General features: G+C 45.7%; 57 protein-coding genes and 1 pseudogene (1 of these 58 running past the window's edge). 43 read left to right on the forward strand and 15 right to left on the reverse strand.

Annotation, left to right across the window (positions count from 1 at the left end; translation table 11 throughout):
• Positions 1 to 154: 154 nt before the first annotated feature.
• The 6 genes from MMY95_RS06110 (at position 155) to MMY95_RS06135 (ending at position 6,028) form a co-directional block, all read left to right on the forward strand.
• Positions 155 to 1,234: a S66 peptidase family protein gene (locus MMY95_RS06110; RefSeq protein WP_015640382.1), complete on the forward strand. Its 1,080-nt coding sequence runs from the start codon at positions 155 to 157 to the stop codon at positions 1,232 to 1,234.
• Between the two features lie 97 nt (positions 1,235 to 1,331).
• Entirely contained in the window at positions 1,332 to 1,820 is a 489-nt protein-coding gene (locus MMY95_RS06115; protein WP_003645070.1) for a GNAT family N-acetyltransferase, read from the forward strand.
• A 147-nt stretch (positions 1,821 to 1,967) separates the two neighbouring features.
• Complete coding sequence (locus MMY95_RS06120) at positions 1,968 to 3,311, forward strand: GH25 family lysozyme (RefSeq protein WP_003645069.1); 1,344 nt, start codon at positions 1,968 to 1,970, stop codon at positions 3,309 to 3,311.
• Between the two features lie 81 nt (positions 3,312 to 3,392).
• Positions 3,393 to 4,451 (forward strand): S66 peptidase family protein, encoded by a 1,059-nt coding sequence (locus MMY95_RS06125; RefSeq protein ID WP_015640385.1) that lies wholly within the window; start codon positions 3,393 to 3,395, stop codon positions 4,449 to 4,451.
• A 141-nt stretch (positions 4,452 to 4,592) separates the two neighbouring features.
• Positions 4,593 to 5,351: a hypothetical protein gene (locus tag MMY95_RS06130; protein ID WP_015380346.1), complete on the forward strand. Its 759-nt coding sequence runs from the start codon at positions 4,593 to 4,595 to the stop codon at positions 5,349 to 5,351.
• Positions 5,351 to 6,028, forward strand: a complete 678-nt coding sequence (locus MMY95_RS06135; RefSeq protein ID WP_003640500.1) for an ATP-binding cassette domain-containing protein — start codon at positions 5,351 to 5,353, stop codon at positions 6,026 to 6,028. The genes MMY95_RS06130 and MMY95_RS06135 overlap by 1 nt, the downstream gene beginning before the upstream one ends.
• Positions 6,029 to 6,182: 154 nt before the next feature.
• Here MMY95_RS06135 and MMY95_RS06140 read toward each other — a convergent pair whose 3' ends face one another.
• Positions 6,183 to 7,262, reverse strand: coding sequence for a hypothetical protein (locus tag MMY95_RS06140; RefSeq protein ID WP_003645066.1), 1,080 nt, complete (start codon positions 7,260 to 7,262; stop codon positions 6,183 to 6,185).
• Positions 7,263 to 7,518: 256 nt separating this feature from the next.
• Between MMY95_RS06140 and MMY95_RS06145 the strand changes: the two genes are divergently transcribed.
• Positions 7,519 to 8,313, forward strand: a complete 795-nt coding sequence (locus tag MMY95_RS06145) for an alpha/beta hydrolase (RefSeq protein WP_003640503.1) — start codon at positions 7,519 to 7,521, stop codon at positions 8,311 to 8,313.
• Between the two features lie 157 nt (positions 8,314 to 8,470).
• A complete protein-coding gene (locus MMY95_RS06150; protein WP_003645064.1) occupies positions 8,471 to 9,577 on the forward strand; it encodes an FAD-dependent oxidoreductase in 1,107 nt (368 codons plus the stop codon).
• Here MMY95_RS06150 and MMY95_RS06155 read toward each other — a convergent pair.
• Positions 9,574 to 9,960, reverse strand: a complete 387-nt coding sequence (locus MMY95_RS06155) for a ribonuclease HI family protein (RefSeq protein WP_104795709.1) — start codon at positions 9,958 to 9,960, stop codon at positions 9,574 to 9,576. The two genes, MMY95_RS06150 and MMY95_RS06155, sit on opposite strands and share 4 nt — an antisense overlap.
• Positions 9,961 to 9,994: 34 nt before the next feature.
• On the opposite strand from MMY95_RS06155, the gene MMY95_RS06160 reads away from it, so the two are divergent.
• From MMY95_RS06160 to MMY95_RS06195, 8 genes are all read left to right on the forward strand, one after another.
• Positions 9,995 to 10,381, forward strand: coding sequence for an EbsA family protein (locus MMY95_RS06160; protein WP_003640506.1), 387 nt, complete (start codon positions 9,995 to 9,997; stop codon positions 10,379 to 10,381).
• 93 nt (positions 10,382 to 10,474) lie between these two features.
• Entirely contained in the window at positions 10,475 to 12,130 is a 1,656-nt protein-coding gene (locus MMY95_RS06165) for a formate--tetrahydrofolate ligase (RefSeq protein WP_016527088.1), read from the forward strand.
• A gap of 332 nt (positions 12,131 to 12,462) precedes the next feature.
• Positions 12,463 to 12,912: a signal peptidase II gene (lspA, locus tag MMY95_RS06170; RefSeq protein WP_003640508.1), complete on the forward strand. Its 450-nt coding sequence runs from the start codon at positions 12,463 to 12,465 to the stop codon at positions 12,910 to 12,912.
• Positions 12,893 to 13,855, forward strand: coding sequence for an RluA family pseudouridine synthase (locus MMY95_RS06175; RefSeq protein ID WP_015640389.1), 963 nt, complete (start codon positions 12,893 to 12,895; stop codon positions 13,853 to 13,855). Before lspA ends, MMY95_RS06175 begins: the two co-directional genes overlap by 20 nt.
• 158 nt (positions 13,856 to 14,013) lie before the next feature.
• Positions 14,014 to 14,538 (forward strand): bifunctional pyr operon transcriptional regulator/uracil phosphoribosyltransferase PyrR, encoded by a 525-nt coding sequence (gene pyrR, locus MMY95_RS06180; protein ID WP_003644388.1) that lies wholly within the window; start codon positions 14,014 to 14,016, stop codon positions 14,536 to 14,538.
• 34 nt (positions 14,539 to 14,572) lie between these two features.
• On the forward strand, positions 14,573 to 15,655 hold the full coding sequence (locus MMY95_RS06185; RefSeq protein WP_011101548.1) for a carbamoyl phosphate synthase small subunit: 1,083 nt from the start codon (positions 14,573 to 14,575) through the stop codon (positions 15,653 to 15,655).
• The gene (locus tag MMY95_RS06190; RefSeq protein ID WP_003645061.1) at positions 15,652 to 18,213 is read left to right on the forward strand and encodes an ATP-grasp domain-containing protein; all 2,562 of its coding nucleotides are present in this window, start codon (positions 15,652 to 15,654) and stop codon (positions 18,211 to 18,213) included. Before MMY95_RS06185 ends, MMY95_RS06190 begins: the two co-directional genes overlap by 4 nt.
• Before the next feature lie 178 nt (positions 18,214 to 18,391).
• Positions 18,392 to 18,991: a histidine phosphatase family protein gene (locus MMY95_RS06195; protein ID WP_003644391.1), complete on the forward strand. Its 600-nt coding sequence runs from the start codon at positions 18,392 to 18,394 to the stop codon at positions 18,989 to 18,991.
• Positions 18,992 to 19,101: 110 nt separating this feature from the next.
• Here MMY95_RS06195 and MMY95_RS16075 read toward each other — a convergent pair.
• From MMY95_RS16075 to MMY95_RS06215, 4 genes and pseudogenes are all read right to left on the reverse strand, one after another.
• Positions 19,102 to 19,495: pseudogene (locus MMY95_RS16075) on the reverse strand (DUF1801 domain-containing protein).
• Between the two features lie 565 nt (positions 19,496 to 20,060).
• Entirely contained in the window at positions 20,061 to 20,729 is a 669-nt protein-coding gene (locus tag MMY95_RS06205) for a chloramphenicol acetyltransferase CAT (RefSeq protein WP_003644393.1), read from the reverse strand.
• On the reverse strand, positions 20,730 to 21,101 hold the full coding sequence (locus MMY95_RS06210) for a GIY-YIG nuclease family protein (protein WP_027821447.1): 372 nt from the start codon (positions 21,099 to 21,101) through the stop codon (positions 20,730 to 20,732). It abuts the gene before it with no gap.
• Positions 21,102 to 21,104: 3 nt separating this feature from the next.
• Positions 21,105 to 21,830: a DUF2087 domain-containing protein gene (locus MMY95_RS06215; protein ID WP_104795711.1), complete on the reverse strand. Its 726-nt coding sequence runs from the start codon at positions 21,828 to 21,830 to the stop codon at positions 21,105 to 21,107.
• A 202-nt stretch (positions 21,831 to 22,032) separates the two neighbouring features.
• Here MMY95_RS06215 and MMY95_RS06220 point away from each other — a divergent pair, with 202 nt between their 5' ends.
• The 3 genes from MMY95_RS06220 to MMY95_RS06230 all read left to right on the forward strand — a co-directional run bounded on the left by MMY95_RS06220 (position 22,033) and on the right by MMY95_RS06230 (position 24,594).
• Positions 22,033 to 22,527 (forward strand): NUDIX hydrolase, encoded by a 495-nt coding sequence (locus MMY95_RS06220; RefSeq protein WP_053267287.1) that lies wholly within the window; start codon positions 22,033 to 22,035, stop codon positions 22,525 to 22,527.
• Between the two features lie 393 nt (positions 22,528 to 22,920).
• Complete coding sequence (locus tag MMY95_RS06225; RefSeq protein ID WP_241277551.1) at positions 22,921 to 23,820, forward strand: ATP-binding cassette domain-containing protein; 900 nt, start codon at positions 22,921 to 22,923, stop codon at positions 23,818 to 23,820.
• 12 nt (positions 23,821 to 23,832) lie between these two features.
• The gene (locus MMY95_RS06230; protein ID WP_104795712.1) at positions 23,833 to 24,594 is read left to right on the forward strand and encodes an ABC transporter permease; all 762 of its coding nucleotides are present in this window, start codon (positions 23,833 to 23,835) and stop codon (positions 24,592 to 24,594) included.
• A 117-nt stretch (positions 24,595 to 24,711) separates the two neighbouring features.
• Here MMY95_RS06230 and MMY95_RS06235 read toward each other — a convergent pair whose 3' ends face one another.
• Positions 24,712 to 26,418: an NFACT RNA binding domain-containing protein gene (locus MMY95_RS06235; RefSeq protein ID WP_053267290.1), complete on the reverse strand. Its 1,707-nt coding sequence runs from the start codon at positions 26,416 to 26,418 to the stop codon at positions 24,712 to 24,714.
• A 485-nt stretch (positions 26,419 to 26,903) separates the two neighbouring features.
• On the opposite strand from MMY95_RS06235, the gene MMY95_RS06240 reads away from it, so the two are divergent.
• The 7 genes from MMY95_RS06240 to MMY95_RS06270 all read left to right on the forward strand — a co-directional run bounded on the left by MMY95_RS06240 (position 26,904) and on the right by MMY95_RS06270 (position 31,676).
• On the forward strand, positions 26,904 to 27,326 hold the full coding sequence (locus tag MMY95_RS06240) for a MarR family transcriptional regulator (RefSeq protein WP_003640522.1): 423 nt from the start codon (positions 26,904 to 26,906) through the stop codon (positions 27,324 to 27,326).
• A gap of 84 nt (positions 27,327 to 27,410) precedes the next feature.
• Positions 27,411 to 28,280 (forward strand): DegV family protein, encoded by an 870-nt coding sequence (locus tag MMY95_RS06245; RefSeq protein ID WP_011101553.1) that lies wholly within the window; start codon positions 27,411 to 27,413, stop codon positions 28,278 to 28,280.
• A gap of 1 nt (position 28,281) precedes the next feature.
• Entirely contained in the window at positions 28,282 to 28,716 is a 435-nt protein-coding gene (locus MMY95_RS06250; RefSeq protein WP_003644400.1) for a GNAT family N-acetyltransferase, read from the forward strand.
• Between the two features lie 114 nt (positions 28,717 to 28,830).
• Positions 28,831 to 29,568 (forward strand): DUF975 family protein, encoded by a 738-nt coding sequence (locus tag MMY95_RS06255; protein ID WP_053267291.1) that lies wholly within the window; start codon positions 28,831 to 28,833, stop codon positions 29,566 to 29,568.
• A gap of 115 nt (positions 29,569 to 29,683) precedes the next feature.
• The gene (locus MMY95_RS06260) at positions 29,684 to 30,424 is read left to right on the forward strand and encodes a hypothetical protein (protein WP_027821449.1); all 741 of its coding nucleotides are present in this window, start codon (positions 29,684 to 29,686) and stop codon (positions 30,422 to 30,424) included.
• A gap of 106 nt (positions 30,425 to 30,530) precedes the next feature.
• Complete coding sequence (locus MMY95_RS06265; RefSeq protein ID WP_225442986.1) at positions 30,531 to 30,806, forward strand: RNA-binding protein; 276 nt, start codon at positions 30,531 to 30,533, stop codon at positions 30,804 to 30,806.
• An 81-nt stretch (positions 30,807 to 30,887) separates the two neighbouring features.
• A complete protein-coding gene (locus MMY95_RS06270) occupies positions 30,888 to 31,676 on the forward strand; it encodes a DUF4931 domain-containing protein (RefSeq protein WP_053267293.1) in 789 nt (262 codons plus the stop codon).
• 194 nt (positions 31,677 to 31,870) lie between these two features.
• On the opposite strand, the gene MMY95_RS06275 is transcribed toward MMY95_RS06270, so the two are convergent.
• Positions 31,871 to 33,058 (reverse strand): MFS transporter, encoded by a 1,188-nt coding sequence (locus tag MMY95_RS06275; protein ID WP_003640529.1) that lies wholly within the window; start codon positions 33,056 to 33,058, stop codon positions 31,871 to 31,873.
• Positions 33,059 to 33,395: 337 nt separating this feature from the next.
• On the opposite strand from MMY95_RS06275, the gene MMY95_RS06280 reads away from it, so the two are divergent.
• The 3 genes from MMY95_RS06280 to MMY95_RS06290 all read left to right on the forward strand — a co-directional run bounded on the left by MMY95_RS06280 (position 33,396) and on the right by MMY95_RS06290 (position 35,030).
• The gene (locus MMY95_RS06280; protein WP_003644404.1) at positions 33,396 to 33,728 is read left to right on the forward strand and encodes a hypothetical protein; all 333 of its coding nucleotides are present in this window, start codon (positions 33,396 to 33,398) and stop codon (positions 33,726 to 33,728) included.
• 27 nt (positions 33,729 to 33,755) lie between these two features.
• Positions 33,756 to 34,064, forward strand: a complete 309-nt coding sequence (locus MMY95_RS06285) for a DUF960 domain-containing protein (protein WP_003640531.1) — start codon at positions 33,756 to 33,758, stop codon at positions 34,062 to 34,064.
• Between the two features lie 228 nt (positions 34,065 to 34,292).
• A complete protein-coding gene (locus tag MMY95_RS06290; protein ID WP_003645047.1) occupies positions 34,293 to 35,030 on the forward strand; it encodes a DUF1003 domain-containing protein in 738 nt (245 codons plus the stop codon).
• Positions 35,031 to 35,155: 125 nt separating this feature from the next.
• Here MMY95_RS06290 and MMY95_RS06295 read toward each other — a convergent pair whose 3' ends face one another.
• On the reverse strand, positions 35,156 to 36,013 hold the full coding sequence (locus MMY95_RS06295) for a DUF368 domain-containing protein (RefSeq protein WP_003640533.1): 858 nt from the start codon (positions 36,011 to 36,013) through the stop codon (positions 35,156 to 35,158).
• A 224-nt stretch (positions 36,014 to 36,237) separates the two neighbouring features.
• On the opposite strand from MMY95_RS06295, the gene MMY95_RS06300 reads away from it, so the two are divergent.
• Positions 36,238 to 37,578 (forward strand): amino acid permease, encoded by a 1,341-nt coding sequence (locus tag MMY95_RS06300; RefSeq protein WP_015825582.1) that lies wholly within the window; start codon positions 36,238 to 36,240, stop codon positions 37,576 to 37,578.
• Between the two features lie 192 nt (positions 37,579 to 37,770).
• Positions 37,771 to 38,655: a hypothetical protein gene (locus MMY95_RS06305; RefSeq protein ID WP_053267294.1), complete on the forward strand. Its 885-nt coding sequence runs from the start codon at positions 37,771 to 37,773 to the stop codon at positions 38,653 to 38,655.
• Between the two features lie 150 nt (positions 38,656 to 38,805).
• Here the strand turns inward: MMY95_RS06305 and MMY95_RS06310 are convergent, their stop codons facing one another.
• The 3 genes from MMY95_RS06310 to MMY95_RS06320 all read right to left on the reverse strand — a co-directional run bounded on the left by MMY95_RS06310 (position 38,806) and on the right by MMY95_RS06320 (position 42,239).
• Positions 38,806 to 39,156: a hypothetical protein gene (locus tag MMY95_RS06310; protein WP_003640537.1), complete on the reverse strand. Its 351-nt coding sequence runs from the start codon at positions 39,154 to 39,156 to the stop codon at positions 38,806 to 38,808.
• A 114-nt stretch (positions 39,157 to 39,270) separates the two neighbouring features.
• Positions 39,271 to 40,863, reverse strand: a complete 1,593-nt coding sequence (locus MMY95_RS06315; RefSeq protein ID WP_011101559.1) for an L-lactate permease — start codon at positions 40,861 to 40,863, stop codon at positions 39,271 to 39,273.
• Between the two features lie 26 nt (positions 40,864 to 40,889).
• On the reverse strand, positions 40,890 to 42,239 hold the full coding sequence (locus MMY95_RS06320) for a hypothetical protein (RefSeq protein WP_016511701.1): 1,350 nt from the start codon (positions 42,237 to 42,239) through the stop codon (positions 40,890 to 40,892).
• A gap of 280 nt (positions 42,240 to 42,519) precedes the next feature.
• On the opposite strand from MMY95_RS06320, the gene MMY95_RS06325 reads away from it, so the two are divergent.
• From MMY95_RS06325 to MMY95_RS06355, 7 genes are all read left to right on the forward strand, one after another.
• Complete coding sequence (locus MMY95_RS06325) at positions 42,520 to 43,221, forward strand: 2-C-methyl-D-erythritol 4-phosphate cytidylyltransferase (protein WP_003645042.1); 702 nt, start codon at positions 42,520 to 42,522, stop codon at positions 43,219 to 43,221.
• A gap of 1 nt (position 43,222) precedes the next feature.
• Complete coding sequence (locus MMY95_RS06330) at positions 43,223 to 44,248, forward strand: ribitol-5-phosphate dehydrogenase (protein WP_053267295.1); 1,026 nt, start codon at positions 43,223 to 43,225, stop codon at positions 44,246 to 44,248.
• The gene (locus MMY95_RS06335; protein WP_011101562.1) at positions 44,236 to 45,357 is read left to right on the forward strand and encodes a CDP-glycerol glycerophosphotransferase family protein; all 1,122 of its coding nucleotides are present in this window, start codon (positions 44,236 to 44,238) and stop codon (positions 45,355 to 45,357) included. The genes MMY95_RS06330 and MMY95_RS06335 overlap by 13 nt, the downstream gene beginning before the upstream one ends.
• A complete protein-coding gene (locus tag MMY95_RS06340; protein WP_202861367.1) occupies positions 45,358 to 47,256 on the forward strand; it encodes a CDP-glycerol glycerophosphotransferase family protein in 1,899 nt (632 codons plus the stop codon).
• A gap of 98 nt (positions 47,257 to 47,354) precedes the next feature.
• Positions 47,355 to 47,882 (forward strand): GNAT family N-acetyltransferase, encoded by a 528-nt coding sequence (locus MMY95_RS06345; protein ID WP_027821457.1) that lies wholly within the window; start codon positions 47,355 to 47,357, stop codon positions 47,880 to 47,882.
• A 156-nt stretch (positions 47,883 to 48,038) separates the two neighbouring features.
• A complete protein-coding gene (locus MMY95_RS06350; RefSeq protein WP_003645037.1) occupies positions 48,039 to 48,476 on the forward strand; it encodes a MarR family transcriptional regulator in 438 nt (145 codons plus the stop codon).
• 65 nt (positions 48,477 to 48,541) lie between these two features.
• The gene (locus MMY95_RS06355; RefSeq protein ID WP_003645036.1) at positions 48,542 to 49,891 is read left to right on the forward strand and encodes an NAD(P)/FAD-dependent oxidoreductase; all 1,350 of its coding nucleotides are present in this window, start codon (positions 48,542 to 48,544) and stop codon (positions 49,889 to 49,891) included.
• 79 nt (positions 49,892 to 49,970) lie between these two features.
• On the opposite strand, the gene MMY95_RS06360 is transcribed toward MMY95_RS06355, so the two are convergent.
• Entirely contained in the window at positions 49,971 to 50,369 is a 399-nt protein-coding gene (locus MMY95_RS06360) for a hypothetical protein (protein WP_003645035.1), read from the reverse strand.
• 202 nt (positions 50,370 to 50,571) lie between these two features.
• On the opposite strand from MMY95_RS06360, the gene MMY95_RS06365 reads away from it, so the two are divergent.
• From MMY95_RS06365 to MMY95_RS06385, 5 genes are all read left to right on the forward strand, one after another.
• The gene (locus MMY95_RS06365; RefSeq protein ID WP_011101566.1) at positions 50,572 to 51,879 is read left to right on the forward strand and encodes a glycosyltransferase family 2 protein; all 1,308 of its coding nucleotides are present in this window, start codon (positions 50,572 to 50,574) and stop codon (positions 51,877 to 51,879) included.
• Positions 51,880 to 51,890: 11 nt separating this feature from the next.
• Positions 51,891 to 53,417, forward strand: coding sequence for a hypothetical protein (locus MMY95_RS06370; protein WP_015640410.1), 1,527 nt, complete (start codon positions 51,891 to 51,893; stop codon positions 53,415 to 53,417).
• Between the two features lie 332 nt (positions 53,418 to 53,749).
• Positions 53,750 to 53,896, forward strand: coding sequence for a hypothetical protein (locus MMY95_RS06375; protein WP_241277552.1), 147 nt, complete (start codon positions 53,750 to 53,752; stop codon positions 53,894 to 53,896).
• Between the two features lie 1,759 nt (positions 53,897 to 55,655).
• Entirely contained in the window at positions 55,656 to 56,510 is an 855-nt protein-coding gene (locus MMY95_RS06380) for a phage integrase N-terminal SAM-like domain-containing protein (RefSeq protein WP_241277553.1), read from the forward strand.
• 212 nt (positions 56,511 to 56,722) lie between these two features.
• On the forward strand, positions 56,723 to 56,923 hold the full coding sequence (locus tag MMY95_RS06385) for a sterile alpha motif-like domain-containing protein (RefSeq protein WP_003640551.1): 201 nt from the start codon (positions 56,723 to 56,725) through the stop codon (positions 56,921 to 56,923).
• 163 nt (positions 56,924 to 57,086) lie between these two features.
• Here MMY95_RS06385 and msrA read toward each other — a convergent pair whose 3' ends face one another.
• Both msrA and msrB read right to left on the reverse strand, forming a co-directional pair.
• Positions 57,087 to 57,602 (reverse strand): peptide-methionine (S)-S-oxide reductase MsrA, encoded by a 516-nt coding sequence (gene msrA, locus MMY95_RS06390; protein ID WP_003640552.1) that lies wholly within the window; start codon positions 57,600 to 57,602, stop codon positions 57,087 to 57,089.
• Between the two features lie 27 nt (positions 57,603 to 57,629).
• Positions 57,630 to 57,671, reverse strand: the end of a protein-coding gene (msrB, locus tag MMY95_RS06395; RefSeq protein WP_003644417.1) for a peptide-methionine (R)-S-oxide reductase MsrB. The gene runs 393 nt beyond the window's last position; only the last 42 of its 435 coding nucleotides appear in the window; its start codon lies off the right edge, out of view — the gene reads right to left on this strand; the stop codon is at positions 57,630 to 57,632.

Consider the following 57,671-nt stretch of genomic DNA (forward strand, 5'->3'; position numbering starts at 1 on the left):
GGGCGACGGGTCACTGAGTCATGCAGAGCAGCGGACTCAGTGACCTATTTAGTCGTTGGTTACATTGAAAATGAATAAAAACCAAATAACAATTTAAAATATTATATAATGATGATAAAATTAATTTTAAATTAAATTAGGAAAGGGTGAGAATATGTTAAAACCAGCACCATTGCACGTTGGTGATCACGTGGCTGTCGTCAGTCTTTCGAGCGGCACGCTCGGAGAACTCACGCAGCAACATCAATTGAATCGGGGGCTAAAACGGATGCGCCAACTAGGGCTCGTCCCAGTCATGATGCCGAATGCTTTGAAAGGGCGACTGATTTTACAGCAACGCCCTGAATTAAGAGCCGCCGATTTGAAGACGGCTTTCTTAGACCCAAGTATCCGTGGAGTTGTGGCGGCAATTGGCGGTGATGATACGTATCGAACCGTGCCATTTTTGATGGCTGATGAGCAGTTTAAGACGGCGGTTCGGCGGTCGCCTAAACTGTTTACAGGCTTTTCAGATACGACGATCAATCATTTGATGTTTTATCAGCTTGGACTGCAAACTTTTTATGGCCCCAATTTCTTAAGCGACTTGGCCGAATTAGGGCCGACGATGTTGCCGTATACCACGAAGACTTGGCAGCGTTACTTTGAAAATCCTCAGCAGACAAGCATTATTAGCAGTCCTGTGTGGTATGACGAACGAACAAATTTCAGTGAATCGGCGCAGGGAACACGGCGCATGACCCACACCGAAATGCACCATTACGAAGTGTTACGTGGTCACGGGACAATCAGTGGGACGCTACTTGGTGGTTGTCTGGACAGCTTTTATGATTTATTGACCACGACCCGTTATCCAGACGAACGGCAAGTTGCGGAACAGTTCAGACTGATTCCATGTGCAGCCGAATGGCGCGGAAAAATTCTGTTTATCGAAACGAGTGACGAACAGCCGCAGCCAGATTTGTTCAAGCGGATGCTGCAACGAATGCGACAAGCTGAGATTTTGACAAACGTAGCCGCCGTGATTGTAGGTAAGCCGCAGAATGAGCATTATTATCAGGAATACCGCCAAATTTTGATCGATGAGACAGCCGATTTGAAATTGCCAATTCTGTACAATATTAATTTTGGTCACGCTTTTCCGCGAACGGCACTTCCATATGGGGCGCAAGTGTGTATCGATTTTGAGCAAGCTACGTTAAAAATTTTAGAACCTTGGTTTGTGGAAGCTTAAGTGGTTATTGTTAAATTGGTATCGGCAGACGATCAAAAAGGTATTCGTTGTTCATTGCAACGAGCAAAGAATAGTGCAATACGAGAGGAGTTGTCATATGCAATTACAAATTCGACGTTTTAAAACTACGGATGCGCCAGCAGCGGCGGCACTGATTGCGCGCACATTACTGACGAGTAATCAGGGTGACTATCCCAAAGCATACTTGGATCGGCTCATTACCCAGATGACACCGGCTTGGCTATGCCAAAAAGCTGCTGCGACGCACTTTTATGTCGGTTATTTTCAGCAGCAACTCGTTGCGACCGGGGCGATTGGGTCATACTGGGGGCGCCCAGGTGAGTACAGTCTGTTCACGATTTTTGTTGATCCGGAGGTTCAAGGCATGGGTGGTGGGCGTCAAATTCTGCATACCCTTGAACAGGATGTCTATTTCAGTCATGCCCACCGTGTAGAAATTCCAGCGTCCGTGACTGCGCACTTATTTTACCAACACTTCGGGTATCGACCTAAGCCTGGAGGAATCTACCCGGATGATGAAGGCCTATATCGATTAGAAAAGTTTCCACATGAATCATTTTACTAGTAAATCACACTTTCCTGCATTAGTTTATAATGTAAACAAATTGTAAAGCGACTGCAATCAGTTTGAGAACTTATCTGCACATTTTATCGGTAGGATAAGGTGTGCAGTAAACGTACATATCAAACTAATGATGGGAAGGCGAGTAATTTGGTCATGCAGAAAAAGTGGCGGTTGATACTGCTGCTCGTGGGTTGTTTTTTAGGTGGTACCGGAGTCGTTCAGGCACACGCGGCGGTGCCGGATATCTCAGAGTGGCAAGGTCAGTTAACGAGTACCGAGGTTCAAAGTTTGAAGAGTCAGGCTGATTTTGTCATCAACCGGGTGCAATATGGGAGCAGTTATGAGGATCTCTACCACACCTCTAATGAGAGTCTCTATGTGAAATATGGTGTTCCGTTCGGGTCCTATGACTATGCGACCTTTACGAGTACCGCGACTGCCAAAGCCGAGGCAGATAAGTTCTATCAACGCGCAAATAAGAACACGAAGTTCTACGTCTTGGATTTTGAAACGACTTCCATGAGTAGCACGGCGGCCAACGCGGCTGTCAAGGCTTGGTATACTGAGATGCGGTCGTTAACGAGCAAGAAGTTGATTTTTTATTCGTACCAGTCATTTGCAACCACATACGCCAACACGGCACGGCAAAGTTTTGATGCCCAGTGGATTGCAAATTACTCCTCGAAGCCGACGATTTCGTTCTCATTGTGGCAATATTCCAGTAGCTATTATTTATCTTCGCTAGGACAATATGTTGATAACAGTTTGTATGACAGTGCTTCCGTGACGACATACCACCCGTTAAGCTGGTGGACTTCCGGGACTTCGACATCATCGTCGACCAGTTCAACTAGCACGACGTATGCCTACAGCAGTTATACGAAAGGGCAACATGTGTACCTCAATAATGGGGCGTCGAGCTATTATGACGGCACAAAAGTGCCCAGTAGCGCTAAGAAAAAATACTACAAGGTCACAGCAACCAAGTCAGTCACTAAGAGTCGTTCCAAACAGCTGGTTTACTTAAGTGGTCTGAATAAATGGGTCTTATCACAGGACGTCACCGGCTATTGGGTCGGCCAACACGGATTATATCAACTTCGTGAAAAGAGCACTTTGTTCAAAGATGTTAATTTGACAACCTCGACGGGTAAAACCTTGAAAAAGGGTGGCATCTACAGTGGTAAATTGGTTAAAAGTGGGAATTTCTATCGAATTAAGGTGAGTGGTGGTTATATCACGGCGAAGGTCTCCAAATCTGATCATTGGTACTATGAATCAGTACCTTCCAGTGGCTGGATCAAGGCTAAAGTGGGACTCTACACCTATAAATCTTCAAACTTTGTTAAGTCTAATCGACACGCTTACCACGCCGCTGGTGATCGAATTAAAGTAACGAAGGTTTACTCACGGTCGGGTGGCTCACGCTATTATTTAACGAATAAAGGGAATTACGTTTCAGCCAACCGCTCAAACGTGGTCACACAATAAGTCAATTAAGTCGCTCAAAACGAGCATAGCCAGTTGATTACTAAACGACTTTCAGCAAGTTATTAGCTGAAAGTCGTTTTTTTGAGGAAATACGTCGATTGGAAGTACGTTAAGATTAAAAAGTGCTACACTTATTTTAATTATATTTTAATCTTGTGGGGTGGGAATACAATGAAAATTGGGACATTTTCTGCATCAACGCCGATTACGGCATTATCGCCAAACCGTTATGCTCGCGCACGACGGTTCTTGGCAACCCAAGGAGTGACCTTAGTTGCCGGTAATTTGACGGGACGACGGGATAGTTACCGTGCTGGTTCCATCAAAGAACGGGCGGCCGAAATCAACGCGTTAATTCATGATGATTCGCTGGACATCTTGATGGCAACGATTGGTGGGACAAACGCAAATTCGGTTCTAGCAATGCTCGATTACGAGTATCTCAATCAGCATCCCAAAACAATTGTTGGTTACTCCGATGCGACGGCCGTGTTATTGGCGGTGCAAACGCACGCGCCTAACTGTCGTGTGATTTACGGACCGGCCTTAGTAGCCTCACTTGGCGCCTTAGAGTCAGAGATCGTGACAACTACTTGGCAAAATTTTCTGACAGTCTACCGCGCAGCACCGGGGCAGGCCGTAACCGAACCGGCACCGGCACAGTGGACGGATGAAGCGATCAATTGGGAGACCTTTGAACATCCGAAACACATGCACGCAAATACTTGGCATTATACGGCGACCCCCGTTTTGGCTGGCCGTTTGATCGGTGGGAACTTGAACACCATGTACGGCTTCTTTAACTCACCTTATTTTCCAAAATTAACTGGTAACGAGCTTTTATTTATTGAAGATGCCGAGAAAACTGCAGCAACGCTGGAAAAAAATTTCGTAATGTTAGCGTTGGCTGGTGTTTTTGATCAAATCTCTGGCATTATTTTGGGAAAACACGCGTTGTACGATGATCAAGGCAGCGGGCGGTTGCCAATCGATATCTTACAGGAGGTGCTGGGGGATCGCCAATTACCAATTATTTACGACTACGATAGCTGCCATACAGTCCCCATGCTCAGTACGCCATTGGGGGCGGATGTCCGGATTGATGCGCAGGCTCGAACGGTGACGTTTAGTCATTTTTAGACTACCTTTTGCAATTAAAGACGTTTAGCAAGCTCAAAAACTTTGTAAATTGGCCATACTTACATGCCTGGTATAAGAATACTTGCTTTTTGATAAATGATAAACATATAATAAAACAATTAGATTAACAAAAGGGGTGTGATGGTGATGCACAAATATAGCGTTCAAGTGGGGGTCTACACGCAGTATTTTTTTAAGGTCATTCGGGATACTCCCGGGGTGTTAATTTACACGATCTGTTTGCCACTTGTCTTTTTAATCATGAATGTCAGTAGCGCTTTCTTTAAACCTTTATCGCTGACAACTTATACGGCTCAAGTCGTGCCCTACATTGGTTGGATGATTTTTTCCAATTGTCTAACGACTGCCAGCAATGTAGCCATTCTTCGCGAGCAGGGTTATCTCAAACAATATCGAACCTTGGTGGTTAGCCCTGCAGTTTTTCTTGTCAGTCAAGCGCTGGTCAGCTTGGGTATAATTTTGATGACTTTATTGTTGGTGGCCCTGTTGAGCGCGATTACTTTCAAGTTGGCCTTTTTATCGTTGCTAGGTCGCTTATGGTTGACTGTGTTGCTTACGTATCTACCAGTCACTTGTTTTGGCTTACCCTTGATTGCCTTGGCACTCCGACGTAAAACTGTCGATATGATTGGAAATGCACTGGCGCTGATCGTCGTCGTAGGTACCTTTATGTTGAGTAACATGCTGGCAGTGTCTGCCAATAACCCATTACTCAACCTGGTTAGTCCCATTTACTTAGTTACCAATGTTTTTGCGATGATCAGCGTGGGCCCCGTCAGCCACTTTATGACGACTTATCTTCTGAGTCTGATTGTATTATTGGTTATCGGCGGATTTAGCTATCGGCACATTAAGATTCTGCCAACGGAGGGCTTATAATGATGCGTGTTGAGCACTTAGCATATTACTTTTCAAGAAATGGGCAACCGTTCTTCAAGGACGTGAGTTTTCAATTAAAAAGTCCCGGTGTCAATTTTTTGATTGGTCAAAATGGAGCTGGAAAAACGACGCTGGCTGATATCATCACTGGTTTGCGGCCGGCACAAGGTGAATTAGACCTACCTAAAGCAGCCATTTATTTGAACCAACAACTCCCGTTACTGTCTTCAATTCGTGTGCGGGACGTTGCCCAACTGGTTTTGGGCATCGAGCACGGACGACTACGATTGACAACTGAACAGCTCCAACAACTTATTGATACCCAAGCTTATCAATTCTTGGCCCCGTTGTGGGATCAGCATTATGGTCAGCTTTCTGGGGGCCAACGCAAATTAGTTCAGTTATTGCTGTTCTTACAAGTTGATCGCGAATTGATTGTTTTGGATGAACCAACAGCAGCGGTCGATCGGGAAAACGTGCAGTTGTTGTTTCAGGTCATGCAAGCCCATCCTGAGCGAACCTACTTGATGATTACACATGACGTTCGCGACCTTCATGCTTTTACAGATTACCAAGTGCTGTGGCTCAATGATCGGCAGGTGACGACACTGTCCAAGCGAACGTTTGAAGCTGCGAGCGCGCAAGCTGACTTTGTTGCGCTCTTCAAAACGCAGTAATATAACAGTAATGGCTCTTGCGCCGCAATGGCGACACTTATTTTGAGTCCTTTGGCGCTCAAGTTGGCCTCGCTGGCAAGTCTCATAAAATGACACTAAAAAACGGTACTCAGATTAGTTTGAGTACCGTTTTGCGTATTATTGGTGAGCGTACCTAGCCAAAGTAATAAATATAACCGATGATCAATGCCCAGATAACGATCCATAAAATACTGAATGCCAACTTGAAGTAATACAAATGAAAACGAAAACGACGGAAGCGGTCGCTACCGGCCAATTTGAACGTCAAGGTCTTGTTATCTAATAATTGCAAGTAATCATAGAAACGGGGAAGCCACACACCGCCCGTTGTTAACACGATTAACAATCCGATGATGGCAAACGCCGCTGCGGGGTAAACGATACTGGTATCGACCGTAAAGGCCGGTGCAAGAATGTTGGCATATAACAACCATAAAGCATACAACCCCAACGCGTAACCAATAATCCGAACAACATTAACGATAATTAGCCGTGACTTTAAGTCCGGTTGTTGTTGCATGAGTGCCTGATTCGCATGATAATGCTGGGTGCCAAAGCGCCCGCTGACCGGAATCAAGTATCGGTTTTGATGTAAGTATGGCAGTTGTGCTAACAGCGTGATCAATGCCACAACTGGTACGGCGATTGCCACCACCATTAGTAGGTACTCAATAGTGACCATGGGAACGGTGCTGACCCGGTAGGCCCAACTAATCCAACCAATCAGGATGAAGACGTCTAATGCCAAAACCAACCAAATCTGAAAGCGACGATAGTGTTCGAACGTGGCGGTATCGGCTAGCTGCCAATGATGGTCTTGAGTTGAGTGACCAATCAAGTAATCATAACTTTGCGTCGGCCACACTAAGGCAGGAATCATTAGCAAGATGATGCCAACGATCATTAAGGCGATGCTTGTGACAACACTCCGAATCGGAAAAATCAACAGGGTTAATTTTGCGCTGACCAAGTAGCAACTGACTAGTAAACTGATAACACCGAGCCACCAGCAAGCTGCCATTCCATAATATAACCATTTCAATCGTGGTGCTTGATCGGTCACGTGTTGCCGCACTTGATGTTGCAATTGGAGCTGTGCGCGCGGCGCCAGGTTTTTAGCTGGCTGGATGACCGGATGCTGAAGATTGTGGTATTCCAACCAACCCATGAGCCCTAACAATAAAACTAAAAGAATCCAAACAATAACTAACATGGCAAAAGTCCTTTAAAACAATATAGTCGTGCATATTAATAAGTGTAAAACGAAAATATGGTCAAAATGTGACGATTATTTAAATCTTGTAACTTTTTTAATGGTCAGTTGATTTAACGAAGCGGTTAAAAACCATTTTCTACTGATCAGTTGTGGACTAGACTATGCATGACTGATTGTAAAGCTGTGTTTTATCTGTAATAAAAAAGCATTTGGAACTACTTACGATGTCTGTCATTGTGGGAGGCAAGTAATCATGAATCAATTAATGACGGAATTGGGACAAGTGTACTATCAGTACCGACCGGCGGGACCACAACAGCCGACGTTGATGTGCTTACCGGCGTTTGGCTGGGACGCCACTGATTATAATTTTAAGCATTTAATGGCACGATTGCCAAGTCAGGTGGGATTACTTGCCATCGACACGATTGGCGTGGGCCGTAGCATTCATAGTCAAATGGTGCGCACTGTCCCGCATATTTTAGCCAATCTTGAGGATGTGGTTCACCATGAACACGTGAGCAACTTATTATTGGTGGGCCACAGTTTAGGCGCTAGTTACGCATTCTTATATGCCCAGCAGCACTTAGATAATGTTTGTGGCTTAGTTTTGCTTGAACCACCCTATGCCGCGATGGCACCACAACTTCTTGCAAACGTCCAATCTTTTATTGAAAACTATCCGCAACTAGTACAACAGCGACAAACTTTGACACTTCAGCAACTCTTAGCAGAAGTTAATCCTTTAAACCTACTGGCAGAACGTGTCGCCAATGCCCGTATTGATTTAGCAGCTTACGCGAACCCGAGTATTCTGACTGAAGCGCAATGCTTACCACAATTAGTAACGACGCTTCGAACCGCTGAAAAGCGGGTACTGACGCTGCCAATCCAAGTTTTAGTCACTGACCAACGCTTGACGGCGTACCAACAATCACCGTGGTGCCAGCTTGGTCACCTAGTTCATGCACCAGGTCAGCATTATTTACACTGGACGAACGAAAATTTTGTCCGGCAACAACTATTGATTGCTCTGTCCCAGTCATAGGGGGCAAAGAGCCAGTCCACGGTATTAAATTAATCGCTGCAAAGCTAGTACCAGCAACATCTACCAATGGTCTGACTTTAATCCAACTGAATCAGCGACCCGCAACAAATTCGAGTATGCTAAAATGAAAGCAGATTGGTTGTGGAGGCGTTGGAAAATGCAAAAACAAGTAACGATTATTGGTAGTGGCATTGTTGGGGCGGTCACGGCGTACTATTTAAGCCAGAACCCTGACCTGAACGTCACGATTTATGATGAAGGTATTGGTCAAGCGACTAAGAATTCAGCAGGGATTATTTCACCTTGGTTATCCAAACGTCGTAATCAGCGTTGGTATCAACTCGCTAAGGCCGGGGCTGCTTTGTATCCGGAAATTGTTGCGGACACGCAAATGGGCTATTCTGTTTATCAACAAGCAGGAACGATTGTGACTCGTGCCGATCCAGATGATCTGCAGGCGCTATACGATTTAGCTCTAAAGCGCCGGCAAGCGGCACCCCAGATGGGAACGATTGAGAAATTAACTGCTGAAGAAGTCCAAGAACGGATCCCACTGCTAACGGCGCCCCAACCCGGTGTGTTTGTGAGTGGTGGTGCGCGGGTCGATGGCGATAAGTTTGCACATAATTTACTGAAATACGCTGAAAAGCGAAACCTGGTCCGTCATAAAGGTAAGGTACGTTTAGGTGACCAGGGCCAACTATTGACGGTTAATGGTCAGCAAAGCTATGACACGTTGATTTTAGCAGTCGGGGCGTGGCTAAAGCCGTTATTGTTGCCAATGAAGATTGTTGCGGATGTTCGGCCACAAAAAGGGCAGTTGATTGAAATGCAGCTACCTGAGACTTGGGCTGACGATGTTCCAGTGCTCATGCCTGAAGGTGAACGAGACTTTATTCCCTTTACGCGCAGCAAATTGGTCGTTGGGGCGACGCACGAAAATGATCAGGGCTACGATTTGCAGGTTTCAAGTCTGGTTGAAGATGATCTCTTTGCTAGCGGGCTCAAACTTGATGCCAACCTGACTAAGGATCAAATTACGCAGGTAAAAGTGGGTACGCGTGCCTACACGCGTGACTTTGCGCCGTTCTTCGGTCCAATTCCGGATAACCCACATATTTTGGTAGCTAGCGGGTTAGGTTCATCTGGTTTAACAACAGGACCCATGATTGGTAAGCTGTTAGCCGATTATGTTCAAACTGGTGCTCATGACTGGGACCAGTATCAACGATCAATTGAAACTTATTTGGCCCCGGCTGATTAGTCACTAAGATGTAAGCCTTGTTGTGCTAATTGATGGGCGCCATGGTTATCACTTTCGGCAACCCACTGGGTGATTACTAATTGGCACTGGTCTTGCAGGTGCAGCAAAGTCGCCAGCTCGACACTGAAAGTTTTGCTGTAACCCTTGGCGACACTTTCGGCGACGATTTGACTATCCGTATAGAAAAAGACGCTGACTTGCGGACCATAAGAATCTAATAAAGTTTTAAAGCCAGCAATGGCGGCAAGAAATTCTGCGGTATGATTATCACTGTCTGGCAAGACCTGTTTGAATTGGTGTTGTTGGCCCTGATCAATAATTAAGATTCCCGCGGCACTGCGCTGATTATCGGGTGTGGTCGCGGCATCCGTATATAATTGCATCAAACTCACTCCAATGTGAAAGGAATTTTGTACTGTGAATAACGATAAGCATACCTTTAAATACCAACCAATGCTAGCGTCAAGTGTTATCGTCTGGTCGTGGACGGCACTAGTATTGATGGCGGGGATTATTTTGTGGCTAGAAATCTTGAAGTTTAAGTGGTGGTTACTCGTCATTGCGGCGCTCTTTATTGCCTTGGTCGCGATTCAAATCAGCTTGCGGCGCGTAACAATCAATCATAACCTCATTATTTTTAGCACGGTCTTGAACCATTCTTGGCTTGTGATTCCCCGTGATCAACTCGAATTGATCGTCCCGATACGCGGTGGGTTGAAAGTTCAAATCGATGGTAATCAATATCGGTTTTTGATGTTGAAAAAGGCGCGCAATCAGTTGATTGGCCTAGCAACCAGTCGATAGATACGAATAAAAACAATAAATATACAAATAATGTTCATAATTTCAGGAAGATTGTTATAATGGAGTAAGTAAAAACAGAAGGGCGGAGAATTGATGAAGGATATTGAAATTGCACAGCAAGTGATACCAGAACCGATTACGGCGATTGCGGCTAAAGCGGGCTTGACGGTTGACCAGATCGACCAATATGGGAGCACGAAGGCTAAACTTAAATTACCGTTACCAGTTAAGAAAACTCAACGCAACCTTATTTTAGTAACGTCGATTAACCCGACGCCTGCTGGTGAAGGAAAGTCAACCGTGACTATTGGGTTAGGTGACGCGTTGACTAAGATTGGTAAGTCAACGATGATTGCATTGCGGGAACCTTCATTAGGACCAGTTATGGGGATGAAGGGTGGCGCCACTGGTGGCGGGTACTCACAAGTGATTCCAATGGAAGATATCAATTTGCACTTCACCGGTGATATGCATGCCCTGACGGCTGCGAACAACACGCTCGCGGCCTTAATTGACAACCATATTCAACAAGGTAACCAGTTGGGTATCGATCAGCGTCGAATTCAATGGAAGCGCGCGTTGGATATTAATGATCGGGCGCTCCGGCATACGGTGATTGGCCTTGGTGGTGCAACGTCGGGTGTACCTCGTGAAGATGGGTTTGACATTACCGTCGCGAGTGAACTGATGGCCATTCTCTGTCTTTCAGAAAATATCGCGGACTTGAAACAACGTGTTAATCGAATTGTAATTGGCTACACACATGACCGTCAACCAGTGACAGTTGCTGATTTGAACGTCGGTGGCGCGATCACGTTACTTTTGAAAGACGCGTTACGTCCAAATTTAGTTCAAACCCTGGCGCATACCCCGGCACTCGTTCATGGTGGTCCGTTCGCCAATATCGCGCATGGTTGTAACAGTGTACTTGCCACGCAAGCCGGATTGAATCTAGCCGACTATACGGTAACCGAGGCGGGCTTCGGTGCTGATTTGGGTGGTCAGAAATTCATGGATATTAACGTGCCAGCGGTCGGACAAGCGCCCAATGCCGTGGTAATCGTGGCGACGATTCGGGCTTTAAAGTTACATGGTGGCGTGGCTTTGCAAGATTTGGCAACCGAAAATGTGGCGGCCTTGAAAGCCGGTGCGGCTAATTTAGGACATCATATCCATGCCATGCAACGTTATGGGGTGCCAGTCGTGGTGGCCATCAACGAATTTACGGCCGATACTGACGCCGAAATCCAAGCCGTCAAAGACTATTGTGCCGACCTTGGAGTCGATGCAGTCTTGGCTGATGTCTGGGGTCGTGGGGGTGACGGGGCAACCGACTTAGCTGCCGCAGTGGTTGATTTATGTGCTCAGCCAAGTCATTTTCAACCGTTATCACCAGCGGATGCGGATCTTAAGACGAAAATCAACGATATTGTCACTAAGACGTATGGTGGAGCCAATGTCGAATATTCAGCGAAAGCTCAGCGCCAATTGAGAACGTTTGCTAAGCAAGGGTGGGATCATTTGCCAGTCTGCATGGCGAAGACGCAATACTCATTGAGCGATGATCCCAAACGTCTCGGAGCACCAACCGGATTTACAATTAATGTTCGTGAATTTGTGCCGAAGTTAGGTGCGGGTTTCATTGTCGCTTTGACCGGGAATGTGTTGACGATGCCGGGACTGCCAAAACATCCGGCCGCACTCGATATGGACATTAGTGATGATGGAAAAATCTCAGGTTTGTTCTAAAGCTTGACCGATAAGTCGATGCTAGTGGGGGTCGGCTTTTTATTTGCGTTGTTTTTGGAAGACTGCGACAGCGAATCAATCACACACGTTTAATTTGTGAGCTACCGATGATGACTAACTCGCTTAGCAGCTGAGCGGTGCAACCAATCATCAGGCTCGTTGCTTCAACTGGGGGATGGTTAACCAGGTGCCGATGCTTTTGGGAGGATACTCGAAAGGTGCTTAGTTATTAAGTCTGCAATAAAAACCGCGCTTTTCCTGCCGGAGTTTCGTACAAGGACGACGTCTTTTGGTATAATTAAACACAGCTTAGCGAAATGTGAGGACAGAATATGTGGATCTATTTAATTTTAATGGTAGCGCTGGTCATTATTGACCAAGTTATCAAAGCAGCGATTGTGAGTCATATTGCGTTGGGTGCCAGTACGAGTATTGTTACCGGGTTATTATCACTCACAAATTTACATAATAACGGGGCTGCTTGGAGTATCTTAGAAGGCAAGATGTGGTTCTTCTACTTGATTTCAGTGATTGCCTTGATCGTGATGGGCTACTTGCTGTGGCGCTTACGTGGCAAATGGCTATATGAGGTTGGTATTTCACTGATGATTGCGGGAACTTTGGGGAATTTCATTGACCGGTTACGTATTGGGTACGTCGTCGATATGTTCCAACTTGATTTTATTAATTTTCCAATTTTTAATTTTGCGGATTCATGTTTAACCGTGGGCGTCATTTTTATCTTGATCGGCGTGCTGCGGGATGATAGTTTTGAAAAATAAGTTACAGGGAGCTGATAACGTGGCAGGAGCGACCACGGAACAACAATTCACGATTACTGACCAAACAGGGCGCTTGGATAAAGTGTTAGCGGCACTACAGTCGGTCTGGACGCGGTCGCAAGTTGATAAGCTGATCAAAACGGATCAGGTGACGGTCAATGGTCAGCTCGAGGCGAGCAAGTATCACGTCAAACCAGGTGACGAAATTGTCGTTGCCGCACAGACGGTTCAACAAACAACGATTGAGCCAGAAAACATTCCATTAGACATTGTTTATGAAGACGATGACGTCTTGGTTGTCAATAAACCTCAGGGGATGGTCGTGCATCCAGCCCCTGGGCACCCTAACCATACCTTGGTGAATGCCTTGCTGTATCATAGTCCGTTGTCGACGATCAACGGTGAATTTCGGCCAGGGATCGTTCATCGCATCGATAAAGATACATCCGGATTATTGATGGTCGCAAAAAATGACCGGGCTCACCAATCGTTGGCGGCCCAGCTGAAGGCGAAAACTAACTTACGAGAATACGTCGCACTCGTTCACGGAGTGATTAAAGAGGATACGGGGACAATTAATGCGCCACTTGGTCGGTCACCGAAGGATCGCAAAAAGCAAGCCATCGTTAAGACCGGGCGACCAGCAGTCACCCATTTTAAAGTACTGAAACGTTATCAGCACTATACTTTGATTAGTTGCCGGCTGGAGACTGGCCGTACGCATCAAATCCGCGTTCATTTACAATCTATTGGACATCCGCTGGTGGGCGATCCCCTGTACGGCCCCAAAAAGACGATTAAGGGGCACGGTCAATTTTTACACGCCAAATTATTGGGATTCAAGCACCCCGTAACGGGTGACTTATTGACCTTTGAAGCACCACTACCACCAATCTTTACGACAACCTTGGCTAAGCTTGACAAAACCGATGGGAATCATTAATCTAACAGTAATGAGCGTCCTTTAATCCGGCCCTGCGAGACTGAAAGGCAAACTGTTAACAATAACTTTTCGTCGACGGCCGTGACACCTTGTCCGGCCGTCTTTCTTTGTCGTACGGGTTGCTCAAAAAAGCGATAACCACAAATTGGGAGGCAATTATGCAAAAAGAAGTTGTTGATTCAATGGCGATGAAACGGGCATTGACCCGGATAACCTATGAAATTATCGAACAGAACAAAGGCATTAAAAATGTCGTCTTAGTGGGCGTTAAAACCCGCGGCGTCTATATTGCGCAGCGGATTGCAGCCCAATTACAACAGCTTGAAGGTACTGCGATTCCAGTTGGCGAGTTAGACATCACGGCATTTCGTGATGATCAGCCGCTGGATCAAGCACGGCTTTCAACGGACTATCAGTTAACGTTTTCGGTGGCGGATAAGCGGGTCATTTTAGTCGATGATGTTCTATTTACCGGCCGAACAATTCGCGCGGCTTTAGACGCATTAATGGGTGGCGGTCGGCCCCAGAGCATTGCCTTGGCGGTGCTAGTCGATCGTGGTCACCGCGAATTGCCGATTCGCGCTGATTTTATTGGTCGCAACATTCCCACCGCGCGTCAAGAACGCATCAAAGTGACGGTCAATGAAATCGACGGTCACGATGGTATTGAAATTATTAACTAGTACGACAAAGTCAAACAGATGAGAAGGGATCGCAATGGCAGACCGCTATTTGATTCTTGAAGATGGCAGCGCCTATTTAGGTGAAGGCTTTGGCTCGCCAGCGGTTTCTACCGGAGAAATCGTCGTCAACACGAGTATGACGGGCTATCAAGAAATTATTACTAATCAAATTTATCATAACCAAATCGTTGCTTTTACGCAGCCAACCATTGGGAGCTATGGGATCAACCACGATAGCTACGAATCAATTTTACCGACCGTTAAGGGGGTCGTTGTTCGGGATGTCGCTAGCATTTCGACCAACCGGCAGCGGCGCTGGTCACTGGATCAATATTTAAAGCAACAAAATATTCCTGGCATCAGCCATATTGATACACGGCACTTAGCGAAGCAACTCCGAGCAAGTGGCCCGATGAAAGCCAGTATCGTAGACGTTGCAGATGCCCATGCCTTTGATCAATTGGGTGCGACCGTGCTGACTAATCAACAGGTGGCAGCGGTCGCAACACCGAAACCATTTCCTAATCCGGGGACGGGGCTCAATGTCGTGGTCATCGACTTTGGCCTCAAACACGGGATTTTGCGCGAACTTAGTAAGCGTGCTTGTAACGTCACGGTCTTACCTTATACGGCAACGACTGAGGAAATTTTAAACTTAGATCCAGACGGCGTCATTCTATCGACTGGGCCCGGCAAACCGCAGGACTTACCAGTCAGTGTGACTGAGATGATCAAGAACATTCAAAATCGGGTGCCACTGTTTGCCATCGGACTGGGCCACGAACTATTTGCGATGGCCAATGGCGCTCAAATTATGAAATTATCACCTGAACATCATGGGGCTAACCACCCAATCCGCGAAGTGATTACGAACCAAATTATTTATGCAGCTCAGGGCCAGGGGTTCGCGGTAGATGCGGATACTGTTGATCGTAATAAGTTAATCACGACATTTGTTGACTTGATCGATGGGACGATTCAAGGACTGCGTCTACGGGACTTTCCAGCGTTTTCAGTGCAATTTTTCCCAGATGGCGCTCCTGGTCCGACTGAAACGCGCGATATTTTTGATGAATTTGTTGAGTCGATGCAACAAGCAAGGGGGCCAATCTGGTGAACAATCAAGCCTTACAAAAAGTGTTGATTATCGGCGCTGGGCATAATGACATTGGCCGAGAGGGACAACACGACGCGGCGGTGACCCAAATCGGTGCGGCAATTCGGCGTCTGGGCATTGCTGTTGTCCTCGTCGATAACAATGCTTACTCCGTGGCGGCTGAAAATCGGTTTGCTGACAAGGTTTATTTGGAACCACTGACTGTCGCCGCACTATCCAAAATTATTGAAACTGAACAGCCTGATGGCCTCATTCCTTCACTTGGTGGCGTCCAAACAGTCACCCTAATTCAAGGGTTGATTCGCAACAATGTGTTAAAAAATAATCACGTGAAGTTGCTACAGTGGGATCAAGACGTGGTCGACATGATCGTCAACCCAGCGCTGATGAGCAACCGGTTGAAAGATATGGGTGAACCCGTGATTGCCTCACAAGTTGTGGCTAGCACGACTGAGGCGATGGCCGTGGTGCGCCACGTCGGTTTTCCAGTGATCGTCAAGTCTGTCGCACCCCGAATCGAAGCGAGTCGCCAACTATGTGAAGATGAAGACGAACTGCAGCGGGCACTAGCAATGGGATTCAAAGTTTCAGGGACCAAACAATGTATTGTCGAACAGAGTATCGTCGGCTATAAAGAACTCGAATTTGTAGCCGTCCGTGATCAGAAGGACACCGCGCTACTAGTCAGTGGGATGGAAAATTTTGATCCAGTTGGGATTCACTCCGCTGATTCAATCGTTTTTGCCCCAACGCAAACGATTACGGATCAAGAATACCAACAGTTTCGCTCAGCGACACTCAAGATCATGCGCAAGTTACACTTGACCGGCTCTTGTCACGTTCAATTTGCACTTGATCCGACCACGCAAAACTATTACGTGATTAAAGTGACACCGTACTTTGATCGGACGATGGCGTTAGCCGCGCGGGCAACCGAGTATCCGTTAGCACAAGTTGTTGGTAATCTAATGGTCGGGATAAGTTTGGCAGAGGTCAAACTGCCCGGAGCCTACCGTAAACAAACAGCTTTAATTGAACCCGTTTTAGATCATATTGTTTGCCGGATACCAGTTTGGCCGTTTAATGTGTTGAAGAAAGTTAGTCATCAACTAGACACCGTGACGGAATCGACAGGCTCAGTGATCGGTATTGGTCGTTCAACGGAAGAAGCCTTGTTGAAGGGGTTGCGGTCTACGGACGAATCTCGCTATCACGTGATTGCTAATCGACCCCAGAACTATTCGGAGGGTGAACTGATCCAACGGTTGATTCATCCGCAAGCTGGGCGCATGCTGATTTTACTTGAAGCCCTGAATCGTGGTTATCAAATCGATGAATTAGCCGAGCTAACCAAGATTGATGCTTTTTACTTTTATAAACTGAGTCATATTTTAGAAATTGAACGAGCCTTGCGTGAACGGCCGTTTGACGTCCACGCGCTGGGCCGAGCCAAATATTTTGGCTTTACCGATGAAGATGCGGCCGCTGCCTGGCAAACGGATGTGGCTAAGGTTCGCAACTTTGCGTTGGAAAATGAAATTCAACCGACTTTTAAGGAGGTCGAACCGACTGCCGGGGAATTTACTGAGCAGACGAGTACTTATTACTCCACGTACGAATTTGATAACGAAAGTCAACCGTCTACTGGTCGGCGAGTCGTTGTCATTGGCACGGGTGCTAACCGGATCGGAACCAACCATGGGAACGACTATTTGGTCTCACAACTGTTGTTCTACTTGAAAAAGGCTGATTATGAGCCTGTTTTGATCAACGCTAATCCTAATAGTGTGGCGATGACTCCGCGATTGGCCAAAAAACGTTACGTTGAACCTAAACAGTATTCGGATATTTTAAACGTCTTAGCGATTGAAAAGCCGTTGATCGTTTTTACCACCTATCATGATTATCGGCTGGGCCAGAAGTTAGTACAGGATGGCTACCAAGTGATCCAAATCAACAATAGCTTGCCGCGCGAGCAGATCAGGACCAACGATTCGCCCGCCGTCGAGGTGATTACGGACGGCACCGATGTGACAATTTTTGGGGTAAGTGAAATTATTGCGGGAAATAATTTGCGTGGCAATGTCCGTGGTGCGGTCCAAGTATTTCCGATTCGTGATAAGGCGGAAAATCAGGCAATTACAGCTTTACACGCTGAAATCAAGCAACGAGTGCTCGCCATGGGTGCGCCCGGGCTCTATACAGTTCGGTTAGCAATTGCTGATACGGCTTTGCAACTTGCTACGATTGAACCGATGAGCATTGCTACGATGGCGTTAATCAGTAAGGCCAGTGGGTCGAGCGTGACCCGCTTATTACTTCACGTAAAATTAGGCGAAGCACTGACTAAGGTGATGTACGACTATCCGGATGTTAACCGGCTAAAGCCAGTCTATGTTCAGGCGAATACATTTCCCTACAATCATTTACAAATTTATGATGAAGTGGAAGCCACCGGTGAACCGGGCCATGCTACCGGCACGGTGATTGCACATGGCGACACGTTAAAGGCGGCGTTGACAGCGTTGAATCAGGGAAATGAAGATACGGATTTTTAGTCTGAGCTTTTGATCAATATCGCTATTTAAAGCACAGCCAGACTAAAATCTGGTTGTGCTTTTTTGCGCGTTCGTAGGCAAAAGTAGGCTCTAACTGGCCAATGTATAGGACGCTTTAAATAGCGCTTTCATTTATGGTATGCTTATCTAAAGACAAATTAAAGGCAGGTTAGTTAAATTGGCAAAGACATTATATATGATGCGGCATGGTGAAACACTTTTTAATCGGCTGAAGAAGATTCAGGGGGCGTGTGACTCGCCGCTAACCCCCAAAGGAATTGCGGATGCCCAACGCGTGGGTGCGTATTTTCAGGCGCAAGGGATTACGTTTGATCATGCGTACAGCTCAACGCAGGAACGAGCTAGTGACACGTTAGAATTAGTGACCAAGCAACCTTATGAGCGTTTAAAGGGTATCAAAGAGTGGAATTTTGGCGTTTTCGAAGGTGAGTCGGAAGTGTTAAATCCAAAACCGGACCCCGTGCGCCGCAGTCATGGTGACTTTTTCTGTCAGTACGGTGGCGAAAGTGATTTGCAGGTACAAGACCGCGTTGTCAAAACGTTGACGGCGGTGATGGCACGTCCGGATCATCATCAGGTGTTGGCGGTCAGTCACGGTGGGGCTAGCTTCATGTTTTTGCGGCAATGGCTTTCAATGGACGAAATTGAGCGGCAAGGCATCGTGTTACATAACTGTGCAGTCATCAAGTACCAGTATGACGCGGGCCGCTTCACATTTGAAAAAATCATTAATTTGGCTGCAACTGATAAAAATTAAAATTATGTCAACTAGATTTAAGTGCGTTGACAATCAGTCTGAGTTTAAGCATTAAAAAGCGCTCACGACTCGGATTCAGGCATGAAAGCGGGGTCGTGAACGCTGACGCATCAAGGGCGCCAAAAGGTCGTCATGGTTTGTTTAGTAGTCATATTATATTGAATGATTTCTGCAAGTAGCTTGTGATTGATTGGCGCATCGAAAGCAACTTGCCATAACATCTTGGTTGTTTTATCACCAGCAGCCGTGATCGCGTTCCGATAGCTATCCAAAGTATATGATTCAAGTGCAATGTTCAGATGATCCTTGGCGGTACTGAACCCAATGATAAATGTGTTGTGGTCAGTAAACATCGGTTGATTCCAGGCGACCCGTGCCTTGAGTTGTGGAAAAGTCGTGTGTACCCAGTTGAGCGCGATGGGGTGTTGCACCCAGCTTTTCCAGATATGGTGTCAAAACAGCTAGGTCAGCGTCAAGGTACTCAGCCATTGGCATTTCCTCCATTCATTGATGGCTTCAGTGTACCGGATACCCGCAGAGCTTGCAACCAAAAATAATCCCGTTCAATCAGGTGGCCCACACGGCTGATCGAACGGGATTATTTTTAATACCGCGCATTTGAGCCCACTACGATTCAGTGCACGGTTCGTTTTTATTAGTTCATTAGGTTCCAATGCCAGTAAGGATGGCGATCGACTCTATAAATGACAGCTGGATCAGCACTCCGAGGCCGCGGTTGTTTCACCGTGATCGTTAAGATTTGTGAATGACGCATAGACATCAGTTCCTTTCTTAATTAATGTCTTTAGTTTACCCATTTGAAGCAGACTCAACTACTGCGTTTTCATAAGGCTAGCATAAGAATTTCTTAGAATTGTACTGGCGAGGGCCGGCACTACTTGGACAGCGGTTACGGTGTGGTTGCTTGAAGAAAGGCGCAATCTGATGAGCGAACAAACACCGGTAAATAACACTGATTAAGCTAGTGACTCATTCGCTTCAAAAAAAGACCTGACGAGCGGTGTTTAAGCTGGATAACAAATGCACATAACGGGCCTTGACTATATGGTTAGGCTAAGTATTGTGTTGGTTGTTCCCAACATGACTGGAGTTCATTAAAAAAACGACTGAGATGATCGCCATCAATGGTGGCATGATTGACCGTAATGCTTAGCGGCATGATTGTTTTGTCAGCGTCCTTCTTAAACTGGCCAGCCTGAAAAATTGGAAAGAAACTATCTAGTGGTTTGAATGGGAGGGGCGTGTAGCTACTAAAGTGGACTCCTGGAAGACAGCCGATATTAACCAGATTAGGTGTTTGTGGTGTTTTCGGCATGGGCCCTGGAAGTGCACTAAATTCAGCTTGGTCTGCTAAATAGTGTTGATAGAACGTTTCAAAATCGGTGTCGTAAGTCGTCCATAAATTAGCCATTGTCCGGTCAGCGTGTAAGATCGTATAAGACGGATGTAACACGTCAAAGGTCACCAGTTGATCGTTCAAATAGCCGATGCGCATTTCGGGATGTGTGGTCAACAAGCGACTCACTAGGTATAGATATACCGCGTTGAATTTAACGTGGTGGGCTTTAGTCCAAGCTAGGGTGGCGGTAATATCCATATTTACCGTGAGACTAAAACCGCTGGGGGCTATCTTGGTGAAATAGTAAAAATAAGTTTGGCGCGGCCAGGCTGCAGGATTAATAGCAACGGCGTGCATGTTTGGTTTAGTGGTGGTCATTTAGTTTTCCTGCCAATCTTTAGGGCGCCGATTATAGCCATGGTCATCGAATGGTTGTAAATCGTGCAGCCATTTGGTTTTGAGTGCTTTGAGCGTGGCACGCATATTAGTAACATCGGTCGTTTCCTTTTGCCACAGAATTTGATATGAAAAGTCAGCGGCAGTTTGTTGATTCCAATCAGCCTGTAACGGGTTGGACCGGTAAAAGTTTTTATTAAGATTTAGTTGATAAAAGGCCCAGCGGTTGTGTAAATTGGGCACTGTGTCAATCCAAATTTTATGATTGCGTTCGTTGGTAATTTGAATGACGCCGTAATAAGTTGGGGCAAGTTTGTATTTTTGTTGTAAGCGATGCTTTTCGACTGGTTGCATGGTTCAGTCCTCCTTAGTAGTTGTGCGCCAGTATTGCCGGCCATCGACGGTACGCTTTAAGAAGCCGTAGTCGATCAGGTAACGGCGCAGCGTGGTGTAATCAAAATAAATCGGTCGTAAATAGTGGTTGAGCTCGTCTTCATTGATTGGCCGGTTCATCGGAATTTCATCAATAATCCGCGTTAGAATTGTGACGATCGTCTTTTGCTTTTGGGGCCACCGCTTCAATTGTAGTGGGTCATGATCAAAGTTGAAGTACTGCTTCAATGTTTGGACCGCTTCGTCTTCAGTAATCGCAAAGCGGTCATCAATAATTCCAGGTTGTTCTGGCAGGACAATCAAATCATTGGGCGTCTGACCACTCTCAAAGACGGATTGATAGATGGCCAGGTACAATTTAGCTTGTTTGGCTTTTTCACGAAATGTAAATTTTTGATGTCGAATCGTGGCCGCCGCTAATTGAAATTGTTTAGCCAAGTCGGCATCCTTGATGCCAGTCGCAAAAGCAGTCAGTAAATTTTGCTGTTTAGTGGTTAAAGTATTGTAGCGACTCGCTAAGTGAATCAGTGGTGACTGGATACCACCATGGACGATCGTTAAGTGTTGTTCGATCGTGGCCGCCGCTGTAGTCGTTTCCCAGCTAGCATCACAGTAATTACAATACCGGGCAGTGGCTGTTTGATGCCAGCCGCGTTTTAAATCATCAATCGTTAAACTAGTTAAGTCCATGAGGCTACCTCCAATGTTACTGATTATAAGACTGTTTACTGTATTTGTAAACACAATCGATGAATTAATGTTTACTAAAATAGTAAACTTACAATCGTCTGATATGTTTACCGTTGCAGTAAACGCTTAGATTTGCCTTGACACCAAGATAGCTAGCGCTTACGCTTAACGACGCTGTTTAAACGTGAAAGGACGTGGGACAATGGAAACTTATCACCGTGCATTTGGTGTTTATGGGATTATTGGCGATGAGCATGCGTTGGTCGTTACTAAAAAGTTTGGTGGTCCCTATACGAATCGCTACGACTTACCAGGTGGCAGTTTGGCCGATGGTGAGCCCTTACTTGCCGCGATTCGCCGTGAGATTCAAGAAGAAACCGGGTTAATCCCGACTGAATTGACGCAATTGGGTATCACGAGTTTTCGGTATCCCTGGCAGTTCAAGCAGTGGCGAATGAACCAATATCTGGCGGTCTTTTACCGAGTGACCCGGACGACTGGGCAGCTGGCTGAACATGTCGCTAACTTTGATGGTCAAGATTCGCATGGAGCATCACGGGTGCCGTTGCATGCGTTGACTGAAGCTAATGCGTCACCGCTGGTTTTAAAAGCAAAGGCAGTGTTGTTATCCGGGCAGTTTGACCCAAGCGATCAGACCTACCCGGACTGGACCGTGCTGGATCATCCGGTTTATTGACCTGAGCTAATCCCGGAATGTCGCCAAAAATTTCATTTCAAAAGCGAAAAATAGGTGAACACTAGGTTGGCAATGTGGCTGATCTAGTGGTCACCTATTTTTGATTCATGCGCACAACTAATGCGTTTAAGCGGGCGTGTGGCTTAGTCCTAATGTGACAAAAATGACGACGTTGATTGATTAGTTAATCGTCGTTTCGCGTGGTGGGGGTTAAAAGTAACAAAATACTGGTGTGCGCCCGAGAAAACCAACATTTAAATGAATAGCGAGCTATAATTCAGTAACGTCTGAATGGTGATCTTTCCTAGGCAGGGTTACTTATCGTTTAAGGAGGGACGCAACGTGTCGACAGCTTATGAGAACGTTTGCCATCTTGAAAGAGAGGGGATTTAAATGGCCGATGCAATTTTAACCGTTAAACATCTGAATAAAAGTTACGGCCACCAGCCGGTTTTGCGTGACGTTAGTTTTGAATGCACCCAGGGACGGATCGTGGGCCTGGTGGGCGCGAATGGCGCTGGAAAAACGACAATTATGAAAGCAATTTTAGGGCTACTTAGCACGGATGGTGAGATTCAAATCGCAGGTGAATCGATGCAATTCGATCATCATCCCATCTTGGCGACGGTGGAGTCACTAATCGAGTATCCGAGTCTTTATCCGTATATGAGCGGTTGGGACAACTTGCGTTTGTTTGCGGACGGGCCCGATGCCCAAGCGCGATTGGCGGCGGTGGTGTCCGCACTAAACATGACCGACTATATCCATCAAAAAGCGCGTCATTATTCATTGGGGATGAAACAAAAGCTTGGTGTCGCCCTGGCCTTTTTGAATCAGCCGCAACTAGTGATTTTGGACGAACCGATGAATGGTTTGGATCCACAAGGTACTAAGGAGTTACGCGATTTTATCTTGAAGCAAAAACAGGCGGGCGTCACGTTTTTGATTTCTAGTCACATTCTCAGTGAATTGCAAAAGCTAGCAGACGATTTAGTCATTATCGATCACGGTAAAATTATTGAGAAAACAACGATGACAGCACTGTTAACGACGACCGATCATTTTGTCATTGTGAAAACTGATCATGACGGTCAGGCGAAAGCGGTTTTGGTGGCGGCCAGCTATCAAGTAGTTGCCGACACGGTTGTGAAAGTCCACTTAGCACCGGACCATCAGGTGGCAGATGTGCTTCATGTTCTGACTAGTCACGGACTGACGGTCAGGGATGTTCGGCATGAGGCGGCTGATTTGGAAAGTACGATTTTAAAATTACTGGCGACAACCAGCGCCTAGGGAGTGGTACTGATGATGACGTTATATCGACAAGAACTCACAAAACTATTTAAGAAGAAGTCTACGATTTGGTGTGGACTGATATTGGCTACCGTAACGCTGATCTTTGCGATTTTGGCGCGGATCAAGCCGACGATTTTTCCCGCCAAAACCATGTTTGCCGCTAATTTTGAAGCGCAGCAGTTCATCGTCTTCTTTATGGTAGCAGCGGCGGCCACGATGATCACGATGGAATTTCAATTTGGGACGATCAAGCACGTGTTAACGCAGCGTTATTCACGACCACTCGTTTTGGTTAGTAAGTGGCTCGTGCTGTTAACCTACAGTCTATTGTTGTATGTCGGTAGCAGTCTGTTTGCCATCTTACTTAAAGTCTGCTTAGTAAATGATAAATTTGCGATCTTTACGCGGGCCAAGTTTTGGCATGATTGGTTGGCGGGCGTTGGCGGTGAATTTCTCAATACGTGGTTACTGCTGAGTCTAGTGCTGCTAATTGCTGCTCTTTTCAAGAGTTCTGGTGCGGCAGTCGCGGTCGGAATCATCGGATACTTTGTTCTGGGAATGGTTAATATTCCCATGATCGCACTCATTCGGAAGTATACGTGGCTCAAATGGAACCCACTCAACATGTTCAACTTTTCAGCCCAGTTGGGATTACCGACGCTGAGTAAAATTACCAAGCTCACGGATATCCAGTTGTTTTGGGGCAATCTTGCATACATTATTTTATTCTTAGTGTTAGGCCTGCTATTCTTTCGGCGGCGGGAAGTTTGAACCGTTACCGTTTGAAGCACTGCCAGTAAATACCAAAAATCGCGCGCCCAGAAATTTCATCTTGGACGCGCGATTTTGTTGGTTAATAATTGATAAATATGCGCTTTTGAAACTAGTTTACGCGTGCGGTGTCAGTTGTTCAACGAGCTCAGCATTGGGAGAAACGTACAACGTTTTCTGACCTTCATAGATCACAAAGCCAGGTTTGGCGCCATTGGGCTTGCGAATTCGGCGAACTTGGACGTAATCGACCGGAACGGTTGCTGAATCGCGGGCTTTTGAGAAGTATGCGGCGAGATTCGCGGCTTCTGTGAGCGTTTGGTCACTAGGATCATCTGAATGAATGATGACGTGTGAGCCTGGGATTTTTTGTGTATGCAGCCAATAGTCACTCTTACGGGCCGTTTTCAATGTTAACTGATCGTTTTGCCGGTTGTTTTTACCGACAAAGATCGGCGTCCCGTCACTCGCAGTAAATTCCTGGGGTTGACTCGGTTTACGTGAACTGCGTTGCTTTTTCTTAGTCTTGTGTTGCTTTAAGTAGCCTTGTTGCGTCAATTCTTCACGAATTTCGGTGATGTCAGCGGGACTAGCAAGCTCGATTTGGGTCTGGATATTGTCCAGATAATCAATTTCAGCTTGGGTCAAGCTGATCTGCTCACCAACGAAGCCAACGGCATTTTTTTGCTTCTGATAACGTGAAAAATACTTCTGCGCGTTCCGGGAAGGCGAGAGCTGATTAGATAGTTGAATCTTTAACGGCGCGTTATCGTGATAATAGTCTGGTAAAGTGATCTCAGTCATCCCACGTTTGACTTCATGTAGATAGGTCGTTAGGATTTCACCTTTTAACCGCAGCTCATCGGCCTGCTTGGTGTTAGCTAAGGTCTTTTCTAACTTTTTGAGCTTATTACGATTCTTCTTCAGGTTATTTTTGACCACCCGAATTAGATTACCAGCTTGTTGTTGAACCCGTTCCCGTTGGGCCGCGTCTGCATAATAAAAATCAAGCAGACTGCTCAACGAGTCGAATTGGCGCGTGGCTTTGCCAAAATGGGTAAATAGCCCCGCAGCAAACATAGTCTTGTTATTTGGCAAGGTGATCAACGTCGCCTGCGGTTGATCAAACTGTGCCAGAAAGGCTTGATAATGGTGGTCAAGATTGCCAGGCTGATGTAAATCGGCAGCTAACTGTTGCGCGCTATCACGGCCGAATCCCTGATAATGCTGCTGCAATTGTTTTGCCAACACGTCTTCGTTGGGGTAATCCGTGACTAAGGTGTGAAAATCAGTATTCGGTGTAAATGGGTCTTGTTTGTCTTGCTTGGGGGGCTCGATGTAGGTCGCGCCTGGTAGAAGTAGTCGGTAGCGATTCTGATCCGCACCGACATGCTTGATGACGTCAATGATCTTACCAGTCTGATTATCAACTAGGATCACGTTACTATGTCGTGCCATGATTTCGATAATCAACGTCAATGTCTCGGCATCACCGAGTTCGTTACGGGTCGTCACGGTCAGGTGCACAACCCGGTCGTTGGCGACCTGCGACACATCGGTCACGATGGCACCTTGTAAATATTTACGCATCATCATTGCGAAGTTCGTCGGCACGGCCGGATTAACGTAAGGGATTTGTGTTGTCTGAATCCGCGGGTACGTCGGGTCAGCCGATAGTAGAACTGGGTGATTCTTCCGGTTGGCACGAATGGTCAGAATCAACTCGTTTTGGTATGGCTGATTAATTTTTGAAATACGACCGCCAACTAGTGTTTGACGTAATTCGGTGACCATGGCATGGGTAAATAAACCATCAAAGGACATGTGATCACTCGCTTTCTAAGATATTCGTTATCACTGTAAAAATACAGTTAACCGGGTACTAGTATACCGTTTTTGAACGGTTAAAAACAAGTTAGCGCCCCGCGCTGACGCATAAAGTTAGTTGCCATCGCTGCTAGTTTTCAAACAAGCAATTAGCGGATGAACGCTTTGAATCTAAAAATGTTATATGCAAAAACTACTTTAACGGTATTTTAAATAAAAAGTAGTCGTAATTACACACTCTATATTGTATAATACAAATGTATTCATTGTGTGTGCTGCTATTCGCATAAGTGATGGTTAAAGCGTGCTAATTACGATGGAATCACACTGGATCAGCCAGTTTACGCTGAAACGTGCTTGCGTCAGCGAAGCTCAGTTGAGTTTTTTTGAGGCTGAAAAATTAGCACGTTTTTAATCATCAGGCGGGGTAAATCAAGTCACAATGGACCAATGTGAATTATTGTTGAGAGGAATGAACTGTCATGAAGTCAAGTTTAACGGCCTTAGCGGAAACCGCTAAGTTGCAAACTGCCATGTTGAAAAAAATTACTAAGGCCCAAGGAATCACCGTTGCGGAATGGCAACTGCTGATCCAGTTGGCAGCGGGGGCCAATACGCAAGAAAAATTGGCGACAGCCATGCAGCTTGATACATCTACATTAAGTCGGCAACTGGCTAGCCTAGTCAAAAAAGAACGTTTGAGTAAGGAAGCGATTGGTCGTGACCGCCGCCAACTTGTTTACACGGTCACGCCGGCAGGAACAGCGGCATTGACCAAGATTAATGCGGATTATCAACAGTTTGAAGCAGAAGTTTTTGACAAATGGCCACAAGATGAACAAAACCTTCTCCGGATTCTGCTCAATCGGTTAAACAAGTCAGTTAGCCGAATTCTCGAGCCATGACTTTCCAAACGGTCGAAGGTAGAGTATAACTTAGTTTTATGCTATGATATTTGTTATTATTTAAATGAGAAGTAGGTGTAAGTCATGAAGATTGCTGTTGTTACTGACAGCACGAGCTATTTGACACCGCAAGAGGTCGCGGACAACGATATTCATGTCGTGCCGATTCCGGTTATTATAGATGGAAAAGTGTATCAAGAAGGTGTCGACATTAAAACGGCCGACTTTTACGCAAATATGAAATCATTTAAGTCGTTCCCAAGTACGTCCCAACCACCCGTGGGGGAAATGGTGGCATTCTATAACCGCTTGGGTGAACAAGGTTATGATGCAGTCATCAGTATTCATCTTGCTAGCACGATTTCCGGTTTTTATAATAGCTTGATGAACATGCGAGATATGGTCGATAATATCAAACTTTATCCGTATGACTCCCAGATCACGGTCCGTCTGATGGGCTATTTGGCAATTGAAGCCGCGCGGATGGCTAAAGCTGGTCACAGTGTTGAAGAAATCCTGGCACGCCTAGATGATCTGCGGGCCTCGATGGGCGAATACTTTATCGTGGATGATTTGCAAAATCTGGTCCGGGGTGGTCGGTTATCGAATGCGTCAGCCTTCATTGGAAGCGTGTTACGGATCAAGCCACTGTTGACTTTTGATGATCAGAGCCATGAAATCGTCGCCTTTGAGAAAGTTCGTTCAACTAAGAAAGCTTTAGCGCGAGTTGAGCACCTCTTTGCTGAAGCACAGTCAAAAGTCGACTATCCGCTGCGAGCAATTATCGTTCAGGGGAATAATTTGGCTGCCGCTGAAGATTGGAAACAAAAGTTACAACAAATTTATCCAGACATGCCGATCGATATCACGTACTTTGGTCCAGTGATTGGGGCCCATTTAGGTGACAAGTCATTAGCGTTAGCCTGGTTGAAGGACATTGATAAGGCCTACTAAAATGAAAATTATTTTTTCAGCATCACCAGCCAATCGGGCAGCGGCCTACGCGTTACGTCAGGCTGTATTTGTTGAAGAGCGTGGAATCAGTGCTGACGTTGAATTTGACGTCAAGGATACTGATCAGCGTGAATACGCTGTTCTATATTTACAGCCTGATTTACCAATTACAACGTTACGCTTAGAACCACAAGCTGACCACGTGATGCGATTTGGTCGAGTCTGCACTCGGAAGGCCTATCGCGGTCATGGTTGGGGTCGTCAATTATTGACAGCGGCTGAGGAGTGGGCCACGCAACGTGGTTTTACTCATGGCGAGATTCATGGTGAACTCACTGCCCAGCGCTTTTACGAACTGTGTGGTTATCGAGTTACAGCCGGCCCGTATGATGAAGATGGGGCCCCCGTTGTGATTATGCATAAGCAATTATTATGATTCAACTCGTAGCGTTGGCATTTTGCCAGCGCTTTTTTAGGGTTTTGCCGTTGACTAACGGGGACAAAAAACGGAAAATGGACTAAATTAAACAAGTAGTGGAGGAGTGGCGCAATGATTCAAAAAACGAGGGCCGAACTTAAAACCGAAATTAAGCAACTCTTTAAGGGGCGTTGGAAAGATGCCATCTTATTATGTATTATTATTAGCTTATTAACGATTTTCGGGGTGATGGCCAATTATTCAGATCGCGTGTCGTCGGGCAGTTCCACGACTGACGACACGGCTTTTAAGCAGTTGGGGACCCTGACTGGTTCTGATATATCGTTGATTTTAGCTGTAATAGCTGGGTTTTTACTGGTTCAAGTTGGTGTCTGGCTGGTCGTTCAAATCTTTCGAATTGGGACGAGTTATGCGATGTTGGACTGGGTCCGACAACCAGAACGCCAGATCCATCCGGTCAGTGACTCAACGGTCGGGTTCACGAAACGTTATGGGTGGGCACTGGTCGGTCTGATTATTTACAAAACTGTGCTTATCTTCCTATGGAGCCTGCTATTGGTGGTTCCGGGTATTATTAGGGCGTACGCTTATTCACAGACTTTTTATGCGTATAAGGACTTGTTAGCTGCAACACCTGCTGGTCAAGCACGGCCACGCTATCGTGATGCGGTCACCCGTAGCCGTCAGTTGATGCACGGGCACAAGTGGCAGTTATTTGTGTTGCATTTAAGCTTTTTGGGCTGGGAACTTCTCAGTATCTTAACGGCTGGAATCGGCCAGTTATGGTTGGTACCATATATTTATGGTGTACTTGCCAACTATTATGATAATTTACAAGCAATTAATTAATGAACGTCGATATTAAAAATCGACACAAATAATATTGTTTCTTTTATTAAGCATTAAGACAAGCCCGCTAAAATATGGTAAACTGGCTGAAGCAAGAAAGGAAGTGCGATAGTTAATGCCTGAACAAAAACAGACGCGCATGTCACGCTTAAAAGCGCGAGAGGCTACGGGTGGCAAGCGGGGACGTAAGGCGAGTTCACAGGGATCCCATGCACCTAAGGAACCGAACGATCCAAAGAAACCGCAAGCACCTAAGTCACCGCAAAAAAAACATCACGTTTCGTTATGGCTATTGGCTTTAATCGTGATTGCGCTCGGTGGAACAGTCGTTTACTTTGTCAAAGCAGCTAGCAACCAAGACTTAGTCGAAACCACGAGTTCCTCAAGTAGCAGCAAGGCGCGCAAAAAATCATCTTCGAAGAAATCATCTAGCTCATCGAAGAAAAAGAAGAAGCATTCAAGCTCAAGTAGTGAGAGTACCAGTGAAACAACGGCTGCAAGCACGGATGCGGACACGGACACTAGTGCTGGCGAGACAACAACTACTGGTGATTATAGCAGTTCAACTGCCACTAATACGACGGCTGGCAATACAACGGCTAGTTCGCATAGCACGACGACCAGTCATCAAACGACCACAAGTAGCGCCACCTCTCACAGTACTTCAACAGCCAGCAGCTCATCAAAGAGTGAAACGGCGTCAACTAGTACTGAAAAGAGTAGCAGTAGTAGTCATGCCGGCTCGACATACGATAATTTAAATGACGCGAAGGACTATGGTGAAAACTCAATCAGTGGGAACTATAAAGTCACGACGGATAGCAATGGCTCGTACCACGTGTCAAAAGCTGATTAATTTTAATTGCAATCATGATGTTTGAGCTGGGCTTTTGCGACCGTTTTCGGTATAATAGCCTTAAAATGATTGTAAGAAGTGAGTGATAAAATTGAATCACAATTATGTGGAAGTTAAGTATCCAGCCATTTTTCGTGATGAAGGCACCTACTGGGATGTCCGTTTTCCAGACGTTCCTGCCGCCCAGACCTTTGGGGCGAGTGTCCAAGTTGCTGCGGACAATGCGGCGAACGCGTTGGCTATTGCGCTCTTTGAACAATCACTCCCGCCGGCGTCGGATCCGCAGTACTGGCGGTTGGCTTCAACGGAATTTGTTGTTTGGATCACGATGGCGGATGTCCAGTTTGGTCCGGGCGCTGATACACCGGAACCAATGAACTAATGCGTATAAAAGGCAAACGGGTCGGCACCTAATTGGTGTTTCGGACCCGTTTTCTTATTTCATGAAAGAAGTTGAGAAACCTTGCCAAACCAGCCACTAATCTTTGATACGGCCATTGCGAAGGATAAGCCAGAAAATATCCGGCACCCGCACAATGCCTGTCCTTTTTGCGATCCGGGCCAGTTGACTGATATTATCACGCAAGATGCAGATCGTATCTGGCTATTGAATAAATTTCCGACCTTGCAAGCTACCTGGCAAACGATCGTGATCGAGGCGGCCCGCCATGATGGCGATATTGCTACTTACTCATCCGCACAAAACCGCGCTGTCTTCGCGTTTGCTCTGAAGCACTGGCAAGCCACAATTGCGAGTGGTCGGTTCAAATCGGTGTTGTGCTATAAAAATTTTGGCCCACACTCGGGTGGAAGTTTACGGCATCCACACATGCAAATCGTTGGTTTAATGGCCGCCGATGGTTACGCTAACGTGACAGCAGCCAATTTGACTGGGTATTCAGTGTTGGCGGTCAATCAGGTCCAAGTAACTGTTTCTGATCGGCCTATCATGGGATTTGTCGAAATCAACGTTGCTGCTCCAGCTACCGCGATTGCACCGTTAGCCGATGCTGTGCAACAGGTCGTCCAGTATACGCTAAATACGTATTTTCATGGGCAGTGTGATAGTTATAACCTATTTTTCTATCCGCGGGATGACCAGATTGTTGCCAAAGTGGTCCCACTATTTAATGTCTCACCATACTATATCGGCTATCGGCTGGCACAAGCAGATACGCCAAAGCGAATGCGCGCCATCGCTGAGGAAATTCGGCAACAGTTTGAACGATCGAATCTGGCTCACTCAAACTAGCTAATAGGCCGAACAGCCCCAAACGACGGAAAAGGCCCCCAGGAATCCTTTCGATTCTCAGGGGCCTTCACTTTACCGTTCACGTGCATGATTAATGGTGACGCAATTGCGATTAGTATGGGGTGGTCAAAAGCAACCGGTCAAGTCGTGGGGGAACATCTCTCAGCAGTAATGGCAGTGATTAGTTATGGTTTTCAATGCTGGACGGCCCTTCGCCGGGCATAGCCGTAAAGACTCAGCAAGGCGATCAATGTCAGCAGGCCACAGCTACCGAAAGTAACGGCAAACCCCACCCGTTGAATTAACCAGCCAATCAGAGGAAAAGCGCTGATCATCGCTAAACTAAAGACCATGCTGGCAACGCTCAGTAGGGTGGCCCGTTGCCCGTTTGGAATCAGCTGATTGTAGTAGTTGGAAAACAGTGGCTCAATCAGTGCCATCAAACTATTGATGACTAAATAGATGAGGACCAGTAGACCGATGGCGTGACTAAATGCGCTAAGTAGGGCCATAATCATGCTTAGGCAGAGCCCGTAAAGTAACTGATGTTGGGTTTGATGTCGCTGTAGCCAAGGTGTCAGTTGGATCGCCACAATATTGAGGGCCATACTCGCAATGAGGATCGTCGTGATTAGTCTCCCACTAAAGTGCTGAGCAGTCATCACTGTTTGAAAGTAATAGTAATAAGTTGTTCCGAGTGCCGAAAAGAGCGCGTCAAAGATCATTAAAAGCCGTAAACGACGTTGGGTCACTAACAGATGCGCGGCAGCACGAAGGATCGTTCGTAACGACGGTTGTGTTGAATGAGTCTTGGTCAACTGGCGCTGGGGAACGTGCAGCCCACTGATTGCCAGAATGGCAATGAGCGCTGCCGCTAAATAGACCCAGTACGTCACTGAAAGATGCTGGGGCATTAACCAGCCAGCCAACACGACACCCAACGTATCGGCCACTTCGATTGTCGTGTTGAGAATCGTCGTGACGCGTGGATAATGTTGCGTGGCCTGAGTATTGACGAGACTGTCATATTGTGCCGCTTCAATCGTACCAGACTGGAGATTATACGCCCAGGCTTGTAGGATGAATGCTAGGAGCAACCAGCCGAGACTGTGAGCCGTCAACATGATGAGGGCGTGTCCGATAGCCATCAGGCGGCTAATGATCAGGACAGGCCGATAACCAAAGCGGTCGGCGATAACGCCGGAGGGAACTTCCGAGAGAAAACTAGTCAGATGAAAAACACTTTCGCATAGCCCTATCTCAACGAGTGATAGGCCTTGTTGCTGTAAAAAGATCACCCAGAGGGTGTTGATACCAAAAAAAGCACAGGCCGCATAACCATAACTGAGGGTTAGGTTACGACGGGTAAGTGGTGATAACATGTTGGACTCCTTTAGCGGCCACGAGCGGACAAAAAAAGACGACCCATTGTCGTCAGCTACTCGTGACTTCGCAATGGCTAGTGGTCATTCAACTTGGAAAAAGCGCAGACTGCGCCCCTGACATAACCATAACTGCAAAAATTGTGCGCTTAAGGTTAATCCAAGCTAAAAATTTAGCCAACACGTCATTCACCACTTTCTAATAATCTCATTTTCTTATCATAACAATACCATATCAATTTCTGACTGACAACTGGTACCGATAAGTTTGAATGCCTGATATTAGTTGTGATTGTGGTATGATGTTAAGTAAATGAACAAAAGTGGAGGAATAATCATGCAAAATTTGATTCCAGGAGACATGTTGGAAGTTAATCAAAAACTTAAGTGGGAATTAGACGCGGGAATGACTGCGGATGAAAGTAGCGTGATTAATGAAGCTGTGCTGGCGGGAACTCAGTACTTCGTCGATGAGGCCTTAGAAGGTAGTTACTGGACAGTTAAGTGGGCTGCAGATGGTCAGACTATCGAACTCTATGGGACAACTGGCACCGTCGTTGGCCGCATTAAACCGCTGTCTGCCACGTTAGAAAATGATTTTCGACAGGATTCACAAGGCTTATTTATCCGGATTGAAAAAGAGGTCGCAGTGATTGTTCGTGATAACTAAGCCGAATTGAGTAATGAGGTGATTAGCATGTTTGATCAAGATGAAGAACGGTTTGCAACGCTAGGGTTAGCCGCCAAGCTACCGAGCGCGGTGATTGATGGCATTTGGGATATTATTGATCAAAATCTAAAGGGGGTCGTTCGCCTGCCACGGGTCCTGCAATTTGCCCTGATCGCACGTAATGGGCAAGTCACCGTGGCTTTTGATGCGCAGCACGATGCCATCATGGAATTCGATTTACCAGTCAATTACCAACGGGAGTTTCCCGAGACGGTGGCAGTCTTAGACGATGGTCAGTATCAGACCATGATGTTGATGGACGAACTCTCCGTCTGAACGCAGCGATTATTCAATGAGCTGAATACGAGGAAACTCGTCACTTCAGGCCGGCGAATAATCGCTTTTTGATTGGTGGTCTTTAACTGGGCAGATGCGCCTTAAATTTGTATAATTAAATAGATGGTGTGAGGTGTGGTTTTGCGATGTTAGGTTCCGGTTGCTAATCAAGGGGGCCGCATTGTTCACGTAATTCTCACGCCGGGATCAGAGAAAGGTGTGTGTCTAATGGCGAAAACAGCAGTGTGCATTGTCGATCAACAACGTTACCAAGTTGTGGACGGTATGCGATTAGAAGAATTGGAAACTAGTTTGCGGCAAATGATTTTAAAAGATTTTCCGCAGGCCCATAATAGCAGTTTCATTTGTAGTGAGCATCTCGTACATTATCGCTTAGCAAAGATGGATGCGATGATCGAGAACGATTATCAACAAAATGATAAGGTCAATGCGCAATTATCTAAGATTCTCGCTAACCACACGTATCGGGTCGTCGATGTTAATAGCGAGCTGGAAAGTTCATTGACATTTGGTCAACGGGTCGCGGATGGGGTCGCACGGTTCGGGGGGAGCTGGGCGTTTATCATTTCGTTTGTCGTGGTGATGCTCGTGTGGATGTTGCTCAACGTCTTACCAATTTTTAGCCATCATTTTGACCCTTATCCCTTTATTTTATTAAATTTATTTTTAAGCATGGTCGCAGCAATCCAGGCACCATTGATCATGATGAGTCAGAATCGGGCAGCTGAGTATGATCGGCTACAAGCGGCCAATGATTTTAAAGTGAACTCGATGTCTGAAGAGGAGATCCGGGTCCTGCACTCGAAAGTCGATCATTTAATTCAACAAGATGAACCAAACATGCTTGAAATCCAGAAAATGCAAACACAAATGTTAGGTGAGATTCAAGCACAAGTCAACGAATTGCGACGATTGCAGCCGCGGCGACGTCGCAATCAAAGTTAAGGTGGCTGATTGAGTAGTTAACCAAAAAAACTGAGCGCCTGGAATTTTCACATTCCGACGCTCAGTTTTTTGGTTAACCGTGACCGCACAACGGCATTCGTCAAGATTGCCAACGGTCAGTGGCACTATTTATATTTACTTTCTAAAGCACTCATCCAGTAACCCAGCGCGATTCCCACAGCAAGAGCTATGGCGCTGAATAGGTAGGTACTGAGTGTGGCATGCGCATATGAGATACTCTCAGCCGCATATGGATTCGGAATCAATATCAGCATGGTACTAGCCAGAACAATACCTAATATGAAATGGTAGACTCGGGAATGAAACTTCACTAATAGGTGATCCATCAACTTCGAGAACAACGCCATCGCCAGGATGCCACCGATGGCGATCGGTAAGTAGACGCCTACGATATCTAGTCTTTTAAAGCCCGTCAGCATGGGTGTGAAAAGGCCTAAAATAAGTAGCAAGTTGGAAGGACTCAGTCCCGGCACTAAGACGCCCAAGGCAATCAGCGCTCCCGCAACGATGAAACCACCAAAGTTAGCGGGCAAGGTCCCAAACAGCTCACTCATAAAGTAAAGTAGGCCGGCACTAATAATGAAGGTCCCGAAGAACCAAACTCCGTCGAGCCAGTCACGTGGCGCCCGACTAGTTGCAGTTTTCATCAGGGCTGGTAAGGTCCCGATGATGGCCCCTGCGAACCCCCAGAGAACGATCACCTGAGCGTGTGCAAGTAAGTATTCCAGCGGGGCGGAAAGCAGGGCAATCCCGACGATGCCTCCTAATCCGACGGGGACAAAGTACCAGAAGTCCCGTTTAAAGTTACGACGGAAGTGGGCCATAAAGCCCAACAGTCGCTCGTAAATACCGAGAATGGCGGCGAGAACCCCACCTGAGACGCCCGGTAAAATAAAACCGAGGGCGATGACGACGCCCTTGAAGAATCTTTTCCAGAAAGTATCAGTTGTTTTAGTTGGCATAAGTAAACTCCTTTAGCTCTAATGACTGGTATTCCAGTAATAATCAAAGTAATTAAAGATACCAGAAAAAATCCTGCATGGCAATTAAAACCCGTTTTTTACGGTTGCCTTCGGTGGCAAAAGTTGCACGGCGGATTATTTTATCATAAAATGAATGAACGTGAAAAAATCTGTATTTTTATGAAAATTATTATCAAATTGGATTAAAGGAAAGTTGAGGTCATATGGAAAATCAGCAACTTGCCCGTAAACTAAAACGCCGTCACGTGCAGATGATTGCGCTTGGTGGCGCGATTGGAACCGGGCTCTTTTTAGGATCCGGTTCAGCAATCAAACAGGCGGGGCCGTCGATCTTGTTGGCTTATGCCATTGGCGGTTTCTTCTGTTACTTGATGATGCGAGCACTGGGCGAGCTATTATTGTCGGATACGCGTTTACATTCGTTTCTAGAATTCATTAATCGATATTTAGGTAAACGTTTCGAGTTTGCCATTGGGTGGACCTATTGGCTCTGCTGGATCAGTTTAGCTATGGCTGACTTGACTGCGAGTGGTATCTACATTCGTTACTGGTTTCCGTGGATCCCGCAGTGGGTGACACCCTTAATAATTATTTTGATTTTATTAGTATTCAATATGCTCTCCGTCAGTGCGTTTGGCGAATTAGAATATTGGTTTTCGATGATTAAAGTGGTGGCTATCATTGCTTTGATCGTGACGGGGGCTATCTTGATTGGTTCATCGGCCCATGTCGGTGGGCAAACGGTCTCGGTGACAAATTTGGTCAGTCACGGGGGCTTCTTCCCAACAGGCGTCCAGGGCTTCTTGATGTCATTTTCGCTCGTTATCTTTGCGTTTACAGGCATCGAAATGGTCGGAATTACAGCTGGGGAAGCCGAAAACCCAGAAAAAGAATTACCACGGGCCATCAATAGCTTACCCATTCGAATCTCATTCTTCTACGTGGGCGCTTTATTCGTGATCATGGCAATTTATCCTTGGGATCAGATCACGACCAGTCAGTCACCCTTTGTGCAAGTTTTCAGCGACGTTGGGATCAAAGCCGCGGCCAGCATTATCAACTTCGTGGTTCTGACCGCGGCGCTCTCGGCTTGTAATAGTGCCATCTTCAGTACGAGTCGAACACTATTTACACTTGCGCACGGTGACAACGCGCCGAAATGGATGGGAAAGGTCAATCGTTACAACGTTCCCGCCCGCTCATTGTTATTCTCATCATTGATCTTACTGGTGATCGTGGCGTTGAATTACGTGATTCCAAGTACCGTCTTCACGTTGATCTCTAACGTGGCAACAACCAACTTCATCATTGTTTGGTGTGCCTTGTTGGTGTGCCATTACGTTTACAAACGAACCACTGACAGTACGCATAATCCGTTTAAACTGCCCCTGTTCCCTGTTTCCAACATCGCGACCTTGGCCTTCTTTATCGCGGTGACGGTCGTCTTGTGCTTTGATCAAGTCAACCGTTGGGCAGTCATCGGTTCAGTCGTTTGGTTCGTCATTTTATTAGTCATCGAACGAAGTATGCATCGCACCGTTTAAAAACGATAATTGTAATCACCGGTCATCAGTCTTGGTAAACCCAATTAGTTTACCAGCTAATGGCCGGCGATTTTTGTAAGGTGCAATAATCACCCCTAATAGTGCATTCTATTCTATAATTAAGTCAAACATCATGGACGTTGCTGACGACCACGTATCAGCCGTGACATGATTATTGGGGAGGGGAACAGTATGAATTATCGCAACTTGCTCGTATTACCACTTGCCGTCTTGTTGGTCGGCTGTTCATCACCAACACACCAGGATTCCAAGTCAACTAGTCAGACGACCACGAGTGCCAAGGCAACGGTTAGCAGCACCCAAAAGAAGGCTAAGGCTACCAGTAGTATTAGTAGTCGGCCTCAAACCGCAGCCACGCGCTCGTCTAGAACAGCGCGTGAGCGGGCCGCCAGCGCCGCTAACAAGTCGGTCACCCAGCCCACGGCTACGACCCGGCTGGCAGCATTGAATCAACAATTGACTAAGACGTTGGGAAAGCAGGCGCTCGTTCCACAAGTCGATGGGTTAACTAGTGGCAGTTCGAAGTTGAACATGCGCTATTCAGGTGACGCAGCCAATTACACCATCAATTATAGTGTGGGACAACAGGCCCAGCCATTCAACGCGGCGGCCGTGGTGGATGAAACGGCTTATGCGACTGTCACTAAGACGACCTATGCGACAACTAATGCCGCGGCCCAGCAGGTGGGTTATCGTGATAATAAATCCACAGCAGGGCTGCCAACCGTCGATCTCGGTCATCAAATCACCGCGCATATCGACGCGGGTGCTGGTCAACGATATATCATGTGGAATGAGGGCCGCTGGTCGTTGACCGTGCATGCGAACATGATGCACGAAGATGCGGGCGTCGCGTTAGCTAAACAGGCCGTCGCTACTTTCGAGCAGGTCTACTTACCAGCACCACAGTCGGTCGGCGCCATCACTTTTGACGCGATTTCGTCAGGCTCTGGACCTTTAGACCAAGTTATCCAATGGCAAGCTGGTAAAGTGGTTTATCAAGTCAAGGCTCAAGAGATGGCAACGGCTATCAAAATGGCTGCCAGTATGCAATAATCAATAACTAGTTTCTACGCTCGTTAAATTAAGCAGTGAGCTGACAAACAAAAGTAGCAGCGTAATCAGCCAGAGATGGCTAGTACACTGCTACTTTTGTTGGTTAGGCGTTATTTTCATCTCATTCGACTGCCAGCTGGTGAATCGCGACTATTGATCAGTGGGAGATTGGCGCAGTTGTTGTTCGATGGGCTGCGTCGCTTTTAAGATAAGTGCTTGGTCACTCAGCGAGATGATACGGTGGTGGGTGATCACGGCAGAATCAGTTAATGCTTGGTAAACAGCCGCTGCAACCACCCAACAAGTATCGGTGTCGTAATCACGCGCATGCAGTAAATCATAACCGTCACTCATATCTAGGTAGACTTGAAAGCCGATACCTAGCCGCGCCTGTAATCGTTTCGCATAACGTTGATAAAGCGCGCGATTGGCCTCAGGGTCGGGGGTCGGCCCGATAATCCGTTCACCGAGTTGTAAGTTTGGCACTAAGCGCACTTGCATGTCGGTGCCTCCTTTGCGTTGAAAATTATAATCCTATTTTAGTCTAATCCATTCATGAAATAAAGGCACTAATCAGCCGCAGTTAAGGTGATTAGTGCCTTTATACACATTCAGTTAAGCTAAGAGACGTAATAGTAGCCACCCGGCAACGCCAATTAACAGGGCGTAACCCAGACCTGGTAGTAGTGTTTTACGTAAGATGGCGCCTTCTTGACCACTCAGGCCAACGACTGAGCTGACAGCAACGATATTATGGACACAGACCATATTGCCGGCTGCCGCACCGACGAGCTGGGCTGCCAAGATAATCGTGGGCTTCAAACTCGCATTGGCCGCAATATCAGCTTGAATTTGCGCAAAAGTCAGTGTCGAGACCGTGGTACTACCAGTTACGAACGCCCCTAATTGGCCTAGGAATGGTGCCATGATGACCCAAACACCAGCTAGATAGGTCGCGATAAACTTGGCGATATACATTGGCATGCTGGGTAGGTTGGCCTGATTCAAGCCAGAATTAGTGAAGACTTGAACCATGATCAGGGTAACACCGAGGGCAATTGCGGTGTTGCCCATCGAACGGATGACCGAATGGGCAGTTGGTAGTAAGGGCTTTAATGAACGGGCTTGTACTAGTAACCCAATGATGGCCGCTACCGCCAAGATTGTCCCTGGCGAATAGAGGAGTTCCCAATCAGAGTTGATTTGACTATAACCTAGAATGTGGGACCACGATAAGTTAGCATAACGGGTCAAAACCTGTTTGATTGGTGTCACGACCCGGCTAGCGAGTAATAGCACAACGACCAACAGGTAAGGAAACCAAGCGGTCATCAGGTTCATCGGACTAGGCGCAGGCGTCTGGGCTGCCATCCCGTTCGTCCGCCATGGCGTCAACTGGCTCGACTTTGGTAACAACCAGTGCAATCGGATCGTGATGATGGCAATAACCAGCGTTCCCAGCGGTGCGATGATTGAAACAAATTCATAACCCACTAGCCAAGCACTGAGGAGTGCCAGTAGACTGTAAACGAAACCGATCACTAACGCCCAAGGTAAGACGGAAAGCCAGCTTTTCAAGCGGTGTGCCTTAGGGCCAAACCACATGATGAGAATTAAAATGAGCACCGCTGGCATTAGCGCACCAACGAATAAATCGAGTTGCGTGATGCGCAGGCCAATCAAGTTCAAGACGGATGCTTTTTCGGTCACATTACTCAGTCCCACGGTCAATGGTGTTCCAACGGCGCCGAACGCTGCGGGGGTCGAGTCAGCCACTAAGGCCAAGATAACGGCCGCCATGGGTGAAAAGCCGAGTGCAATTAGTAATGGTGCAGTGACCATCGCTGGGGTCCCGAAGCCCGAGACACCTTCAATCAAGCCCCCAAATAGGAAGGCTACCAAAACGGTTTGTAGCCGCATGTCAGCAGACAAACTTTGAAAGCCCTGGTTAATCCGGTCGATTGCACCAGTGGCACGCAAACAGTTGAGCATGAGTAAGGCGCCAAATAAGATCCATAAGATGGGGAGGGCTTTATGAATCGCCTGCAAAATTGAGGCGGTGAGGACCGTTGGACTAATCTGCCAGAAAAAGTAGCCGGTAATAATCACCACCAGAGCGCTAATGGTCATTCCACGGGTCGCGGATAAATTCAGGCCCCCGAGAAGAATCAGTGGCAGGATGATTGCAGCACTTGCAATAAAAATCATGGTCGTAAAGCCTCCTTAGATGGTGCCTAGTCGTTTGACTGTGCTCGTTTGAAATAATACTGACCGTAGAGCGTGACCAGCGTAACAATCAGAGAAATCGCCGTTAAGGGCCAAACCATCCCTACTAGATAAGTGTTCTTCAAAGCGGTTGAAGCTGGATTGAAGAAATTGAGCAAGTTTAATTGTCGAAAACTGCTAACAATTACTAAGAGGCCGAAGAAACACAGTTGACAAAGCAGGCCCCCATAAGTGGAAAAGCGATATTTATGAATAATTGCGAGATCTGGATCATCAACCTCAGTGGCATAAACGCTAGTATTAATGGCTGGGTTTTCAAAACCGACGTACAACGAGATCAGGAGCAAACCGGCAACGTATAAAACGGGTTGGGCCGTGGCAACTAACAAATGGCCGACAATCAAGCCACCGCGCGCAATCGTGGTGGCACGATGTAAGTCATGCCGTCCCAATAATAAATATAGTGGCCGGCCGGTCTCAAAGCCCAACAAATAGATGGCGAAGACCAGGTACATCCCCATTTTGCCAAAGACAAAGACACCGAAGAAACTATTAAACAGTAGGACAAAACTCAGTAAAAAGCCCCGATCAACGATCCGTAGTTTGTTAGCCGGCATGGATTGCCAATCAGCAGCTAGTTCTAGATTTAGTAGAACAATGGCCACGACGATAATTCCTAATACGGCCGGTAGTGCGATTTGTAGGCTCGCCTTACGAAGTAACGTCAGTAAACCAATCGCAGCAAAGAAGACGATAAAGACCACAACGCGCCACGGCTTGATGGGACGTACTTGGGCCATTTCGTGTTGATCGTAAAATGCGAGCGAAAACTGACTCAACAAACGGCCAGCAGGCAACGCAATGATAAATAGTAGCGCCAGTAGGATAAAGGCAAGCCGGTAACCCCAGTTCAGCGCAAAATCTAGCACAAAGAGAATGCCGAGAACTAAGAAAATTAACCAGTAAATTTTCTTTAACTTAAAATCCGTCTGCGCGGACAAGTGTAACTTGATCGTCAAGTAATAGGGCCAGATGTTGGCGGATGTATATCCTAAGAATAGGGCCCCAGCCAGCACGGCCACGATGTTAGCCGTCAAACTGAACAACAAGCTACCAAGCGCACCCAGCCAGAGGCAAATGAGCAAATAACTACTAGCCTTGAGGTTTAGGTGTTTAGTCCCAAAGACGCTCGCCGCCCGGGCCACGTAGAAGACCACGATCGCAGCTAAGTAATTCGCGTTGTGGGTCTGCTGATACTTAAAGAGAATTAGAACGTAGGGCAGGACAATACCGACGTTAGCCAAGAAGTTAAGCGTCGCGACAGAGAAGTCCAACCCAGAGTTTCGTAGACGAGTCAAAGATAATCACAACCATTTCGTTAGTTTTTCTAGGCCTAGTATACCAATTAATGCACATAAATGGTGTTAAAAGGTATGTTTAGGCACTTTTACCTGTAAATTGAGCGCCGGGATACGTAGATATATTTAAGCCAATCGTATAATCTTACTTTAACCAAATAAATAAAAAAACAATTCTTACCAGGAACGTCACACTTCTTTCATATTTATTCACAAAAAACATAAAATTCTTATTTATCATTATCCACATAATTTAAATAATGAATGGGGTCATGTAGATATGATTTATGCACAAATATTAGCCGGCGGTAAAGGAACTCGTATGGGCAATGTTCCGATGCCAAAGCAATTCTTGCTGCTTGCCGACAAACCAATCTTAATCCATACCATCGAAAAATTTACACTTGAAAGTCGCTTTGATGCCATTTTGGTTGTCTGTCCAGCCGATTGGGTCAGCCATACTGAAGATATCATTAAAAAGTACATCACCGATGAGCGCGTTCACGTTGTCGTTGGTGGGGCCGACCGTAACGAAACACTAATGAGTGGAATCAACTATATCCAAGATCATTACGGGATTCAAGACGATGATGTTGTTGTTACCCATGACGCAGTTCGGCCGTTCATCACACAACGTATCATTAACGACAATATCGTCGCCGTTTTAGAAAATAAAGCAGTCGATACTGTCGTCCCAGCAATCGATACAATCGTCCGCGGTGCTAATGATCAGGTGACCGATATTCCGGTTCGTTCCGAAATGTATCAGGGTCAAACCCCTCAAAGTTTTCACATCAAAACATTGATCGACTCATATAACGCACTCAGCTCCGAACAAAAGGCATCACTGTCTGATTCATGCAAAATCTGCTCGCTGGCTGGTCAAAAGGTTAGTTTAGTACGTGGTGAAAATTATAATTTTAAAATCACAACGCCGTTTGACTTACGCGTTGCATCAGCATTAGTAGAAAAGAGGTCATAAGATGTTAAATCAAGTTTATCGCTTAGTAAGTCCCCGTCAATTTGAAGTTGAAACGGTCGCCGAAGAGGTAGACGCCGATGATTTGATCGTGCGGCCAAAGTTCTTATCGATCTGCCATGCTGACACGCGCTATTTCTTTGGCCAACGCTCCCAAGCCGCATTACGTGCTAAGCTACCAATGGCGCTGATCCATGAGGCCGTGGGTGAGGTCGTTTATGATCCTCGAAATGAGTATAAGCCTGGGACGCTCGTCGCAATGGTGCCTAATACGCCCGTTAAGAAGGATTCAATCATTCAGGAAAATTATTTACCTTCTTCAAGATTCCGTTCAAGCGGCTACGACGGCTTTATGCAAGAATATGTTTGTTTACGACGCGACCGCGCAATCACCATGCCAAGCGACTTCGATCCACACATGGCCGCATTCATTGAGATGGTCTCGGTCGGCGTTCAAGCATTAACCAAGCTTGAAAGTACCATGGATGAGGACCAACGGGTTATAGGTATTTGGGGCGATGGTAACTTGGGCTATATTACAGCGACTCTGGTTAAGCAAATTTTTCCAGACAGTCAGTTGCTGGTATTCGGTCGGCATCAATCCAAGTTAGATTATTTCTCATTTGCAGACAAAACTTACCTGGTCGATGACATTCCAGCCGATGTCAAGGTCAGTCAGGCCTTAGAATGTACCGGCGGCCAGGGCAGTGAAGCAGCGATTCAACAAATTATCCAGCATATTCAACCGATGGGAACTGCCATTCTAATGGGCGTCTCTGAAAACCCAGTCGGTATCGATACCCGGTCTGTCCTTGCAGAAGGATTGACGTTACGAGGCGTCAGTCGCAGCAGCCGTGAAGATTTTAAACGTGCCGTTGATATTTTATCCTCCAGTCCAGTCACTCGCGAACGGTTGCAAAATTTAGTTGGCTACGTTCAAAAAGTGAGTTCCATTCAAGACATTACCAACTTCTTTGATAGTGCACTTACTAATTATTGGGGCAAGGAGGTGATGGAATGGGACGTCTAAAGACGGTAAAGCTCGTGTTACTACACACGAGCTTTAATTTATTCTATCAATTTTTTTATAAAGTGTTTGGCCCGAAGAAGGGACGGATCACACTTGCCACGATGCGCAGCGGTCAATTAAACGACAATTTGGCAGCTCTTGAGCAGGGCCTAAAAACTGCCAACGTTAAACCGGTTACTGTGTTTTGCTATCATTATGACCGCACCCTGGCTGGAAAAGTGGGCTTCTTGCTCGCCTCCATTAAAGCGCTATACGTGATTGCCAGGGCTGACGTCTTTGTGATCGATGATTACTTTTTTCCACTTTACGCAATTCACAAACATGATGATAATCAAGTGGTACAATTATGGCATGCCATTGGTTCATTGAAAAAGTTTGGCCTCAGCTTACCGAATGCTGATCAGAGCGTCATGAAGCCGCACACAAATTATGATTGGGTCTTGATCAATGCAAAGTCTGATCAGCCTGCTTATCTAGATGCCATGGCTATCAATCAAGATCACGTCATTGCCACTGGATCGCCAATGGTCGACTCGTTGCTTAATCGACAACCACAACAACCGCGGCTCGCCGCCCGTCGTATTCTATACTCACCGACTTATCGGCAAGGTGTCCAGGGTAAGCAGCAAGTCATGGGATATGTCAACAACATGATTGCGGCCTGTCAGCAGCTGACCGGTCCATGGGAACTGTACATTTCGCTGCATCCGTACTTAAAACTGTCAGCGATGACGCTACCATCCAACGTGCATATCTTCCAAGATGCTGAGCGGGTTAAGACGCTGATGCCAACGATTGATTTATTTATAACCGATTATTCGTCATTATCATTGACGTTTAGTTATTTTGAACGACCAATCATTCTGTATACGCCTGATTATGATGATTATATGCAAACATCTGGATTCTATGTCGATTACTATCAATATTTGCAAGCACCGCACTTCAGCAAAGCGGCGCGAGTTGTCGATTTTATTAATCAGGAAGTTGATCATATGGATCTATCTTATGTACATGAATTAAAGCAAAAGACATTTCCACATCAAGATGGGCATAATACCGAACGGGTCGTTCAATTTGTTGAAAAATTAGCAGGGGGAGAACATTAGATGATACAACGACTAAAACGAATCGCGCGTCGCATCGTATACGGACGGAATCAACCGCAATATACTCGTAATCGTGAACTGGTTGAGGACGCACAAACGACCAAGGAAGACGTTGATTTTCTAAATACATTGCGAATTGAGAAAGATGCCGAATCATTGATCAAACGTCAAGTGACTAAGCTGGAATTCAACAGTTCTTACTTAGTGATTGAGGGAATGGCGTGGTTTGAAAAGTATCCCGAACAAGATACTGAACGAATTATTAAAAGCTTAATTTTGACTAGCAAGACGAATGAAGAATTAGAAATTCCGTTGATCAACGTTCGTGGTCAAAACGCTGATTTTCCATATGCCGGGTATCATGGTGACATCAACTTTTCGACACTCAGTGAGGGTAAACCGCTAACGCCAGGCACTTATGAAATCAAGATACAATTAAAACAGTATCTAGGTAATGGTTGGATTATCAGACGAACCTCCATTGGTCAAGTGGTGGAAACACAGCAAGACTTAAATTATACGACTAAAATGACAAGCTATTCAGCGAAAAGCAATAAGTCATACAGTCTAATTTTTCGGTATAATTTAGCCGCCCAAGCCTTAAAGGTCACTTCATATAAACTGAGTGATGTCAACCCGCTTGAAAATGAGTTTACTGAAGATGTCGGGTTAGATAGTGTAGCGATGCGTGCCATTAAACGCCGGGCGCTAAAACTCTGGTATCGGTGGTACTGCCTTCAACCGATTCATAAGAAACAAATTTCATTTGTTTCCGATAGTCGGGTGACAATCTCCGGTAATTTCGAGTTTATCTACCAGGAATTAAAACGTCGCAATACTGATTTTAAGATTTCATTCTATTTGAAGCCAAGTATTAAAACCAAAAAATCCTGGAAAGAGGTTCGAACGTTGGCTAAAGCGTTGGCTACTAGTCGCTATGTGATTTTAGATGACTTTTACCCACTAGTTTACCCATTGCATATCCGGGAAAATGCGGATTTGATTCAGGTATGGCATGCGGTCGGTGCCTTTAAAACATTTGGTTACAGCCGGTTGGGGATGCCTGGTGGTCCTAAGGTTCAATCGTTAAATCATCGCAATTACACCAAAGCCTTGGTTTCTTCGCATAACATCGCGGATAAATACGCGGAAGGATTTGGAATTGCGCCGGATAAGATTCAGCCGCTAGGAATTCCGCGGACGGATATCTTTTTCGATGAGCCCAAGAAACAGGTAATCCGGGAACGGCTCGCGCAAGATTTGCCATTCATCAAGGGCAAAAAAGTCATTCTCTTTGCCCCAACATTTCGTGGCAATGGTCAGCAATCAGCATACTATCCCTTTGAAATGTTGAATTTTAGAGCAATCTACGAAGCGTTACACGAAGATTACGTCTTTTTACTGAAGATTCATCCGTTTGTGCAAAACAAACCAACGTTACCATATGAATATTCGGACTTCTATTACGATGTTTCTGATTATCGTGAGATCAACGATTTATTACTCGTTGCTGACCAATTAATCACTGACTACTCATCAGTTTGTTTCGAATACGCACTACTGAACCGGCCAATGATTTTCTTTGCGCCAGACTTAGCGGATTACATGCAATCCCGGAGCTTTTACTTCAACTACTTTGATTTTATTCCTGGTAGTTTAGCGGAAAACACGGGTGAGTTGATCAACCAGTTGCAACATCCACAAGTTGACCAAGCTAAATTGGACGGCTTTGTGAACTTCTTCTTTGATGATCTAGATGGTAAGTCGACAGCTCGTTTCGTGGATGCGCTTGAAAATGACTTCGAGGATCCGAACGCAGCTGAGTTAGAAAATAACGACGGTCTCGCCATTAGTGAAGATGGTAAGATTATCCCTGATTGGGGTAAAAAGGCTAAATAATATGTTAAGATAAAGCAGTCAGTCACATCATTAGCGCATTTACAGCGTTGATTGTGTGACCGACTGTTTTTGCTAGGAAACTATAGGAGGAATTGATCATGTCACAAATTACGACACGGCGGCTCACCACTGCTGACGTGAACAAACTACAACAAATCAGTATTGAAACCTTTAAGGACACGTTTGGTGCACAAAACACCTCTGAAAATATGGCCGCATACTTACAAGATGCATATAACTTGCCCAAGTTAACCCATGAATTAGCGGAACCCGAATCACAATTTTATTTTGTTGAACGAGCCGGTGAATCATTAGGATACTTGAAATTAAACACCGGTGCGGCACAATCAGAAGCAATGGGTCCAGACACTTTAGAAGTCGAACGAATCTATATCCGAAAAGCTTTCCAACACCAAGGGCTCGGTAATCAATTTATGCAACAAGCGATTCAAATTGCTAAAGCTGATCATAAGCAGAAGATCTGGCTTGGTGTTTGGGAGCATAACGAACCCGCGAAGGGCTTCTATGCGAAGTGGGGCTTTGAACAATTCAGTGCTCACGATTTTGTGATGGGGGACGATCGCCAAACCGATTTGCTCATGATCAAGTCACTGACCCAAGACTAAGGGCAGTAAAGGCTTTTGAGTGAACTGCTTTTACAAGTTTAGAATTAGTCGCTGTCTGTGGCGACCAGCAGATTACAAATTTATTTACCCCTTGTTTTTTACGGGCAAGGGGCTTATACTGATAATCAATCGCACACGATTGAAAGGAGCATCCGCATGACACCAGAAATTGACCTTGCTAATCAACTTTGTTTTAGCATATACAATGCCAATCGGTTATTTAACAAATTTTATGTCGAAGCGTTAACACCATTCAAACTGACTTACGCACAGTATCTCGTACTAATGGCATTGTGGGAACACGACGACCAGTCATTACACGAGTTAGGTCAGGTTCTGCGCTTAAGCAGCAACACCTTGACACCGCTTTTGCGACGCATGGAAGACGCAGGGTGGTTGCAGCGCGAGCGACCGGCAACAGATCGGCGCCAGTTACTCATTCATCTCACGACGCAGGGTAAGCAACAACAAGCACCAATCGAAGCCGCGATTGCAACTTGTATCAGTCGCTACCACCTGACTGTCGATGAATATCAACAAGCACTGGCCCTGAACCAGAAGATTATTACCGCATTATCACAGGATTTGGCCTAAACGGGCCTTTTTATTGACCGTTTCAATCGCGTACGACTGAAATATAATTTTAGGAGGAATCTCTAATGGCAGATTATGACACAATTTTTATCGGTAGCGGGCACGCAACGTGGCATGCGGCAGTGGCCCTAGCACATGCGCAACATAAGGTAGCAATCATTGAAGAAGATACCATCGCCGGGACGTGCACTAACTTTGGCTGTGATGCTAAGATTCTGTTAGACGGTCCCTTCGAGCTGACTGAACAACTCAAACAATATCAAGGGATTGGCGTCAACACAACGCCCACCATCGATTGGTCACAGTTGATGGCCTATAAGCAACAAGTCATTCAACCTTTATCGGTACAAATGACGGCCGTCTTCAAACAATTGGGGATTACAATTATTACCGGTCATGGTGAGCTGACTGATACCCACACTGTTCAAGTAGCGGACAGCACGTATACAGCGGATACCATCGTCATCGGGACCGGACAACGACCAGCCAAGCTGGCTATCCCGGGTGCGGACCTGATGCATGACAGTCGTGATTTTCTTGACCTACCAACCATGCCTAAACGGTTGACCTTAATTGGTGCTGGAATCATCTCGCTGGAATTTGCCAACATGGCCGTGTTACTAGGGTCAGAAGTGCATATTATTGAGTTTGCCGATCGAGCACTACCCGCATTTTATTCAGAACACGTTAAAAAGATGATCACACATCTACAGGCAGCCGGGGTGCACTTCCACTTTGGCGAAGCGCTTAGCCAAGTGACTAAAACGGCCACAGGGTTAATGGCAACCACTGCCAGCGGCCTGAAGATTGAGAGTGATGATATCATTGCGGCCACTGGTCGGATTCCAAACATCGAACACTTAGGACTAACGAAAGTTGGCATTAAGACCGACCGGCACGGCATTATCGTCAACGACCATTTGCGGACAAGCATTCCAAACATTTACGCCAGTGGTGATGTCATTAGTAAGACTTTGCCGAAGCTAACCCCGACCGCGATCTTTGAATCTAACTACATTGCCGGCCAACTGCTTGGTAGCACTGCCGCCATTGATTATCCGGTCATTCCAGCGGTCGTCTTTACGCTACCAAGAATCGCCCAAGTCGGTGTCAGTGTCGAGGCTGCCCAGCATGATACTGAACACTTTCACGTTCAAGCGCTGCCATATGGTAAACTGTTAGCCTTTCAGTATCAAAACGAGGTCGACGCTGATTTACAATTAGTCTTTGACCAAGAGAATTACCTCGTCGGTGCCTCAATCTATGGTAATGGCGCACCAGACCTGATTAACTTACTGACCATGATTATTGCTGATCACGTCTCCGCCACAACGTTAAGTCAGAAGATTTTTGCCTTTCCAAGTGCTTCAGTGGGGATCATTGATATGTTGACACCACTACTACACCATGACTAGTTATTAAACCAACTAACTAATTTAAAGATACTGGGTATGTTGCTGACTACCCAGTATCTTTTTGTCGTTTCAGATTAACTCACTGACTGAGGACACCTAATAATTTAGCGAGCAGGACCATGGCGCCACCGAGTGACCAAAGAAAGATACCCCAGCTTAGCCAGCTAGCTTGAACAAACAGGCTGATCAGAATAAACCAATTCATTCCAAATAGCCACCAGCCGAGCGTCCTTTTCAAAATCGTTGACCAAGTATAGGGTGCCGCATACCGATTTAGCGGCTTAAGCGCGATTAATAAGGCCGGAATAAGCGCACTCTCAAGCATCGCCAAATAATGGTGCGGATCACTCGTATAAGCGATTGCTCCCAGCAGACCATAGCGACTCGGAATCGTCGTTAATAGGGCCCGTTGCGCGGTGTAAATGACGATCGGTTGTCCAATCAATAATGCGAGTAATCCCCAAGTTGCTTTTTTCATCAATCTCCGCCGTCCTTATTAGTTAATAATACTATCCTACCAATTTATGTACGGCACTAACTACCGAATAAGTGTAAATTTCTCGTGAAAAAGACGTAAAGAATAGGCATGATTCGTTCACTATGTTTTCATAACATAAATAATAGGCATTTTAAAAAAGTATGCGTATAATACCTTCTTAATAAGTTTCGATGGGGGAGTTATGATGATAATAATCAGAGTTGCAATTATGATTTCAGTTGTTTTTTACTTGTATTTTATTATTAACTTATTGTTGATCAATCACTATCGGGAGCCCATTCAAAGCTATGAAAAAGGGCCCACACCCTATGAATTATTTTTGGTCATTCCGGTGCTCAATGAAGAACACGTGATCTCGCGCACGATTACGCAACTTACTGAATCACTCGAACAATTACCACCAACCGTTCACGCCCAGATCATTGCCGTCGATGACGATTCGACTGATCACAGTCTACTGTTGTTAACTCAGTCATCGTCGCGCTTCTTACAAATCCTACACCGCACGGGCAACCAGCGTGCAGGTAAGGGGGCCGTCCTCAACACTGCCGTCCAGTATATTCATAAGACGTTAGCGCTAAAATCTGATCCGCAACGGACGATCGTGGGGGTCCTAGATGCGGACGCATTCATGAATACTGCTGATTTGACGCGGGTACTGGCGCACTTTGAACAAGAACCACAGTTGGCCATGATTCAAACGAGCGTGAATATCTACAATCAGCCCAACTGGCTGACTAAGATGCAGAATTTTGAATTCATGGGGGTTAATAATGCTACCCAACAGTTACGCAATCGCCTTGGTCAGGGAATTGCGTCAGGTAATGGTCAGTTCGTCCGGCTAGATTTAGCGTTACAGAATCCGTGGGGGAATAGCTTACTTGAAGATCTCGAATTCACTTTGCGGACCTGGCTGCTAGGTGGTACGCGAACGGCCTTTGATCATACCTTGGTTGTCCAGCAAGAGGCCGTTGAACAACTACGCCCATTTTTTCGTCAACGGGTACGCTGGTGTCAGGGTGCCGTTCAATGCATGCGTTATCTACCAGCACTTTGGCGTTCGGGACGTCTGAACCATTTTCAAAAATTGGACACGACCTTTTGGATTTTGATGCCTATCAGTGGTTGTATCGTGCCACTGACCAGTCTAATCACGTTAGTCGTGCTTGTGAGCCGTAGCCTACAACATTGGCAAGTTGGGTGGCATCACTTGGCTATCGGGACATTACTGGTGATTGCTTTTTCGGCTTGCTTGGTATTAGCAGCACTGTATCAACGCAACTGTGCCGTCGTGAAACAACCCGTTGGCTTCTTAGATGCTCTCAAGCAGAGTTTAACCTTTCAAGCATTCCTATTGATCATTAGCCTGACGCCATACGTCGCCATTTACCGACAGTTACGTGGTCAAACGGGGTGGGCCAAAACGCACCATGGTGTTACGACCCGCGTTGCAAAATATCCAGATACTGGCTTAAAACGCTCATATTGAGATGAAGGTGCATGCCGATGAAGTGGTGCTATAAGATATTTCAAATTACCGTTCTCACGATTGCAGCTGCCTTACTCGGGTGGATGATTGTCGCCAACTGGCAAGTCAACCTGAAATTACACCTCGCAATCAGTGCTTGGATAGGCGCTGGTTTATTCGTATTGTTCATTGGTGCCACGATTGGCCTTGGCAGCTGGTGGTTGAGCCGCCACCAAACTAGCTGGTTAGTTGCAGCACTGATGGGGTTAGCTATCTTAAAATTTCCACTAGTTGCAGGGTTAAAGATCGACCCGACCTCAGATTTCTGGAATTACCATACACTAGCCGCGTTTAGTGCCCAAGGATTCACCTGGACCCAACTGTTACACCATGGTATCGTTGGCAATTACGTCGTTTTTCCGCACGCTTTAAATATCGCGAACGGCTACAGTTTAGTCGCGGCTTTTGGCGGGGCCAACTTTTTTGTCAGCCAACTAATCAATATTGGGTGTACTTTAGTCGATATGGTCTTAATTTACTGGCTAGTCGCACGGTGGCTCTCACGACAATTAGGCATCATGGCTGCCCTCATTTTTTACTGGATTCCAGCTTATTGGCTGTACGGCACGCTCTTAAATGGTGGTGAACCGTTCTTTTTCACCAGCGTCCTACTCATGATGTATGCGCTGACGCGGGCATTAGTTCCACTCACGACGACCACAATCACGGATCGACGACTATACCTAGCGTTAGCGATCGTGATGACTGTCGTGGCCAATATGCTGAGGCCAATCATGGGCGTCTGGCTAATTGCACTGGGTTTGATGAGTTTGTGTGTCCTGCTTAAGTCTCACCACCTTTACCGCGTTCAAGTACGTCAGCTCCTCATATACATTGCGGTCGTGTTAGGGCTCATGTTCACAGCGACTAATCTCGACAGCTGGTTATATGGCTTTAAGGTTGCGCCAGCCCAAGTTGAAACTTTATACAGCCTGGCTACGGGGACAGATGTTAAAAGTCACGGGACCTATAGCCCGGCACTACAAGCTACCGTCAGCCACGAATTACGGGTGGCGCCCACGTTGACGCAAGCCTATCCGCGAATCACACGAACGATGGCGAGGACTTTGCAGACTAATCTCAAACAAATCAAGCCACAGTTGGGGTCATTTGTTAATGAAAAAATGCAGGGCTTTATTCGTGAGGATTATGGCTATGATTGGAGCTTATATAACTTAAGCCATCATCCCGGTTTGCTTAACCGCCACTGGTTTTATTTAGCCCCTATATTGATTACAAGTGCGACGGTTTATTGGCAGGCAATGCTGGTGATTGCGTTATTCAGTGTTTTAATGGGGCTGGGACTGCTATGGCATCAACACTATCTTAACCACTATTTGCTAATGGCAGCGCTTTTGTTAGACGGTTTCACCTTAAGTGCTTTACCATTAGAAGTACAGGGCCGCTATCATATTATCTTGTACTTACCAATCCTTATGTTGATGACTTGCGGGATCGCGGAGGCCAAGCTCTGGCGGCGTCAAATCAAGCAGAGTTGAGTGGCAGTGGCCATTTCAAGATCAATACCCAAATGAATCGTTAGCGTTCGAAGTTCACTGAATGAAAATTAAACTGATGATATAAAAAAGATTATTACTGACAGTAGTGACTGTTACTTCAGTAATAATCTTTTTATAATGTTTAAAAGGGGACAGATCGTCTAATTTGTACCATCAAATTATTGTGGCTACGGTCATAGTTAATAGCTGGCACTGCCAGTATCGTTAGCAAATACCACGGATCAATTGACTTTAATGGCCCGTAATCCCCATTTACTAATGCCGATTGGGCGCTCGTCAAGGTGCCAGGACAGCCCGGTGATGACCACTAAATGATTGATTGCTCTTCGCCAACATGTCATGGCAACGGGTTTCAAGCTAGGGCGACCGTGCAACTTAAGCAGGGCGACAGTCAGTACTATGGGCGATGGATGACGCTGTTAGTGCGGGGGGTGGTTCGGCGTAATTACGCGGGCTAGCAAAATCATTGCTATGAGCCGTCATGTCAATCTGCCAGGCTTCAGCCAAAACGTGTGTTGCAATGGATATTGTCGTCAAAACCATTGAATTGCCCAATTGATCCGATAAAACTGGTGTTGAAGCGGTTTTAGAATGCGTTGAAATGGAATAGGCTTAAGAGTAGGGCGACCGGGTGCTATTTTGGGCCGGGTAGGGGTTGTCACAAAAGGTTGAAATGAACCCCAACGACCCATTTGGGCGTAATATCGGTTTGCGTGATGACATTGCGTTCGTGACAACTTGCTGCAAATTACACAATTTTATTAGCCGTGGTATTGAAAGAACCCATCACCCCGGTAAATTATTCACCAAACTTTTGATCTAGCACATGTCCAACAAACATATGAGGCCATGGCGAATTATTGTTCGTAGTCTGCAATAATTGTTGACACTAAATTGACTGGCACAATCAGCTTCAATAAATACGCTTAATTTTAGGACTAATGGTCTGAAATTAACAAGTTGTCAAGCCACAATTCTGACTAATAATCGTCCAAAAACAGTTGAAAGCTAGGCTAGTTGCCGTTAATTACCGGGGCTTCATACAACCGCAGTACTCAAGGATGCCACTCACATTTATGGTGTTTAGCAAGCGGCCTCTAATATAAATTACGGTAGACTGATGTGGTTGCCGACCAGATAAATTAGTATTACAGACTGGTCTAAATTACACATCTTTAACATTTTTGAACGTGGCTGATGATTCAGTTAAGCGCGTGATTGAACACTGTCATGATACGGTTTTTGGCGTTTCCGGTCCATGGCAAATCATGTCTTTTGAAAAAATAAGGCTGTCGTTAGCAAACCATCGATTCAATAAATCGGCTTGATAAACAATTACGTTCTAAAAGCCAGTTTTAAACCCAAGGTGCACAGCAATTCAGTCGATTGACTAACAGTTATGAGCAATAACATCATTAACACAGTCAAAAGCTATTTCATGATGCATGGTGGCCACCTTATGAATCATAATCATATATTCACGGTAAGTCACATCAATATGATTCAGTGAGTTCAGTAGATTTTATAAAAATGTGCCATAAATTAATTTGCCACTCAAAAATTATCGCTGTGCTAGCAGTAAACTTGATGACAATTCACGCGATAAAAGCGGTTTGTTGTGATTATGATGGCTTATGTGTGGATTATGGGTAAATCTAGCTAGGGGGCTTTTTTTACATTTTCTAGTTTACATAATATATATTATACAAAGTAGAATTAAAAACAAAATTGCTCCCCCACGACCTGATTTAGGTCCCCTGTGGTAATTTTTTGATTTTAAGTTAGCTTTCTGGTGATTCAGTTCTCAGATTGTCATTTTGTCGCAATCATTTTGCTGGCTCTAACTGTTCAGAATTTTTCAAGACGTCCGCTTAACTTAAATTATTTTTTATGATTCACAAACATCAACACTAAAATTAGTCGATTGAATTTCAACCGAGCATTTTTCGTTAATTCGGATCAACTTATCTGAATCACTAAAAGTTCAAATGTTTTCAGACTCCTAAATCCAATTATCACTAGTTTGCATGCACGCTCATGATTTGCTGATAACTAACATCGATTTTACGGTTTATTTAAGGGACAACTTCTTCAACTAATAAACGAACACGCGCTTAGAACGCGTCTCTCAGCATCGGTCAAATCGCTTGTTTTTGTTGTAAATTTATGTTTTAGTTAAAGTAAGAATTCTAACCCAGAAAGGATGTCCTACTATCAATGACCGCTAAATTTCCGTATGCTAAAAGCTTTCTCGCCTCATTAGAAACTGCTGGCAAGCAAGCTAGTACGATTGAGCAATATGAATTAACCTTGGCTGACTTTTTCAACTATGAGCAGCATTTCAATGAGACCTTTGCTAAGGATCAATTACTAGCAGATTTAACTGAGAATGATATTCAAGCTTACTTGGCAATGCTCCGTGAACAACGCCAATTCAAAACATCGACACTGAACAAATGTCTGTCGAATCTAAACGGCTACTTTAGCTATTTATTTTCACACCGAATTATTACAACTTTACCAACCTTTACAATTAAAGGGCAACCCTTGACCAATCGTCAACAAACAACGACCTGGCCAGAGAAATTAGCGGCATGGTTAGCAATGGATGATCTGCATCCATACACCCGCTTATTCTTGTTACTAACGACCAAGGGTTATACTGCCACGGAGATGCTAACCCCAGGGTTTTATCAGCAGTTGAATGCAATTACCTTTACAGCAGTAGAACAGGCTTTTCTGGTTAAACTACGGGCCTATTTGCAGCCATTACAGACTCAAAGTGGTAGTTCGGACCTTTTTTTAAAGCAGCGTCAACGCGGAACCGACCCACATCTCACCCTCGCGGCATTGCATAAATACTTGGCGGGTGATAGTCAACGTTTAGGTGTGCCATTAAAGCCGGTTGCATTGCGCCAGGACTTCATGCTGTGGTTTCTCAATCAACACCGGACGACCGAACCGACTGAGATCATGCAACAACTACGGTTAGATGAAACCAGCCTCGAATATTACCAAAACTTGCTACGACAACGTGATTTGCGAACTTTAAAAGCCACTAAAACCGACTAAGTGACACTGATAGGCTAACTGCTACAGTTAGCTTTTTTAGTTAAAGTAACTTTACGTTGTTGCACGATCTTTACATAACTTTACAAACACGTCACAAGCATTACGTGGAATTTGCTAGTTAATTAAGAAGCCTTAAAACGCCTATACAACGCGCCTTTTTGCAGTTAAACTAGTTTTATTGAATTTAACTAAAGTATTGAAAGGATGATTTGATGACATTCTATCGTTGGTTAGAACCGTTTATTGAACAAAATGGTCCGTTCGCGCCAGCCGCTTGTTATGCGCACTCAGATTTTGATTTTCCTTTGACTAGTAATGTTCATGAATTATCTGATTATATTACTTACTTAAATATTCGTGACTCAGTCAAAAAATCATTTTATTCAGCATTGGACGCGTACCAAGCAAGTTAACAATCATAATTGAACTCAAAAACCAACCTACTAGCCCAGCGACGATTGCTGTGGTTGCAGGTTGGTTTATTCGTGTTTTTAGCCTTATTTTTATCGAGATGAGACTCAAACGATACGAAGATCGCAAATCTGAGCCATTTTCAACGCTTAATCACCATCTAGCTTATTGCCAATGTTGCTTAATAAACGCCTCACGACCACCCATTTCTTCGATTTGATAACGGAATGGATTGCGTCGATAAAAGTCTTGGTGCTCGGCTTCTGCGGGATAAAATGGCTTCGCATCTTCAATGGTTGTCACAATCGGCTCAGCAAACTTACCGCTAGCCGCAAGTGCATCTCTTGAAGCAGTTGCAGTTCGACGTTGAGCTTCACTATTAACAAAAATTACCGGTCGATAACTGTCACCACGGTCCTGAAATTGGCCAGAAGCATCGGTTGGATCAGTCTGACGCCAGTAAATTTCGACCAAGTCAGCATAACTGATTACATCTGGGTCAAAAGTGATTTTAACCGCTTCAGTATGCCCAGTCGTGTGGCTGGCAACTTGTTCATACGTCGGATTAGCGACGGTACCACCAGTGTAACCTGAAATGACTGACTTGATCCCGGGCTGTTGATCAAACGGTTTGACCATGCACCAGAAACAGCCACCAGCAAATATTGCAGTCTCTGTCATCTAAATTCCTCCCGTTTATTAACTCAATTATTTAAATAAACTCTGATACTGACCATAACCAGCCTTTTC

The sequence above is a fragment of the Lactiplantibacillus sp. ME-2 genome (assembly GCF_022549155.1).
In the GTDB taxonomy this organism is placed as follows: domain Bacteria; phylum Bacillota; class Bacilli; order Lactobacillales; family Lactobacillaceae; genus Lactiplantibacillus; species Lactiplantibacillus plantarum.

What these genes read in the sequence shown, in the direction of transcription:
- MMY95_RS06150 (WP_003645064.1), top strand. Translation starts at nt 8,471, where the DNA reads ATGCAAAAACAAGTAACGATTATTGGTAGTGGCATTGTTGGGGCGGTC.
- MMY95_RS06290 (WP_003645047.1), top strand. Translation starts at nt 34,293, where the DNA reads ATGGCGAAAACAGCAGTGTGCATTGTCGATCAACAACGTTACCAAGTT.
- MMY95_RS06225 (WP_241277551.1), top strand. Translation starts at nt 22,921, where the DNA reads ATGGCCGATGCAATTTTAACCGTTAAACATCTGAATAAAAGTTACGGC.
- MMY95_RS06240 (WP_003640522.1), top strand. Translation starts at nt 26,904, where the DNA reads ATGAAGTCAAGTTTAACGGCCTTAGCGGAAACCGCTAAGTTGCAAACT.
- MMY95_RS06360 (WP_003645035.1), bottom strand. Translation starts at nt 50,369, where the DNA reads ATGAAAAAAGCAACTTGGGGATTACTCGCATTATTGATTGGACAACCG.
- MMY95_RS06330 (WP_053267295.1), top strand. Translation starts at nt 43,223, where the DNA reads ATGTTAAATCAAGTTTATCGCTTAGTAAGTCCCCGTCAATTTGAAGTT.
- MMY95_RS06385 (WP_003640551.1), top strand. Translation starts at nt 56,723, where the DNA reads ATGACATTCTATCGTTGGTTAGAACCGTTTATTGAACAAAATGGTCCG.
- MMY95_RS06205 (WP_003644393.1), bottom strand. Translation starts at nt 20,729, where the DNA reads ATGACCACCACTAAACCAAACATGCACGCCGTTGCTATTAATCCTGCA.
- MMY95_RS06245 (WP_011101553.1), top strand. Translation starts at nt 27,411, where the DNA reads ATGAAGATTGCTGTTGTTACTGACAGCACGAGCTATTTGACACCGCAA.
- MMY95_RS06145 (WP_003640503.1), top strand. Translation starts at nt 7,519, where the DNA reads ATGAATCAATTAATGACGGAATTGGGACAAGTGTACTATCAGTACCGA.
- MMY95_RS06255 (WP_053267291.1), top strand. Translation starts at nt 28,831, where the DNA reads ATGATTCAAAAAACGAGGGCCGAACTTAAAACCGAAATTAAGCAACTC.
- MMY95_RS06340 (WP_202861367.1), top strand. Translation starts at nt 45,358, where the DNA reads ATGATACAACGACTAAAACGAATCGCGCGTCGCATCGTATACGGACGG.
- MMY95_RS06135 (WP_003640500.1), top strand. Translation starts at nt 5,351, where the DNA reads ATGATGCGTGTTGAGCACTTAGCATATTACTTTTCAAGAAATGGGCAA.
- MMY95_RS06285 (WP_003640531.1), top strand. Translation starts at nt 33,756, where the DNA reads ATGTTTGATCAAGATGAAGAACGGTTTGCAACGCTAGGGTTAGCCGCC.
- MMY95_RS06275 (WP_003640529.1), bottom strand. Translation starts at nt 33,058, where the DNA reads ATGTTATCACCACTTACCCGTCGTAACCTAACCCTCAGTTATGGTTAT.
- MMY95_RS06140 (WP_003645066.1), bottom strand. Translation starts at nt 7,262, where the DNA reads ATGTTAGTTATTGTTTGGATTCTTTTAGTTTTATTGTTAGGGCTCATG.
- MMY95_RS06235 (WP_053267290.1), bottom strand. Translation starts at nt 26,418, where the DNA reads ATGTCCTTTGATGGTTTATTTACCCATGCCATGGTCACCGAATTACGT.
- MMY95_RS06305 (WP_053267294.1), top strand. Translation starts at nt 37,771, where the DNA reads ATGAATTATCGCAACTTGCTCGTATTACCACTTGCCGTCTTGTTGGTC.
- MMY95_RS06230 (WP_104795712.1), top strand. Translation starts at nt 23,833, where the DNA reads ATGATGACGTTATATCGACAAGAACTCACAAAACTATTTAAGAAGAAG.
- MMY95_RS06310 (WP_003640537.1), bottom strand. Translation starts at nt 39,156, where the DNA reads ATGCAAGTGCGCTTAGTGCCAAACTTACAACTCGGTGAACGGATTATC.
- MMY95_RS06185 (WP_011101548.1), top strand. Translation starts at nt 14,573, where the DNA reads ATGGCAGACCGCTATTTGATTCTTGAAGATGGCAGCGCCTATTTAGGT.
- MMY95_RS06175 (WP_015640389.1), top strand. Translation starts at nt 12,893, where the DNA reads ATGATAGTTTTGAAAAATAAGTTACAGGGAGCTGATAACGTGGCAGGA.
- MMY95_RS06110 (WP_015640382.1), top strand. Translation starts at nt 155, where the DNA reads ATGTTAAAACCAGCACCATTGCACGTTGGTGATCACGTGGCTGTCGTC.
- MMY95_RS06345 (WP_027821457.1), top strand. Translation starts at nt 47,355, where the DNA reads ATGTCACAAATTACGACACGGCGGCTCACCACTGCTGACGTGAACAAA.
- MMY95_RS06300 (WP_015825582.1), top strand. Translation starts at nt 36,238, where the DNA reads ATGGAAAATCAGCAACTTGCCCGTAAACTAAAACGCCGTCACGTGCAG.
- MMY95_RS06280 (WP_003644404.1), top strand. Translation starts at nt 33,396, where the DNA reads ATGCAAAATTTGATTCCAGGAGACATGTTGGAAGTTAATCAAAAACTT.
- MMY95_RS06295 (WP_003640533.1), bottom strand. Translation starts at nt 36,013, where the DNA reads ATGCCAACTAAAACAACTGATACTTTCTGGAAAAGATTCTTCAAGGGC.
- MMY95_RS06380 (WP_241277553.1), top strand. Translation starts at nt 55,656, where the DNA reads ATGACCGCTAAATTTCCGTATGCTAAAAGCTTTCTCGCCTCATTAGAA.
- MMY95_RS06325 (WP_003645042.1), top strand. Translation starts at nt 42,520, where the DNA reads ATGATTTATGCACAAATATTAGCCGGCGGTAAAGGAACTCGTATGGGC.
- MMY95_RS06210 (WP_027821447.1), bottom strand. Translation starts at nt 21,101, where the DNA reads ATGCAACCAGTCGAAAAGCATCGCTTACAACAAAAATACAAACTTGCC.
- MMY95_RS06375 (WP_241277552.1), top strand. Translation starts at nt 53,750, where the DNA reads ATGATTGATTGCTCTTCGCCAACATGTCATGGCAACGGGTTTCAAGCT.
- MMY95_RS06130 (WP_015380346.1), top strand. Translation starts at nt 4,593, where the DNA reads ATGGTGATGCACAAATATAGCGTTCAAGTGGGGGTCTACACGCAGTAT.
- MMY95_RS06355 (WP_003645036.1), top strand. Translation starts at nt 48,542, where the DNA reads ATGGCAGATTATGACACAATTTTTATCGGTAGCGGGCACGCAACGTGG.
- MMY95_RS06220 (WP_053267287.1), top strand. Translation starts at nt 22,033, where the DNA reads ATGGAAACTTATCACCGTGCATTTGGTGTTTATGGGATTATTGGCGAT.
- MMY95_RS06315 (WP_011101559.1), bottom strand. Translation starts at nt 40,863, where the DNA reads ATGATTTTTATTGCAAGTGCTGCAATCATCCTGCCACTGATTCTTCTC.
- MMY95_RS06260 (WP_027821449.1), top strand. Translation starts at nt 29,684, where the DNA reads ATGCCTGAACAAAAACAGACGCGCATGTCACGCTTAAAAGCGCGAGAG.
- msrA (WP_003640552.1), bottom strand. Translation starts at nt 57,602, where the DNA reads ATGACAGAGACTGCAATATTTGCTGGTGGCTGTTTCTGGTGCATGGTC.
- MMY95_RS06165 (WP_016527088.1), top strand. Translation starts at nt 10,475, where the DNA reads ATGAAGGATATTGAAATTGCACAGCAAGTGATACCAGAACCGATTACG.
- lspA (WP_003640508.1), top strand. Translation starts at nt 12,463, where the DNA reads ATGTGGATCTATTTAATTTTAATGGTAGCGCTGGTCATTATTGACCAA.
- MMY95_RS06155 (WP_104795709.1), bottom strand. Translation starts at nt 9,960, where the DNA reads ATGCAATTATATACGGATGCCGCGACCACACCCGATAATCAGCGCAGT.
- MMY95_RS06250 (WP_003644400.1), top strand. Translation starts at nt 28,282, where the DNA reads ATGAAAATTATTTTTTCAGCATCACCAGCCAATCGGGCAGCGGCCTAC.
- MMY95_RS06335 (WP_011101562.1), top strand. Translation starts at nt 44,236, where the DNA reads ATGGGACGTCTAAAGACGGTAAAGCTCGTGTTACTACACACGAGCTTT.
- pyrR (WP_003644388.1), top strand. Translation starts at nt 14,014, where the DNA reads ATGCAAAAAGAAGTTGTTGATTCAATGGCGATGAAACGGGCATTGACC.
- MMY95_RS06370 (WP_015640410.1), top strand. Translation starts at nt 51,891, where the DNA reads ATGCCGATGAAGTGGTGCTATAAGATATTTCAAATTACCGTTCTCACG.
- MMY95_RS06115 (WP_003645070.1), top strand. Translation starts at nt 1,332, where the DNA reads ATGCAATTACAAATTCGACGTTTTAAAACTACGGATGCGCCAGCAGCG.
- MMY95_RS06215 (WP_104795711.1), bottom strand. Translation starts at nt 21,830, where the DNA reads ATGGACTTAACTAGTTTAACGATTGATGATTTAAAACGCGGCTGGCAT.
- MMY95_RS06350 (WP_003645037.1), top strand. Translation starts at nt 48,039, where the DNA reads ATGACACCAGAAATTGACCTTGCTAATCAACTTTGTTTTAGCATATAC.
- MMY95_RS06365 (WP_011101566.1), top strand. Translation starts at nt 50,572, where the DNA reads ATGATGATAATAATCAGAGTTGCAATTATGATTTCAGTTGTTTTTTAC.